Annotated in this window: 55 protein-coding genes and 1 other RNA gene (2 of these 56 cut by a window edge); 28 read left to right on the top strand and 28 right to left on the bottom strand. The window is 39.3% G+C overall.

Annotated features, from left to right (window positions below):
• Both PL9214_RS10830 and PL9214_RS10835 read right to left on the bottom strand, forming a co-directional pair.
• A protein-coding gene (locus tag PL9214_RS10830) for a methyltransferase family protein (RefSeq protein ID WP_072718834.1) crosses the window boundary here: on the bottom strand, positions 1–6 show its start. Its footprint begins 696 nt before the window's first position; only the first 6 of its 702 coding nucleotides appear in the window; it begins with the start codon at positions 4–6; its stop codon lies off the left edge, out of view.
• A gap of 26 nt (positions 7–32) precedes the next feature.
• Complete coding sequence (locus tag PL9214_RS10835; protein ID WP_245824231.1) at positions 33–494, bottom strand: MAPEG family protein; 462 nt, start codon at positions 492–494, stop codon at positions 33–35.
• Positions 495–677: 183 nt separating this feature from the next.
• On the opposite strand from PL9214_RS10835, the gene PL9214_RS10840 reads away from it, so the two are divergent.
• The 4 genes from PL9214_RS10840 (at position 678) to PL9214_RS10855 (ending at position 4,666) form a co-directional block, all read left to right on the top strand.
• Positions 678–917 (top strand): WD40 repeat domain-containing protein, encoded by a 240-nt coding sequence (locus PL9214_RS10840; protein ID WP_072718835.1) that lies wholly within the window; start codon positions 678–680, stop codon positions 915–917.
• 186 nt (positions 918–1,103) lie between these two features.
• Entirely contained in the window at positions 1,104–1,355 is a 252-nt protein-coding gene (locus tag PL9214_RS10845) for a hypothetical protein (protein ID WP_072718836.1), read from the top strand.
• Positions 1,355–1,690, top strand: coding sequence for a type II toxin-antitoxin system RelE/ParE family toxin (locus tag PL9214_RS10850; protein WP_072718837.1), 336 nt, complete (start codon positions 1,355–1,357; stop codon positions 1,688–1,690). Before PL9214_RS10845 ends, PL9214_RS10850 begins: the two co-directional genes overlap by 1 nt.
• Before the next feature lie 282 nt (positions 1,691–1,972).
• A complete protein-coding gene (locus PL9214_RS10855; protein ID WP_072718838.1) occupies positions 1,973–4,666 on the top strand; it encodes a chloride channel protein in 2,694 nt (897 codons plus the stop codon).
• A gap of 13 nt (positions 4,667–4,679) precedes the next feature.
• On the opposite strand, the gene PL9214_RS10860 is transcribed toward PL9214_RS10855, so the two are convergent.
• The 3 genes from PL9214_RS10860 to tnpA all read right to left on the bottom strand — a co-directional run bounded on the left by PL9214_RS10860 (position 4,680) and on the right by tnpA (position 8,163).
• A complete protein-coding gene (locus PL9214_RS10860; protein WP_306341361.1) occupies positions 4,680–4,940 on the bottom strand; it encodes a Mo-dependent nitrogenase C-terminal domain-containing protein in 261 nt (86 codons plus the stop codon).
• 214 nt (positions 4,941–5,154) lie between these two features.
• Positions 5,155–7,479 carry a penicillin-binding protein 1C gene (gene pbpC / locus PL9214_RS10865; RefSeq protein WP_072718840.1) on the bottom strand — a complete coding sequence of 775 codons (2,325 nt, stop codon included), beginning with the start codon at positions 7,477–7,479 and terminating at the stop codon, positions 5,155–5,157.
• A gap of 285 nt (positions 7,480–7,764) precedes the next feature.
• The gene (gene tnpA / locus PL9214_RS10870) at positions 7,765–8,163 is read right to left on the bottom strand and encodes an IS200/IS605 family transposase (protein WP_072717176.1); all 399 of its coding nucleotides are present in this window, start codon (positions 8,161–8,163) and stop codon (positions 7,765–7,767) included.
• Positions 8,164–8,198: 35 nt separating this feature from the next.
• Here tnpA and PL9214_RS10875 point away from each other — a divergent pair, with 35 nt between their 5' ends.
• Both PL9214_RS10875 and PL9214_RS10880 read left to right on the top strand, forming a co-directional pair.
• The gene (locus PL9214_RS10875; RefSeq protein ID WP_222425192.1) at positions 8,199–9,425 is read left to right on the top strand and encodes an RNA-guided endonuclease InsQ/TnpB family protein; all 1,227 of its coding nucleotides are present in this window, start codon (positions 8,199–8,201) and stop codon (positions 9,423–9,425) included.
• A 70-nt stretch (positions 9,426–9,495) separates the two neighbouring features.
• Positions 9,496–10,146, top strand: a complete 651-nt coding sequence (locus tag PL9214_RS10880) for a TapB family protein (RefSeq protein WP_072718841.1) — start codon at positions 9,496–9,498, stop codon at positions 10,144–10,146.
• 41 nt (positions 10,147–10,187) lie between these two features.
• Here the strand turns inward: PL9214_RS10880 and PL9214_RS10885 are convergent, their stop codons facing one another.
• Positions 10,188–12,089: a serine/threonine protein kinase gene (locus PL9214_RS10885; protein ID WP_083579973.1), complete on the bottom strand. Its 1,902-nt coding sequence runs from the start codon at positions 12,087–12,089 to the stop codon at positions 10,188–10,190.
• Between the two features lie 231 nt (positions 12,090–12,320).
• Between PL9214_RS10885 and PL9214_RS10890 the strand changes: the two genes are divergently transcribed.
• Positions 12,321–13,412 (top strand): hybrid sensor histidine kinase/response regulator, encoded by a 1,092-nt coding sequence (locus PL9214_RS10890; protein WP_072718843.1) that lies wholly within the window; start codon positions 12,321–12,323, stop codon positions 13,410–13,412.
• Positions 13,413–13,434: 22 nt separating this feature from the next.
• Here the strand turns inward: PL9214_RS10890 and PL9214_RS10895 are convergent, their stop codons facing one another.
• The 4 genes from PL9214_RS10895 to PL9214_RS10910 form a co-directional block, all read right to left on the bottom strand.
• Complete coding sequence (locus tag PL9214_RS10895) at positions 13,435–14,358, bottom strand: RluA family pseudouridine synthase (protein WP_245824240.1); 924 nt, start codon at positions 14,356–14,358, stop codon at positions 13,435–13,437.
• Positions 14,359–14,398: 40 nt separating this feature from the next.
• Positions 14,399–16,357, bottom strand: a complete 1,959-nt coding sequence (locus PL9214_RS10900) for a TolC family protein (protein WP_072718845.1) — start codon at positions 16,355–16,357, stop codon at positions 14,399–14,401.
• Between the two features lie 45 nt (positions 16,358–16,402).
• Positions 16,403–17,587: an ABC transporter permease gene (locus tag PL9214_RS10905; RefSeq protein WP_072718846.1), complete on the bottom strand. Its 1,185-nt coding sequence runs from the start codon at positions 17,585–17,587 to the stop codon at positions 16,403–16,405.
• An 88-nt stretch (positions 17,588–17,675) separates the two neighbouring features.
• Positions 17,676–18,383 (bottom strand): uracil-DNA glycosylase, encoded by a 708-nt coding sequence (locus PL9214_RS10910; RefSeq protein ID WP_072718847.1) that lies wholly within the window; start codon positions 18,381–18,383, stop codon positions 17,676–17,678.
• Positions 18,384–18,530: 147 nt separating this feature from the next.
• Here PL9214_RS10910 and PL9214_RS10915 point away from each other — a divergent pair, with 147 nt between their 5' ends.
• Both PL9214_RS10915 and PL9214_RS10920 read left to right on the top strand, forming a co-directional pair.
• On the top strand, positions 18,531–19,193 hold the full coding sequence (locus tag PL9214_RS10915) for a phosphoribosyltransferase (protein WP_072719117.1): 663 nt from the start codon (positions 18,531–18,533) through the stop codon (positions 19,191–19,193).
• 30 nt (positions 19,194–19,223) lie between these two features.
• Positions 19,224–19,514 (top strand): hypothetical protein, encoded by a 291-nt coding sequence (locus tag PL9214_RS10920; RefSeq protein ID WP_072718848.1) that lies wholly within the window; start codon positions 19,224–19,226, stop codon positions 19,512–19,514.
• Here PL9214_RS10920 and PL9214_RS10925 read toward each other — a convergent pair.
• Positions 19,503–19,892: a VOC family protein gene (locus tag PL9214_RS10925; RefSeq protein WP_072719118.1), complete on the bottom strand. Its 390-nt coding sequence runs from the start codon at positions 19,890–19,892 to the stop codon at positions 19,503–19,505. The genes PL9214_RS10920 and PL9214_RS10925 overlap by 12 nt on opposite strands.
• 67 nt (positions 19,893–19,959) lie before the next feature.
• On the opposite strand from PL9214_RS10925, the gene tftA reads away from it, so the two are divergent.
• Positions 19,960–21,324, top strand: a complete 1,365-nt coding sequence (gene tftA / locus PL9214_RS10930) for a hormogonium tapered terminus morphoprotein TftA (RefSeq protein WP_072718849.1) — start codon at positions 19,960–19,962, stop codon at positions 21,322–21,324.
• Positions 21,325–21,427: 103 nt separating this feature from the next.
• Here tftA and PL9214_RS10935 read toward each other — a convergent pair whose 3' ends face one another.
• From PL9214_RS10935 to PL9214_RS10945, 3 genes are all read right to left on the bottom strand, one after another.
• Positions 21,428–21,805 carry a type II toxin-antitoxin system VapC family toxin gene (locus PL9214_RS10935; protein WP_072718850.1) on the bottom strand — a complete coding sequence of 126 codons (378 nt, stop codon included), beginning with the start codon at positions 21,803–21,805 and terminating at the stop codon, positions 21,428–21,430.
• Entirely contained in the window at positions 21,792–22,028 is a 237-nt protein-coding gene (locus tag PL9214_RS10940; RefSeq protein ID WP_072718851.1) for a type II toxin-antitoxin system Phd/YefM family antitoxin, read from the bottom strand. Before PL9214_RS10940 ends, PL9214_RS10935 begins: the two co-directional genes overlap by 14 nt.
• Before the next feature lie 136 nt (positions 22,029–22,164).
• Positions 22,165–22,941 carry a hypothetical protein gene (locus PL9214_RS10945; protein ID WP_072718852.1) on the bottom strand — a complete coding sequence of 259 codons (777 nt, stop codon included), beginning with the start codon at positions 22,939–22,941 and terminating at the stop codon, positions 22,165–22,167.
• Between the two features lie 242 nt (positions 22,942–23,183).
• On the opposite strand from PL9214_RS10945, the gene cobA reads away from it, so the two are divergent.
• Together cobA and PL9214_RS10955 are read left to right on the top strand one after the other, a co-directional pair.
• The gene (gene cobA / locus PL9214_RS10950; protein WP_072718853.1) at positions 23,184–24,794 is read left to right on the top strand and encodes a uroporphyrinogen-III C-methyltransferase; all 1,611 of its coding nucleotides are present in this window, start codon (positions 23,184–23,186) and stop codon (positions 24,792–24,794) included.
• Between the two features lie 228 nt (positions 24,795–25,022).
• Positions 25,023–26,210 carry a tetratricopeptide repeat-containing S1 family peptidase gene (locus PL9214_RS10955; protein ID WP_072718854.1) on the top strand — a complete coding sequence of 396 codons (1,188 nt, stop codon included), beginning with the start codon at positions 25,023–25,025 and terminating at the stop codon, positions 26,208–26,210.
• 35 nt (positions 26,211–26,245) lie between these two features.
• On the opposite strand, the gene PL9214_RS10960 is transcribed toward PL9214_RS10955, so the two are convergent.
• Both PL9214_RS10960 and PL9214_RS10965 read right to left on the bottom strand, forming a co-directional pair.
• On the bottom strand, positions 26,246–27,331 hold the full coding sequence (locus PL9214_RS10960; protein ID WP_072718855.1) for a saccharopine dehydrogenase family protein: 1,086 nt from the start codon (positions 27,329–27,331) through the stop codon (positions 26,246–26,248).
• A gap of 15 nt (positions 27,332–27,346) precedes the next feature.
• Positions 27,347–28,135 (bottom strand): cyclic nucleotide-binding domain-containing protein, encoded by a 789-nt coding sequence (locus PL9214_RS10965; RefSeq protein WP_072718856.1) that lies wholly within the window; start codon positions 28,133–28,135, stop codon positions 27,347–27,349.
• Positions 28,136–28,309: 174 nt separating this feature from the next.
• Between PL9214_RS10965 and cobJ the strand changes: the two genes are divergently transcribed.
• A complete protein-coding gene (cobJ, locus tag PL9214_RS10970; protein WP_072718857.1) occupies positions 28,310–30,160 on the top strand; it encodes a precorrin-3B C(17)-methyltransferase in 1,851 nt (616 codons plus the stop codon).
• Between the two features lie 83 nt (positions 30,161–30,243).
• Here the strand turns inward: cobJ and PL9214_RS10975 are convergent, their stop codons facing one another.
• From PL9214_RS10975 to mnmA, 3 genes are all read right to left on the bottom strand, one after another.
• A complete protein-coding gene (locus tag PL9214_RS10975; protein WP_072718858.1) occupies positions 30,244–30,909 on the bottom strand; it encodes a peptidoglycan-binding domain-containing protein in 666 nt (221 codons plus the stop codon).
• 84 nt (positions 30,910–30,993) lie between these two features.
• On the bottom strand, positions 30,994–32,274 hold the full coding sequence (locus PL9214_RS10980; RefSeq protein ID WP_072718859.1) for a M16 family metallopeptidase: 1,281 nt from the start codon (positions 32,272–32,274) through the stop codon (positions 30,994–30,996).
• 280 nt (positions 32,275–32,554) lie between these two features.
• Entirely contained in the window at positions 32,555–33,643 is a 1,089-nt protein-coding gene (gene mnmA / locus PL9214_RS10985; protein ID WP_072718860.1) for a tRNA 2-thiouridine(34) synthase MnmA, read from the bottom strand.
• Between the two features lie 142 nt (positions 33,644–33,785).
• On the opposite strand from mnmA, the gene PL9214_RS10990 reads away from it, so the two are divergent.
• The 3 genes from PL9214_RS10990 (at position 33,786) to PL9214_RS11000 (ending at position 37,131) form a co-directional block, all read left to right on the top strand.
• On the top strand, positions 33,786–34,754 hold the full coding sequence (locus tag PL9214_RS10990) for an SPOR domain-containing protein (RefSeq protein ID WP_072718861.1): 969 nt from the start codon (positions 33,786–33,788) through the stop codon (positions 34,752–34,754).
• A 69-nt stretch (positions 34,755–34,823) separates the two neighbouring features.
• Complete coding sequence (locus PL9214_RS10995) at positions 34,824–36,395, top strand: bifunctional ADP-dependent NAD(P)H-hydrate dehydratase/NAD(P)H-hydrate epimerase (RefSeq protein WP_072718862.1); 1,572 nt, start codon at positions 34,824–34,826, stop codon at positions 36,393–36,395.
• Positions 36,396–36,408: 13 nt separating this feature from the next.
• Positions 36,409–37,131 (top strand): M23 family metallopeptidase, encoded by a 723-nt coding sequence (locus PL9214_RS11000; protein WP_072718863.1) that lies wholly within the window; start codon positions 36,409–36,411, stop codon positions 37,129–37,131.
• Here the strand turns inward: PL9214_RS11000 and PL9214_RS11005 are convergent.
• Entirely contained in the window at positions 37,128–37,550 is a 423-nt protein-coding gene (locus PL9214_RS11005) for an NUDIX hydrolase (RefSeq protein WP_072718864.1), read from the bottom strand. The two genes, PL9214_RS11000 and PL9214_RS11005, sit on opposite strands and share 4 nt — an antisense overlap.
• 44 nt (positions 37,551–37,594) lie before the next feature.
• Positions 37,595–37,993, bottom strand: coding sequence for a hypothetical protein (locus PL9214_RS11010; protein ID WP_072718865.1), 399 nt, complete (start codon positions 37,991–37,993; stop codon positions 37,595–37,597).
• A 151-nt stretch (positions 37,994–38,144) separates the two neighbouring features.
• Here PL9214_RS11010 and folD point away from each other — a divergent pair, with 151 nt between their 5' ends.
• Positions 38,145–39,011: a bifunctional methylenetetrahydrofolate dehydrogenase/methenyltetrahydrofolate cyclohydrolase FolD gene (folD, locus tag PL9214_RS11015; RefSeq protein ID WP_072718866.1), complete on the top strand. Its 867-nt coding sequence runs from the start codon at positions 38,145–38,147 to the stop codon at positions 39,009–39,011.
• 71 nt (positions 39,012–39,082) lie between these two features.
• On the opposite strand, the gene PL9214_RS11020 is transcribed toward folD, so the two are convergent.
• The gene (locus PL9214_RS11020; RefSeq protein WP_245824232.1) at positions 39,083–40,240 is read right to left on the bottom strand and encodes a phenylacetate--CoA ligase family protein; all 1,158 of its coding nucleotides are present in this window, start codon (positions 40,238–40,240) and stop codon (positions 39,083–39,085) included.
• Between the two features lie 21 nt (positions 40,241–40,261).
• Entirely contained in the window at positions 40,262–40,615 is a 354-nt protein-coding gene (locus tag PL9214_RS32270; RefSeq protein ID WP_245824233.1) for a hypothetical protein, read from the bottom strand.
• Between the two features lie 79 nt (positions 40,616–40,694).
• On the opposite strand from PL9214_RS32270, the gene PL9214_RS11025 reads away from it, so the two are divergent.
• Together PL9214_RS11025 and PL9214_RS11030 are read left to right on the top strand one after the other, a co-directional pair.
• Positions 40,695–42,554, top strand: a complete 1,860-nt coding sequence (locus tag PL9214_RS11025) for a serine/threonine-protein kinase (protein ID WP_072718867.1) — start codon at positions 40,695–40,697, stop codon at positions 42,552–42,554.
• 141 nt (positions 42,555–42,695) lie between these two features.
• Positions 42,696–44,525, top strand: coding sequence for a transporter substrate-binding protein (locus tag PL9214_RS11030; RefSeq protein WP_072718868.1), 1,830 nt, complete (start codon positions 42,696–42,698; stop codon positions 44,523–44,525).
• A gap of 63 nt (positions 44,526–44,588) precedes the next feature.
• Here the strand turns inward: PL9214_RS11030 and PL9214_RS11035 are convergent, their stop codons facing one another.
• Positions 44,589–45,320, bottom strand: coding sequence for a glutamine amidotransferase-related protein (locus PL9214_RS11035; RefSeq protein WP_072718869.1), 732 nt, complete (start codon positions 45,318–45,320; stop codon positions 44,589–44,591).
• A gap of 455 nt (positions 45,321–45,775) precedes the next feature.
• Between PL9214_RS11035 and PL9214_RS11040 the strand changes: the two genes are divergently transcribed.
• From PL9214_RS11040 to ureC, 8 genes are all read left to right on the top strand, one after another.
• Entirely contained in the window at positions 45,776–46,003 is a 228-nt protein-coding gene (locus PL9214_RS11040; RefSeq protein ID WP_072718870.1) for a hypothetical protein, read from the top strand.
• 241 nt (positions 46,004–46,244) lie between these two features.
• Positions 46,245–46,595 (top strand): YtxH domain-containing protein, encoded by a 351-nt coding sequence (locus PL9214_RS11045; RefSeq protein WP_072718871.1) that lies wholly within the window; start codon positions 46,245–46,247, stop codon positions 46,593–46,595.
• A gap of 75 nt (positions 46,596–46,670) precedes the next feature.
• Positions 46,671–47,213 (top strand): hypothetical protein, encoded by a 543-nt coding sequence (locus PL9214_RS11050; RefSeq protein WP_072719119.1) that lies wholly within the window; start codon positions 46,671–46,673, stop codon positions 47,211–47,213.
• 46 nt (positions 47,214–47,259) lie between these two features.
• Positions 47,260–48,087: an ion transporter gene (locus tag PL9214_RS11055; RefSeq protein WP_072718872.1), complete on the top strand. Its 828-nt coding sequence runs from the start codon at positions 47,260–47,262 to the stop codon at positions 48,085–48,087.
• Between the two features lie 180 nt (positions 48,088–48,267).
• On the top strand, positions 48,268–48,651 hold the full coding sequence (locus PL9214_RS11060) for an urease subunit beta (RefSeq protein ID WP_072718873.1): 384 nt from the start codon (positions 48,268–48,270) through the stop codon (positions 48,649–48,651).
• 46 nt (positions 48,652–48,697) lie between these two features.
• A complete protein-coding gene (locus PL9214_RS11065) occupies positions 48,698–49,879 on the top strand; it encodes an AAA family ATPase (RefSeq protein WP_072718874.1) in 1,182 nt (393 codons plus the stop codon).
• The gene (locus tag PL9214_RS11070; RefSeq protein ID WP_072718875.1) at positions 49,876–50,562 is read left to right on the top strand and encodes a DUF4276 family protein; all 687 of its coding nucleotides are present in this window, start codon (positions 49,876–49,878) and stop codon (positions 50,560–50,562) included. The genes PL9214_RS11065 and PL9214_RS11070 overlap by 4 nt, the downstream gene beginning before the upstream one ends.
• Positions 50,559–52,277 (top strand): urease subunit alpha, encoded by a 1,719-nt coding sequence (gene ureC / locus PL9214_RS11075; protein WP_072718876.1) that lies wholly within the window; start codon positions 50,559–50,561, stop codon positions 52,275–52,277. Before PL9214_RS11070 ends, ureC begins: the two co-directional genes overlap by 4 nt.
• A 65-nt stretch (positions 52,278–52,342) precedes the next feature.
• On the opposite strand, the gene ssrS is transcribed toward ureC, so the two are convergent.
• A non-coding RNA gene (gene ssrS, locus PL9214_RS11080) (6S RNA) lies at positions 52,343–52,529 on the bottom strand.
• Positions 52,530–52,867: 338 nt separating this feature from the next.
• On the opposite strand from ssrS, the gene PL9214_RS11085 reads away from it, so the two are divergent.
• Entirely contained in the window at positions 52,868–54,061 is a 1,194-nt protein-coding gene (locus tag PL9214_RS11085) for an Arm DNA-binding domain-containing protein (RefSeq protein ID WP_072718877.1), read from the top strand.
• Here PL9214_RS11085 and PL9214_RS31205 read toward each other — a convergent pair.
• The 3 genes from PL9214_RS31205 to PL9214_RS11095 form a co-directional block, all read right to left on the bottom strand.
• Positions 54,025–54,189 (bottom strand): hypothetical protein, encoded by a 165-nt coding sequence (locus PL9214_RS31205; protein WP_186440339.1) that lies wholly within the window; start codon positions 54,187–54,189, stop codon positions 54,025–54,027. The genes PL9214_RS11085 and PL9214_RS31205 overlap by 37 nt on opposite strands.
• A complete protein-coding gene (locus tag PL9214_RS11090) occupies positions 54,186–56,855 on the bottom strand; it encodes a VapE domain-containing protein (protein WP_072718878.1) in 2,670 nt (889 codons plus the stop codon). Before PL9214_RS11090 ends, PL9214_RS31205 begins: the two co-directional genes overlap by 4 nt.
• 79 nt (positions 56,856–56,934) lie before the next feature.
• Positions 56,935–57,671, bottom strand: partial view of a hypothetical protein gene (locus tag PL9214_RS11095; RefSeq protein WP_072718879.1) — the 3' portion only. Its footprint extends 442 nt past the window's final position; 737 of the gene's 1,179 nt are visible here — the last part of the coding sequence; the start codon falls outside the window, past its right edge — the gene reads right to left on this strand; the stop codon is at positions 56,935–56,937.

The raw sequence follows: 57,671 nt of genomic DNA on the forward strand, positions 1-57,671 counted from the left end.
TGTCATAATTAAACCTCCTTGAAATTCCTCAACTACAATAATGCCAAGACAGTTAAAGCAACTAAACAACTGAACTGAATGACTAAACTGAACAGCCGAAACTTAGGATTTAAGCCTGCAATATGAATCAGTGAATGTAGGAGACGAAATCCGATATACACAACAATTAGCACATCTATCGTTGTTCCAGAAATACCCCGAACAGTTAGCAGGAAAACCACCCCCAGATACAAAGGTAGGTTCTCAATTAAGTTTGCGTGAACCCGAAACAGTCGCCAAAGCAAACTTTCATCATTCGGTGTGCCAAAATCTTTCACAGAGCCACCCGCCGCCAGATGGCGAATTCTGACAGCGAGTAACAGTAGAACAATAAAAATTGTCCACAGAATGAAAATAGCTAAACCCCACAGAGGAACAGTCATATCACTTAATAATAAAGTGGGTACTTTTCCGTTCAATGTGGAACTCATCCCGACTATGTGTTCAATAGGCACGTTATTGCTCCTGTTTGTTGGGTTAATGACGGCGGAGATTAGTCTGTTTAATCCTCGCTTGATTTTAGTTTGCGCGATCGCTCTACAGATTCACTCACCCAAAAGATAGTATTTAAAGTTAGGGTTTGACTGGGGTAAAAACCTCTTGGGTTATCTTATAATCGAATCCCTCGATCAAATAGTTTGGAAGTCAATAGCTCAGTCACCGATGTGAGTTGGAGTCCCAACGACCAAACCCTAGCTTCCAGCAGTTGGGACAACACAATCAAGCTGTGGACGATTAGTTTGGATTTAGATCAATTAATGGTTTGGGGTTGTGAATGGATGAAGGATTATCTGGAGAATAGTTCAAGTGTGAGTGAGGAGGATAGACATTTGTGTGAGGGGGTGACGGGGGCTCCGCACTCAACTTCAAACCCTTAAAAATTAGCTATCCTGAAATTGATTCCAGGGCTTAAATGTTTTAAGCTGTGGCATTGAGATTTAGATGAATTAATCATAATTAGGTTAGAGTTCCTTAATTAATCGTTCTTCGGTTGTTAAATCATACAATCACCTGAATTTCTTGTTATAATAACCTCCAAAGGTTAACAATATCAAAAAACATCTATGTCAATTGTTGTGACACTGACTCCCGAACTGGAAGCAAAACTCCGAGAAAAAGCAGCTAAACAAGGTCAAAATATTGATTTTGTGGTGACAGAACTACTCAATCAAATTTTATTATGGGAAACCCATGATACAGAAGAAGCCATTCAGGGAATTCAACGAGGATTAGAGGATTTTGAACAGGGGCGGTTTAGAGATTTTGATCAATTTGCTGAAGCACAACGTCGTAAATATAATCTATCTATTGATTGATGAAATATCGCATTGAAATTTCTAGTACCGCAGAAGCAGAAGCTGATCAAACGTTCCTCTGGATGTCTCAAGTTACATCTCCAGAAAAGGCAAAACAATGGTATCAAGGGCTATTAAAATCGATTACATCTCTTTTACAAATGCCAAAGCGTTGCCCTTTGGCTAGAGAAAATGAATATTTTAGTCAAGAAATCCGTCAACTTCTTTATGGTCATGGACGAAATTCTTATCGTATCCTATTTACAATCCTTGAAAATCCAGAAAGTTCAATCATTCGTATTCTTCATATCCGACACGCTGCACAAGAAACACTCGGTAAAAATTCTGAGGAATAATTTGCTTTTTTCCTAGTTTCCCTGGTAGAACCAGGGAACGTCTGCTAGAGGCTCCGCCTCTTAGAAATGAGGTGGCAGAGCCACCTTATAGGATTTCTAGGTAGAACCTAGAAACGAGAGAAATCGTTGTTGAGCTTTAGCTTCAAGTAGGCTGAAGCCTAACAACAAAATTCTTGAAGTTATATTAGTAAGTTTTGTTAGTTTAACGACAAATTTTAATTGATCGAAATACGGGTGTTTTCACTGCTATTCTAAACAATAGCCAAAAATTCTATTGTCTTTATGCGGCGCATCTCTATCCCCAGAGAAATTTCAGTTCTGAACTCTAAAATTTTATCACCCACCACCCCTAAACGTTATGCCATTATTGAAGCTTGCTTAATAGGCTTAGTGTCTGGTTTAGCTGCATTCTTATTAAAACAAGGGGCTGGATGGTTAGGGTCTTGGCGAATTTCAGAATCCTTAAATGCTGGGGTTCCCGCTTGGATTTTTCTTCCGGGTGTGGGATTAATCGGGGGTTTATTAACCGGTTTTTTGGTGGAAAGATTAGCGCCAGAAACGGCCGGAAGTGGAATTCCCCAAGTCAAAGCCTCCTTAGCAGGAGAACCCATTTCTCTTGATTTTCGAGTGGCATTTTCTAAACTCATCGGGACGATGTTTACGATGGGCTGCGGTTTAACGTTAGGACGTCAGGGGCCAACGGTGCAAATCGGTGCCGCTTTAGCCGCTTGGATTAGTCGCTGGGTTCCCACTTCTCCCAATTATCGCCGACAATTAATTGCTTGTGGAGCCGCTGCGGGGTTAGCTGCTGGATTTAATGCGCCTATTGCGGGGGTGTTATTTGTAGTTGAAGAACTCCTACATGATGTGTCAGGAATTACCCTTGGCCCTGCGATTATTGCCTCTTTTCTTGGGGCGGTGGTTTCCCGTTTATTAGGAGGTCAAGAACTCAGTGTTTATGTCACAAGAACAATTATATTAGAAACGGTACAGGATCGATTACTATATGCTAGAGAAATCCCTTTATTTATTATCTTAGGAATTCTAGCCGGAGTTTTAGGAACAATTTTTAGTCGCAGTATTATTGCGGGTTCAAAATTTAATCGTCGGGTGTTAAAGTGGGGATTGCCACAACGCATGGCGGTTGCTGGTTTATTATCCGGTTTAGTCGTATCTTTCTTGCCTCTTTCCTTTAGAAATAATACCGGAATTCGAGAATTAATTTTAAGTGGGGAATTGCCCTGGCAAACCAGTGCTTTAGCATTTACAGCCCATTTTATTCTAACCGCAATTGCAGCCAGTTCCGGCGCACCTGGAGGATTATTTGCCCCTTCTTTAGTCTTGGGTTCGGCGTTAGGGCATTTAGTGGGAAGTTGGGAATCTGAATTCATGTTAGGAATTGACCAACCCACGATTTTTGCTTTTGCAGGAATGGGGGCTTTTTTCTGTGCTGTGGCGCGAACACCGATTACGGCCGTTGTCATTGTATTTGAAATTACAACGGATTTCGGATTAGTTTTACCCCTCATGATTTCTTCTATTGTAGCCTATTTAATTTCTGAAAAAATTGATTCTGAATCACTGTATGATCAGTTATTAAAATTAAGTGGAATTGAACTCAAACCTAATCAACCCATTGATGGGACTTTAGAGAAACTAAAGGCTGCGGATGTGATGCAACGAAATGTTGAAACCTTACCCGATAATTTCACTTTAGAACAAGTGATTGAAGCTTTTGCAAAATCTCACCATCGCGGATTTCCTGTCGTAGAAAAGGGTAAGTTAGTGGGAATTATTACCCAAACAGATTTAACTCAAATTAGTAGTCGCCAATTCCCTGATCATACCCCCATTGATCAGTTAATGACAACCCAACCCATTACCGTTGGCCCTGATGATAATTTAACTCATGTTTTATATTTATTGGGTCATTATAAACTCAGTCGTTTACCCGTTGTAGAACATCATCATTTAGTGGGAATTATTACTCGGAGTGATATTATTCGTGCCGAATTAGGTCAAATTAGCGGGGAAGCAACCCAAGTGGGGCGACATCATGAAGCGTCTTATATTGCCTATCAAACCAGGGGGCCAAAAACCGGAAATGGTCGTTTATTAGTCTCATTATATAACCCTCAAACTGCCCCAACTTTATTAAAAGTTGCGATCGCGATCGCTCAAGAACGTAATTATGAATTAGAATGTTTAACGGTGATTACAATTCCCTACAGTCAATCTCCTTCAGAAACTTCAGTTCGGTTAACTAAAAGCCGGCGTTTATTACAACAAGCTGAACGTTTAGGACAAAATTTACAGATTTCTGTTCATACTCAAATTCGAGTTGCCCATGATGTCGCCCAAGCAATTTTAGAAACCACTCAAAATGAACATATAGATTTATTATTAATGGGTTGGCATGGGGATAAATCAGCCCCAGATCGGATTTTTAGTAATGTGATGGATGCGGTTATTCGTCAAGTTCCCTGTCAAGTTATGTTAGTTAAATGGGCGAAACATCAAATTTCAGATGATCCTCAAATTGATGGGAATTTAGATATTGCGGCTTGTCCGGTTTTGGGTTGGCAGCGTTGGTTAGTTCCCGTGAGAGATACCTTAGAACATTCCGTTTCTGTCCCTCTTTTACCTGCATTAACTAAGTTAAGTTTATCTCCTCAAATTCGTCTTTGTCGGGTCGTTAAAACAGTTCTTTCTAAACAGGAAATTAGAGAATTTCAGCAAGCTTCAGAAGATTTAAGTCATCGCTTAAATACGGATGTCATTTTTACCACTGTTTGTTCTAATTCCGTATCAGAAGCGGTCATTGATTTAGCAGATAAAGATCAGTGTGATGTGATTGTATTAGGCGCAAGTCGAGAAGGAATGTTAAGACAAGTGATTCAGGGAAATATTCCAGAAGCGATCGCTAAAAATTGTCACTGTACCGTCATTTTAGTGCGACCTGCAATTAAAAAATAATCGATTTCAACGGTTAAATAGTCATGCCACATTCATCAACTAAATAACACATTGCCCGAAACCGTAAACCCATTAATTGTTCATAAAAAGGGTTGAGTTTGCACAAGGGAGGAATATGCAAAACGGTATATCCAAAAAGTTTAATATCCCGTGCAAAGGGACATTGTGCTGGAATTACCCGATATAAAAATAGTGCTACATCAGGGTTATGAATTTCCAGATTATCTAACCATTGACGCAGAGGGTTCAGCAGATCACAGATCAAGTTACGCATAAGCATCTCCACTTGTTAGGGGACAATTTTGCCGTGTTGTTTTCGGTTTCCTAGTTTCTACTTTACAAATCTCAATCAATAATTAGGTAAAGGATTTGAAAAGAGTTGCTCGAAAATTATAAAAACTTTGTAAAGCTTGAAAATTTGTATTCTCAACTACAATTTAATGATCTGAGAAACCGGGTTTCAGGTTAGAGTTATTAATTATCTAAGCCTATTTATTAGTATTAACCACTGAAAAACCTCGACGATAGGGTTTTTTATCCGCTATTTGCACTTGAAATTGAACAGTATTCTGTTGAGTTCCCTGTTTAACGGTTAACGTCCATTGTCCCGGTTGCAATTGCCAAAATAAAGAGTTAGCAGACTGAACCTTTAATTTGTTACCATTTAACCACCATTCCACAGACTCTTGAGAAGGGTTAATAATTTTAAATTCTAATTGAGAAGCATCTCCCGAATTCATCACAAAATAATCATCCGGTTGAGGCGAAATAATTTTTAATTGATGTTGGGTTAATTGAGGATGAGGTTGTCGAGATAACCATTCATTATATTCAGAATTTAACGCAAATTGAGGAGAATTTTTATAATATTCAGGAATTGCTTTAGGATTAAAATATTCTAATACAGTTCCTCCTGAACAATCTTCTGTCGGACGTAACCCAGTTGTTGCACAAATCGGTAATTCAACTAACCCTTCAGGTTTGGGAAAATTACCCGGTTCTTTTGTTTCATGTAAATGCAATAAAATTCGATTCCATAAGGGTGCTGCACCCGTTACCCCAGAGACATTTTGCATCCCTTCACCGTCAAAATTTCCCACCCAGGTTGCAACGGTATAATCTGTTGTGAACCCGACCGTCCAAGTATCTCGATAATTAGAAGATGTTCCTGTTTTCACCGCAACTGGAAAGGGTAAATTTAACACAGAATCAATCCCAAAAGAATGAGATCTTGCATGAGCATCACTTAATATATTCGTGATTAATTGCCAAGTGACAACAGTATCAATAGACTGTGAATTATTATTTTGAGGTTTTATTCTACTCAGCATCACATTAGGTTTAATAATTTTACCCTGATTTGCCATAATTAAATAAGCTTGGGCTAACTCCCATAAACTAACTTCCCCACTTCCTAACGTTAATCCTAAACCATAATAATTATGAGAATGAGTTAAATGTTGAAAACCTAACTGTTTTAATCGTTCTAAAAATACAGGAACGGTTACTTTTTCTAATACTTTTACCGCCGGAACATTTAACGAATTTGCTAACGCGACTCGCACCCGTACTGGGCCTAAAAAAGTTTCACTATAATCCGTTGGACTGTAAAGCTTTGCCCCCGGAATTGCATAATAAGTCGGAACATCTGCTAAAATTGTATAGGGTTGAATTATCCCTTCTGCTAACGCTAATTCATATAAAAAAGGTTTCAACGTTGAGCCGGGTTGTCGCAACGCTTGAACGCCATCATTTCGCCCTAATTGATCGCTATTAAAATAATCGGGAGAACCGACATAAGCTAAGACTTCTCCGGTATTATTATCAAGGACAATAGCAGCAGCATGATGAACGTTATGGTCTTTTAAACTACTCAAAATTTGCTGAATTTGGGCTTCAATAAATTGTTGTAACGGACGATCTATTGTGGTTTTGATATTATGGATTGACTTTTCTACCTTGTGAGTCATAACCTCGGAATTTGTTAATTGTTCCGTTAGCCAAAATAGAAAATGAGGTGCGGCGATAATTCCTTGTTGTTGGGGTTGAAAGGCTAATTTTTCTTGATAGGCGCGTTCCGCTTGAATAGAAGTAATATATCCATCTTCAACCATACGCTTTAATACATAATTTTGACGTTTTTTTAACGCAGATAAATTATGGTATGGATTTAGATCTGTGGGGTCATTTGGAAGGGCTGCTAATAAACTAGCTTGGGCTAAATTTAACTCCGATGCTGAGGTATTAAAATAGATTTTTGCAGCCGCTTCAACACCATACAAATTCCCCCCCATCGGTAAACGATTAATATAAGCTTCTAATATTTCCTGTTGATTCATTCCGGCGGTCAGTCGCCAAGATAACCAAATTTCACTAAACTTATTCGGTAATGTGCGGGGTGCAGGTTCTAATAACCTGGCTAATTGCATCGTAATGGTAGACGCACCGCTAACAATTTGTTTGGCTTGAAATGCTTCTAAAATAGAGCGAATCAGAGCAATAGAATCAACCGCCCCATGTTGATAATAGCGTTTATCTTCGGCGGCAATAATCCCGTTAATAAAATCCGGTGAAACTTGACTTAAACGAACAATTGCGGTATGATTTTGATTAGAACTCAGAACAGTTCCTAAAGGTAAATTATTGCGATCGCTAAATTCAAAAGCCACATCTTTTTGTTGAATATCTTCTGCATGAATCGGCGCAAGATAAGGAAGCGATCGCACCATTCCCCCGAAACACAATATTAATAGACTTGTTCGGATCGCTGGATGTCGAAAACAATACAAAATTTGGGGTGGAATTCTGTTCATCTTTCAGCCTCATCATGGATGATTATGATTAATATTGGCAGTGCAATTGTTTGATAATCTGGAAATTAATCAAAGTCTTAACAACTGACTGAATTGTTCTACACTTGAATATTGTTTATTTACGGATTAAAATCTATCCTAGAGTAGCGACTTAGCTTGATCATTCGCTGAGAGATGCAACCTGAGCCTGAAACGGTTCCCAATTATGTTTTACAATAACCGTATTCAAAGCCCACGTCTTTCAAGCGTGGGATGTAGAATACCCGCCTTTAGGCGGAGTGAAGGCTAGTGAGAGTTTTGGTTAGCAATATACTTTTTGATAGTTTCACTAGAAACAGAACCAGCCGTCCCACAATAATAGCTTCGACTCCACAAAGAAGGTAGTTTAAGTAAATGAGGAAATTCTTTTCTTAATATTCTTGATGATGCCCCTTTGATTCTGAACATAATTTGATGTGGAGCAATCAAAGGGTGACAACTAATAAATAAATGCACATGATCAGGCATTATCTCCAGAGCTAGGACATCACATTCTAGCTCTTTTGCTTTTTGGTAGATAATTTCCTCTAATCTTCTGCTCACTCCGTTAACCAACACCCTTTTCCTCCTTTTTGGGCAAAAGACAAAATGATAGTTGATCAGACTAACTGATGTGTTTTTTCTTCTATATTGATTTTCTGTCATTGTCGATACACACGATTCATCAACCTTATGTTATCATGGATGACATGACAAAAATAACTCGGACGATTAAATTGAAATTCGTGGATCTCAACCGTTGTAAAGCTCAGGTGTTTGAGCAAATGACGGCAGAAAACACACGGGTTGCCAACAAGCTGTTGTCATTGCCGATTAAAGAACGGCGTAAAATGACAACAGCTAAAATTATGTCCGAGTTAAAATCTGCCCTTGTTAACCAAGTAATCCGACATACCACATCACCCACAGGTCGTAAAACCAAACAATATAAAGTTCTTCCTGTGGAAGTTAACAACCAAAACTGGAAGTTAACCCTAAAAGGGAATACTTATTCAATTAGTTTTCCAACCCTTAAAGGTGAAAAAAGAATTCCCATTGAAGTTGCATCTCCCCATTGGCAACCTGTTTTAGACGGATTGTTAGAGGGAACAATTCAAGGGGGTTCTTTTAAATTAATTAAACATCGAAATAAGTGGTATGCCTATCTGTCAATTACTGAGGATGTTCCAGAAGTTAAGACGGAGAAAAGATTAGGATGTGACCGAGGACAGAATAATTTAGCGGTAGTTGCACCTAAACAGGGTTTTGGTAAGTTCTTTAATGGTCAAAGCGTTAAGCATCGGAGACGTTATTTTCAACAACGAAGAAAACAACTTCAAGAAGCTAAAAAGTTTCGAGCATTAAAGAAATGGGACAAAAAAGAACGACGATGGATGGATGCAATCAATCATACAATCAGCCGTCGAATTGTTCGTTTTGCCGAATACCATAATGCTGATGTTGTTATTGAGGATTTAGAAGGATGTCGAAGCACAATGAAACAGAGCCAAAAATCTCGTTCTGATTCCGGTGAATCTCGACATAATTGGTCTTATTATTCTTTGGAACAGAAACTTAATTATAAGTTGGCTCTTAAAGGATTGAAATTAATTAAAAGACCTGCGCCATACACTTCCAAATCCTGTTCAACCTGTGGTTTTATTGGTAAAAGAAATCGACATGATTTCAATTGCCCTAATGGTCACTACCATAACTCTGATTTGAATGCTGCGAAAAACCTAGCTCAATGGGACGGTTTTTCTTGTCAGTTAGACCTACAGAGAGATGCTTCTGTAATGGATTCATCCGGTTTAACTGATGGGGTGCTTGGCACACCCCTGAACTCGGTGAATACAGTCAAACAAGAGTATATTCAACTGTCTCTGCTTGACTGGACTAGATACGAGAATCCCACCCCTTTAGCGTAGCGCAGGGGTGGGAGTGTCAAAATTTGAGTATTAGGGTTTAATAAAGTAACAGAGTGTTGAGAGAAAAATAATGTTCAACCGGAAACGCTTTTTGGGATTATTTCTAACGATTGTTTTGGTGATGATAGGGTTCAAAACCTTTGCGGAAACACCACCCCACGATTATTTTCCTTTACCTGTGGGGGGAATCTGGGAATACCAAGCAAAAACGGCTGATGGGAAGCAATCTAAACTAACTGTTAAAGTTGAAGGTTTAGAAACTCAAACCGATGGAACAACGCTTTATAAAACCGAAAATAATTTAGGGTTTGCACCGTTTTATATTTGGTATGCTAAACCCAGTGGACTCGTAAAAGAATATCGACAACTGTATACCTTTGGGGGAAATAACACAGAATATCGCTTAGAACCGCCAAAAACGATTCTCAAAAATCCTCCTTCTCCTGGGGAGACTTGGACTTGGGAAGGTCAAGAAATTGCGGTGATGACCACAGAAGTAAAAGAAAATTATGAAGTTGTTGGAACGGAGGATATTGAAGTTCCCGCCGGAAAATTTTCAACGTTTAAACTCGAAATTAATGGAACAAAAGCCGGAACACCCTTTAAAAAAGTGGTGTGGTATGGAAATTTGATTGGGCCAATTAAATGGCAAATTTTTGATGATAAAGGAGCCTTAAAAACAACAACAGAACTTGAAAAATACACCTTTCCTCCTAATTAAATTAAGAGAAAACTGATTTTTCAAAACTTATTTAAAATTAGCTAGTTGCTGATGGGAGAAGTTAAAGGGGATGTAGGAATATTAGATTCTGTTCCATAGTTAGGCGTTGAAGTCATCGGGGTTGTTTCTTCAGAAGAAACGGGATATTGGGGTTCTACAGGAACCGTGGGTTCAGAATAAGAATTAGGAACAGGTTCTTCTGGTAATAAACCTCCCCCGCCCCCCGGTGTCGTCTCCGTTGGTAACGTCCCATTCCCATCTTGAGAATAATTGGATTCTGGCTCTGTAGAAGGTGAAATTGTTGAATCATTATCACCGGAATAGTTTGTTACAGGAGCCGAAGCCGAGGAGTCGGTAACATTCGGTTCTAATCCTACTTCAGGAGAACTGCTTTGTTCTGGCGGAGAAAGTAAATATTCTTCTAATTGAGATTCTGAGGTTGATGAGCTTTTCCCTTCTATTTCAGTAGCAATGCTAGTATCACTAGATTGCTCAACGGGTGAAGTTTCTTCGGTTTTTGCTTCTGCATCGGAAGGTTCTACTGTTGAGTCATATCCCTCTTCTAAAGGTTGTTCTGTGGAACGTTCCGCCGCGACTTCCTTGGGATTTTGAGTTTCAACAGAAGGATTTTCAAACATCGGTTCTGTGGAATCTAAATTATTAAAGGGATGATTCAATTGAATATTGGTTTTCTGACTAATAATGTAGCCATAACGACGGGTAAGATCAAATCCAACCCAACCAAAAAATAAGGATGTAATTAAGAATAAAATCGGCAGTAAAAAACCCAGGGAAGGTATCGTTTCTTCCGGTTCCCAAGTCGGAATCGCAACAGGAACAGGTTGAATTTGTGGGGGTGGGGAATTGAGGGGAAAACTGGGTAATGTCGCAACGGAAGTTAAAGGTTTTTCCTGAACAGAAACGGGGGTTTCAACAACTGCTTTTACCGCTACAGATTTGGGGGGAACAAGTTCAACAACACTAGAATTTTGAGGTTGAATCACAGTATTAGGAGATTGAATCGTTGTCGCAATGTCTTCAATGGGTAAAAAAGCAATCCATTGGTCAACACTTTGAGGACGTCGGGAGGGTTCAATTTCTAATCCCCAGTAAATTAATCGTTCTACAACGGGACTCAAGGTAGGTTGAATTTGTCTTAAAGTCGGTTTAGACGCGCTGAGTAACTGTTGTGTGGCTTCATTCACTCGCAATGGAGCTTCTAAGGGAGGTTCACCCGTTAACAAACAATAGAACGTCGCTGCCAAACTATAGATATCCGTGGCGGGAGTTAGGTGTTGATGGGGGAGATAATGTTCTAGGGACGCATAACCGACGGATAAAACCCGGTTACGGATGGGAAACTTGACACTCGGTTCAATAAAGCCACTGGTTAAGCCAAAATCAACTAACGTGAGGATGTCTGTCCCTTGATGGCGCAGGATATTCCTCGGTTGCAGGTTACAGTGAAGTAAACCGTGTTGATGTAGGGTTCTCATGGCCGAAGAAATCTGGCGGATATATTGCAGCGCCTGATGAACCGATAACGGAGAATGCGCGCGTAAGGTTTCTTCTAGGGTTTGACCCGCAATATAATTCATCACCAAATACGGTAAACCCTTTTCTTCAAAGATGTCCAGCACACGGGCAATATTAGGATGCTGACACTGGCTTAAACGCTTGGCAACTGTTGCAAATTGCTGTTTGATTTGGGGAAAATCAACGGAGGTGATGAATTTAGGATGCAGCGTTTTAATCACAACCGTTTGATGAGTGAGAGGGTGCATGGCTTGGTAGGTCACACCAAACTCCCCTTGACCCAGAACAGCATCAATCCGATATTTGCCGTTCTGGAGAACGATTTCCTGCGTTAGATTCATTGTGTGATTGCTAACTCCCCACCATATACTATCGCCCATACTATAACGATCAAATCGTTTTAGCATAGTCTACCTTTGGTTCTGGGATTGTAGCGCATCTGTGGAAATTAGCCAACTATATAGGGAAGAGGGAACGGGGAAGGGGAGATGGGGAGAGGGGGAGATGGGGAGATGGGGAGATGGGGAGATGGGGAGGTACTGGAAGAAGATGTTAATATGGTTATTAAAAGTAATAAGCATATAAAATTCAGAAAATCAAATCAATTGCCAACATTCCTGTTATAAACTGGGGGAAAAATGGGAGACATCAGAATTTTGATCGTGGAAGATGAGTTGCTAATTGCCAAGGGATTAGCAAAAAAATTAGAAAAATTAGAATATGTTGTCGTTGGAATTGCGTCTTCGAGTGAATCAGCATTACAAAAAGTGGAAGAAACTCAACCAGATATAATTTTAATGGATATTGTCATCAAGGGAGATTTAGATGGAATTGAAACGGCAAAACTCATTCAGGAAAAATTTAATATTCCCGTTATTTATGTAACCGCTTATGCCGATGATGAAACCTTAGAACGAGCCGAAGAAACAGAATCCTATGGATATATTCTAAAACCGTTTAAAGAGCGAGAAGTTCATGCCGCTATTAAAATTGCATTAAAAAAACATCAATCTACATTAAAAATGCAGGAATCTTTAAAAGAGGCGCAAGCTGTTACCGATGAAAAATCTCGGTTTTTATCCATTGCTTCCCATGATTTAAAAACTCCTTTAACCGCCATTCAAATGTCTGCCGGAATGTTAAAAGATTATAGTGATAAATGGACGGAAGATAAAAAACAAAAACATTTAGATCGGATTCAAACGTCGGTCAGCAATATGAACAATCTTTTAGAAGAGTTGTTAATTTTAAGTCGGGCTGAATCTGGAAAACTAATCTTTAACCCAGAACCGACTCAAGTTGTGACATTTTGTCAATCTATTATCGAAGAAATAAAACCGCTTTCTCAGGCTGAACATCGAGTTTTATTCATGAGTTCTCAAGAAGTCATACACGGAAATTTAGATAAACCTTTACTGCGCCATATTTTGATGAATTTGTTATCGAATGCGATTAAATATTCCCCTAATGGGGGTACAGTCAGCTTAAAAATTCATCAAGATGGTCAATTTATCTGGTTTGAAGTCGCAGATGAAGGCATTGGTTTACCGATGGATTATCAAGCTAAACTCTTTCAACAATTTGAACGGGCTTCTAACGTGGGTAATATTAAGGGGACGGGGTTAGGATTATCCATTGTGAAACAAGCTGTTGATTTACACCAAGGTCAAATTAAAGTTGAAAGTGAAGTCGGAAAAGGAACAATATTTACCGTCACACTACCGTTATAAATTATCATGATCTTTTCGGATTCTAACGACGGCGTAAGACCTCTAAAAGTGTAGTTAACGGATGAGGGATAGGGGCGATCGCTTCAATTTTTTCTCCCGAAATCGGATGATTTAACGTTAATTTCCAAGCATGAAGAGCTTGTCCAGGTAAATTCACCTTGATTGCTTTTCCTCGACTATATTCAGGATCACCGACAATGGGATTTCCCATAAACGCACTATGCACCCGAATTTGATGGGTACGTCCCGTTTCTAAGGTAAATAACATTAACGTATAGTTCCCGATGCGCTCTTGAATTTGCCAATGGGTAATGGCTTCTCGCCCTCCTTTTTCGAGGGGAACAATTGCCATTTTTTTGCGATCAATCGGATGACGACCAATGGGTTGATTAATGGTTCCTGATTCGGTTTTTGGAACGCCATAAACCACCCCTAAATATTGACGACGGGCAGTTTTTTCTTTAATTTGAGCTTGTAAACTTTGCAAAGCAAAATCCGTTTTGGCCACCACCATCGCCCCGGTGGTATCCTTATCTAAACGATGTACAATTCCAGGACGTTGTACCCCGCCAATTCCTGCTAATTGATCACAATGAGCTAATAACGCATTAACTAAAGTATCATTCTGATGTCCCGGTGCGGGATGAACCACTAACCCCGCAGGTTTATTCAAGATTAATAGACAATCATCTTCATATAAAATATCCAAGGGAATATCTACAGCTTCCAGTTCTAAAGGTTGGGGTGGGGGAAGAATAATTTCTAAGCGATCGCCCGTTTGCACAGACAGTTTTTTAGTGGTACAAACTTGTTCATTAACTTTCACCCATCCCTGACTAATTAAGGTTTGAATCCGAGAACGAGACAGATCAGAAATTTGTTGAGATAACCACAAATCTAACCGTCGATTTTGTTGATCGGGAGGTAAATTTTCCGCATCTACCATTAACTGAATTAAAGTGGAATCATTCATTATTTTGCAAAGGTTATTTTTCCAGAGTAATCTCTAATTTATCTAAGGTTATACCCAAACTTTGGTATAAATTGGTTAAGGCGTTTAGATAGTCTATTTTAGCATTTAATTCATCATTTTGAGCTTGGGTTAAATCCGATTGAAATCGAACTAAATCGACAAGGGAAGATCCAGGTACGCCTAACTCAACTTTATCTTTCTCGTTGCGAAGTTGTTCTTCAGCTAACTGGGTTGCACGTTTAGATAACTCAACTTTTTTCCAAGTAGCTTCAATATCTTGTAACCTCTGACTCACATCAATCTCAATTTTTTGAGTCGCTTCTGTTAAGTTATTTTGGGCTTGTAAAACATCGATACGACTGCGTTGAAAATCACGTTCTAAGGTTTGATCACCCAAGGTTTTACTAAAAACTAATCCGGCTCTTAAATCCGTTTGATTGTCAATAATATCCGGTGCTGGTTCATGTCTTACCTCCGTTCTAAAATCGATATTCCATCGACGGTTATTTTCAGCAACAACTAATTGGGTTTTAAATTTTTCTAAATCTAATCTGGCTTGTAAATAATTGGGCTGGTTCTCAAAGCCTAACTGTTTAACTTCACTAGGCTCCAAGGTTTGGGGTTGAATTTCTAAATTTTCAGACGCTATAATATTAACATTCTCATCAATATCTAATAATTCCAATAAATTCAGTCGTTGCTGGTTTAAATTATTTTGGGCATTTAACAAAGAAATTTCTTGATTAGCAACGCGAGTTTGTACAGTAATTAAGTCGGCTCTCGGTCTGCGTCCAGCCTCAATAAAAACTTGGGTATTTTCGACTTGCTGTTGTGCAATAATTAAAGATTGTTGCTCAATTTTAAGTTGTTCTTGCGCTTGTAGTAAATTGCGATAAGCTAAAATTGTTTCGGTAATTTTATCAATTAAAATTGATTTTAATTTAAGTAAATTAATTGTTTCTTGAATTCGAGCAATTTCAACGGAAGCTCGATTAACTTTTTCACCTGCACCTCTTAATAAAGGTTGATTAAAAACGACTGCTAAATTTTGTCTTAAAACATCTTGATCAGAAAACCCTGAACCTTGATAATTTCTCTGTTGTCTTTGTCCAGTCCACTCCAAATTAAGTGCTCCTCCGGTGGGAATTCTAACAAAGACTTTCGCTGATAATATTAAACCACGAGTCATTGTTGTTAGATTTCCCTGAGTAATATTATCCCATCCAATCGCTAAACTGGGTGTAAAATCAGGATTAAATTTATCTTCAGCAACGGCTAAATCTTGACGTTCTACCACTCGTTCTAAATATTGATTTTTAATCGTGCGGTTATTTTCTAACGCTAAAATAATCACATCCTGCAATGTTAATTCAACTCCATCTTGTTCAGAAACAACCGGAACCGGGGAAGCAGGTTGAAGATTAGACGGCTGTTGGGTCAACATTTGGTATTGAGGACGACTAGCCGTTAAATTTAAAGGGGTCATACTATTCTCAATACTTTCAATAGTCGTCTCAACTTCAGAAACATTATTGTTGCTAGTTAAAGCTTGAGGACTCGGATTTAAAATATTAATATTCTCATCTAATAAATTAGGAGGTATGGAGGAATATTGATTAAGGCTAAGTTCTTCTAATAATGGAAGAGAAGGGTTAGATTGAACGTTAGGTGCAGGGATTAAATTTCCCCTAAAATAGGGTAGAAGATCCCCCGAAATCGGTTTAGAAATTGGATTAAGAGTGGGTAGAGATTGGGAAGTGGAAATTGGGGGAGAAAACCATTCTAGCTTTGAGGAAAGACCAGAAGATTCAGGATTTTCAGGTTTAGAAGGAAGTGCCATTACTACAATTCCCCCTAAACCTGATATTAAAGTTAGAATAATCCCCAAAGGTAACAAATTTAAGAGTTCAGATTCTTCCCCAGGTTCAGGGTTAGGTGATGATTCTAACTCTAAATTTTCCGGTTCCTTCATAACCCTCAAACCCTCGTTTTGTTAAGAATTTATATTCTTTCTGCCCTATTCTCCTCTTAAAGCCTTTACTGGGTCAAGTTGACTGGCGCGTAAAGCGGGGAAAAATCCGGCTCCCACTCCCACTAATATAGCTGAACTTAGGGAAAATATAGCGGTTTGGCGTTCAAATTTATAGGGTAACTTAAATTGTTCTGCGATAACAACCGTCGCCCCATGAACCGTGACAATGGCAGTTGTTCCTCCGATTAAACTTAAAATAGCGGCTTCTAAAATAAATTGCAACATAATATCTAATTGGGTTGCTCCTATCGCACGTCGTAGTCCGATTTCTGGAGTCCGTTCTATGACTGAAGCAATGGTAATATTAGCAATACCAACCCCTCCGACAATTAACGCGATCACACCGACAACTAATAACGCTTTAGAAACAGAATCTAAGGTTTTTTGCTGTTCTAAAATATCCTCAATTGTATTCCACGTTCTAAACTTATACCCAATAAACCGTTGTTCTAATATTTTTTTAGCTTGTTCCTCTAAAGTTTCTAAATCTTCAATTTCATAGGGACGTAACCACATCATTCTAATATTTTTTCTGCCTGTAATTGCACTATAAATTGCCATCGGAACATACAGAGAACCCGTTGGTTCTTCCTCCTGGCTTTGTTGAGTAGCAACAATCCCAATCACAGTATAAGGTCTAAAATTAAGATAAATACTTTTTCCTAAAGGATTTATTTTTTCAAAGAGTTTATCAGCCAAAAATTGATCAATAATTAGCACTGGTTGATAGGTTTCAAAATCATTAGACGTAAAATCACGTCCAGCCACTAACTTACGTCCTGATGTGTTTAAAAAATCGATTGTTGTAGCTATAGCAGAAGGATTAGCTTGCTGATTTTGAAAAACAACCTGTTGATCTCTCATCCAATTTATGCCACTAATAGAGCGTAAAGATTTCAACTGTTGTTTTAATATTTTTAGATCTTCTAAAGTCAGTTGTGCAGACTCTTTTGTAAGAGGATTCCAATCTGGAAATATACGAATTTGTGGTGCATCTCGTTCAGCTAATTGTTGCTCAATGACCCCACGGCTAATATTACCGACTTGCAAAGTTGCATTCACCGCAGCGACTCCCATAAATACCCCGATTCCTGATAAGAAAGAACGGACGGGATTGCCTAATAAAGAACGACAACTTAATTGAACTAAACTCAGAATAGAAAGACCCATAATCCTGTTGACTCAATCTGACATCTAGCAATCTACGCCGAGGTTGTAATATTTTATCGTAGGGGTTGGGCCTGCCAACCCTCTAATTTTAAAGAGAGATTAATTCATTTAATTTATCACGAACTGCTTGAATATCTTGCCACATTAACCATTTCGGTGATCCGGTTTCACGGGAAGGATTTCTTAATAAATAAGCAGGGTGAAAAATCGGCATACATAATCGCCCTTCCCATTCCATCCATTGCCCCCTAATTTTAGTAATTCCCCGTTTATCGCCTAAAATAGATTTTACCGCCGTTGCTCCCGTTAATAAAATAATTTTGGGATTCACTAAACGAATTTGTTCTAATAAATAAGGTTTACAAGCTTCCATTTCTTGAGGCGTTGGGGTGCGATTATTGGGAGGACGACAGCGAATTGCATTAGAAATATAAACCTCTTGATCGGTACTTAAACCAACGGATTCTAAAATTTTTTCTAACAGTTGTCCTGAACGTCCGACAAAGGGTAAACCCTGTTCATCTTCATTTTGACCGGGTGCTTCCCCCACAATCATAATCGGTGCTTGCAGATGACCTCGACCGATGACCGCATGGGTGCGATTTTGTCCTAATTCACACCGATAACAATGATTACAATGGTTAGAAATTTCTTCTAAAGTTTGATAAGTTCCTACAGGAATTTCAATTTTAGCATCAGTCGGAATTAAATCTCGATTAAAATTCGATGACACAGACGGAGGGGAAGGTTCAGAATTGTTGAAATCGAATAAACTCAATTGTTCGTGATTAGACATAGTAGGGGTGTTGACGGTTGACTGTTGACGGTTGGTTTTTCACCGACAACCAACACTATTTTAATGGCAGGCGGAATTTCTGATGTTGCAACTCTTGACTGTAACCGTCATTATAGAGGTGATGCGATTGCCGAGGGCAAGCAGATGATGTTATCCACACCCCTATTTCGAGATCGAACTCATGCTGGTGAGGAACTCGCAAAAGAGATTGTGTTACAGATGAGTTTTGATAGCCCCCAGGAGGAGCAGAAAATTGTTGTTTATGCCTTACCTCGTGGGGGTGTACCCGTTGCGGTTCCCATTGCTCAACGTTTACAATGTCCGTTGAGTGTGATTGTTGCTAAAAAAATTACCCTCCCCGATAACCCAGAATTGGCTTTGGGTGCAGTTACATCCGATGGTCAGGTTCTGTGGTCAAAACGAAAACCCCTGAATTTGAGTTTGCAACAGAGGATGTTACAGGAGGCTCAAACAAAAGCGCAGCAAGCCTGGGAACAGTTATCTCCCAGTTGTCCCCCGGTGACACCTCACGGAGCTTTGGCGCTGGTGGTCGATGATGGTATTGCCACTGGAATGACAATGGCCGTCACGGTGAAAGCCTTAAAAGCTCATCAACCCCTGGCAATTTGGATTTGTGTTCCCGTCGCGCCCTTGGAATTAATGCCTTATATGCAGGAATGGTGCGATCGCGTGATTGTGTTAGAAACTCCCCATCCGTTTTTTAATGTCAGTCGGTTTTATGAAGAGTTTGAGCAAGTCGAAACCCAAACCGCCTTATCGCAACTGCAACACCAAATCTGGCTACAATGAATAACAATTTATAGTTCTCGATTAACCATCATGAGAAGTTGGCGTTTTTGGTGGCAAACTTTTGTCTTTTCAACCCAATATAATCCCCCTCAGTTTGTAGAGCTCTTGATGTTACTCTTAGGAATTCTTTTACTGTTCCTTTGGAGTTTAACCGCACAGTGGCCTTATTTGGTTTTGTCTCTGAGTTATGTTGCGGGATCATCCACATCAATGTTAATTCGAGAAGCTCTGACTCCTTCCCCTCATCTGCAACTGACCCAAGGTTTAGCTATCGTATTATTAATTCTGAGTGCTTACACCTTAATTGATTTAGTCGGATGAAAAATTGTCGGGAATTTCATATAAAATTAAACGATTTCCCATCGGATCATAAGCATAAATTTCCCGACCATGAGAAGCGGTTATAATGTCTCCAGGTGGTGGATATCCAAGACGTTTTAAATGGGCGATCGCAGCTTCTAAATCCTGCACTTCCAAACACAAACTCATTCCGGTTTTCCCCCCCGAAGAAAATTCAGAAATATGGGTCGGTTTAGGTTGAAAAATTCCCAATCTTAAACTCGGTAACTGAAATTCTGCATAACGATGGGGAATATGCGAAACGGGTTCTATTCCCAACAAGTGGGTATAAAAGTTGACCAGAATTTCGATTTTAGGGTCAGCAAGGGTGACAAAAGCCTCTTGGCAGTGTAAAACCATAAAGGGAAGTAAAAATTTAATCACGCAATTGCCCTCAATATTAAACTTAAAGTCGAGAGCTTAAACAATGGGACGAATTTTTTTATCCGCAGGTCATGGAGGATTTGAAAATGGTGTAAGAGATCCGGGTACCGTTGCAGGCGGGACAACGGAAGCCCAAGAAATGATTCGCATTCGGGATTTAGTCGTTAGCGAATTGCGATCAAGGGGGTTTCAAGTGATTGTGGTTCCTGATGATCTCAGCCAAACTCAAACGATTGATTGGATTAATGCTCATTCTCAATTTGGAGATGTAGCTTTAGAACTGCAAATGGGTGGATCATCTAACCCTTCAATTCGGGGAGTAACCGCTTTTTATATTGCGGGAAATTCCCAACGAAAAAAACAAGCGGAATCCATTTTATTATCCCTTTTGCAACAAGTTCCTCAACTTCCCAATCGAGGCGCAAAACCCGACACTGAAACGGGATTAGGAAGCTTAATTTTTATTCGTTGGATTGCGATTCCTTCCCTCTACTTAGAATTAGGATTTCTAACCAATCCCACTGATCGGGCTTTAATTCAAACCCGACGACGAGATATTGCCATTGGAATTACCAATGGATTAATCAGTTGGTTAAATCAGGACTCTACAAATCCGATTCCAACCGTTCCTCCCGGTACACCAGTTTATGGTTCTATTGGGATTAATATTAATGGTCGTCGCTATGGAGAAAATGGAATTTTAGTAAATGGAAATGCCTTTATTCCCATTGATTTAGTCGATAAATTAGGATTAAATTTATCTCAAATTTCTAATAGAGTCAGAAGAATTCGATACAATAATATTGTTTATATTCGTGCGATAGATTTAAGAAATTGTGGTATTTCCGTGAGTTGGGATAATCCCAATCGTAGTGTTGTGTTGCGTTCTAATATTCGTCCCTATAATAGTCAAATGGATCAAATTATGGGTAATGGGTTAACTACAGAAGTTCAACTCATTATGTTTATTAAAACCCATGATTCTAATCTAATCAATAGCGTTCCTCAAATTGCCAAAATCTATCGAGAAGAAGCCAGTATTGAAGGAGTTAATCATGATATTGCCTTTTGTCAAATGTGTTTAGAAACCAACTTTTTACAATTTGGGGGAATTCTCAAACCTGAACAACATAATTTCGGCGGTTTAGGAAGTTTAGGAGGCGCTTCGGAAAGTGCGTCTTTCCCCACAGCAGAAATTGGAATCAGAGCCCATATTCAACATTTAAAAGCCTACGCCAGTCATGAACCTTTAGTTCAAGATATTGTCGATCCTCGGTTTGAATTTGTCACCAGAGGAATCGCCCCCTATCTACAACAATTAAGCGGTCGCTGGTCAGACGATCCCACCTACGGTGAGCAAATTTTAGCGTTAGTTAGAAGACTCTATGAACTATCAGGATTATTATAATGGGATGGGAAATATAGCGATGTGCGATTATTAGCCTAAAGTTTAAATACATATTTATATTCCATCCTTCAATATCTGGGATATAATCTCTATTGATTATCAATCATTCCCATTTCGCTTGAACATAATTCGCTAAAATTATGTTGTCTTTTGTCAGTAAAATATTTCCATTTACCCCTGCATGAGCAACAATAAGGCGATCAAAGGGGTCACGAGTCCAATCTAATCCCAGACTATAACCAATCACTTTATTAAAATCTTGCTCACAAATTCTCAAACCGATAAGATTGCCCAAATCAGCAATAATGGGATCTGGCTGTTCTGAAATTCGTCCAATTTCGTAGAGATATTTCAACTCCAAACGTACCATCGGTGAAATGTAGAGATCATGAGTATTCATCAAAGACCTCGCTAAATCACTCAATTTGTCCGTTAATCCTGCATACAGCCAAACTACAATATGAGTATCAAGGTAGATCAAGATTGACCTCCTGCTCCCAATTAAGATCAATCAAATCGTCCGGTTCTCCTAAAATAACATGAGGACGATATACCAAGTTCTGTAACTTCTCTAACTTTTCTACGGGGACAATGCGAAGACGTTTCCCCCCCCGATCAATTTCCAAAGGTATCCCTGTTCTTAAAATCTCGTCGAGCAAATTGTCAAGATTACCTTGTAATTCCTTTGGTGTAACACTTTTCATTTTTTTCTCCTTGTATAGATTATATTATATGAAATCTAATTATAAATGCTATAGATGATTCCCCCTAACCCCTTTAACAAAAGGAGTTTTTGGGGGATCATGAAGGGATGGAATATTACTATCAACAACCAACCCATTACGCCTCTTTGACAAATCGAATAATTTCTCGAACATGATTAAGAAATTGCCCATCAGCACTTAATTGAGCGATCGCATTTTCTGCCTCTTTTTGTAAGCGATGATGTTCCGATTGATTCGTCGCTTTCAAGGTTTCTAAATTAGCCGTTAAATGAGTTAACTCTTCACGAATAGCTTGCCATTTTTGTTCTTGTTGAGTTGCCCAAGAATCAGGATATTTTAGGTTCAATTTTCGCTCTAACTCTTTTAAGGTTGTTTCCAAAATTTCAAAGCGATTTCGCAATTCTACAACATCCTCACGGGGATAGGAAAATTGACGACGAACCATTGCTAATCGAGTGGCTAAATATTGATAAGCACGCACCGAAGGCCGTAAAATCGTTAACAGTAAAGCCGCACCTGCACCCCAATAACCCACCACACTAATTCCTAACCAAGCTAACCCATAAAGTCCGATAGTGGATAACAAATGTAAACCCAAAGCAACCCAAAGAGAACGTTGAGCTAACTGAGTGACATATTGCACTTGTTGTTCTTCAACAAAAATCCCCTTTTTTCTCGATTCTTCGGCTTCGGCTAAAACTTCTTTCGCCTCAAAATGAATATTCCAAGGAACCGTTACAATTAACAATAACCACCAAAAAACGGCACAACCAATGACCCAATCTAAAAAGCTTCCCGCCGGAATATGTAACCAGTGCAAAACACTAAAGGTGAGTAAGAGAACTACGGTTAATCCTAAACCGAAATCACCATAATTAAACTGTATTTTCATAAAGATTCAACTCTCCTCAATAATTAGTAGGGTGCGTAAGCTCCGCGCACACACCACAAACCCTAAATGTTTTAAAGGTCATGACCATTGACCATCACAAAGTCAATCCACCCCACTTCTGTTCCCCGATTATGAAGAAAAATAATAATATTTTGATATCCACTGTGACACTTCTTAAAGCTTCATACCCTTGAGTTAGGATAAAATTAAATTCAAACCTTCACTTCTCTAAAATTCTACCAATGATTGGGCAAAAAGGAAAAGTTTATTTAATGGGAGCAGGGTTAGGAGAAATTGCTTATCTAACCTTACAAGCTCAAGCATTACTCTCCCAAGCAGAAGTCATAATTTATGATGCTTTAGTTGATGACTCTATTTTAACATTAATTCCAGCAAATTGTTTAAAAATTAATGTCGGAAAACGAGGCGGACAGCCTAGCACTCCCCAAGCAGAAATTAATCAATTATTAGTCGAATATTGCCTGAGAGGAAAACAAGTCATTCGTTTAAAAGGAGGTGACCCGTTTATTTTTGGACGTACCACTTCCGAAATTCAAGCCTTAATTGAATCTCAATGTAACTTTGAAGTCATCCCCGGACTTTCATCCGCTTTAGCTGCACCAACTCTCGCTTCTATTCCCCTAACAGACCCGGTGATGAGTCGTTGCTTTGCAGTCATGACCGCCCATGATTTAGAAGCCTTAGATTGGCAAATTGTTTCGCAAATTGAAACCTTAGTCATTTTAATGGGAGGACGAAATTTAGCTGAAATTGTCCATCAACTGCTACGCCATGAACGACTACCCCAAACCCCCATTGCTATTATTAAATCTGGGGGTTGTCCTCAACAAAAAGTCTGGATCGGTACATTAAATGATATTGTAGAAATAACAGCCCATGAATCTTTATCTCCCTGTGTAATTGTAGTAGGTGAAGTCGTGCGCTTGCGAGATTTCCTTAACCCTACCCAACACTCTTGGCAACCAAATCAACCCCTAGAAAATTCTATTTTAAATCTGGATACTATGAATCTACTTTTATTCGGAAAAACCATATTAATCACTCGTTCTGCTGAACAATCCAGTCAATTTAGCGACTTATTAAAAGCACAGGGCGCAACGGTGATAGAAATGCCTGCTTTAGTGATTACTCCTCCCTCCAGTTGGGATAGTTTAGATCAAGCCATTGAACAGTTAGAAAAAGGTTCTGAAAATCATTTTGATTGGTTAATTTTCACCTCTTCTAATGGCGTTGAATACTTTTTTAATCGCTTAATAAACCTGGGAAAAGATATTCGCAGTTTAGGTCAAACTAAAATAGCCGTTGTCGGGAAAAAAACCGCAGCCAGTTTGCAAGAACGTTGTTTAAAACCAGATTTTATTCCCCCAGATTTTGTGGCAGATTCCCTCGTTGAACATTTCCCCGAATCTTTAGAAGGTAAACGAATTTTATTCCCCAGAGTAGAAACGGGAGGACGAGAGGTTTTAGTTCAGGAATTAACCACAAAAGGAGCAACGGTTGTGGAAGTAGCAGCTTATGAATCTGGCTGTCCTGAGAGTATTTCTCCTGACGTTTTAGAGGCGTTACAAAGTCAAAAAATTGATGTGATTACCTTTGCGAGTTCTAAAACCGTTAAAAATTATTACCAGTTAATTCAATCCCTCCCTGAACACACTTTACCCCCCAATTATTTAGACTCGATTTGTATTGCTTCCATTGGCCCCCAAACCTCTAAAAGTTGTATCAATTTATTAGGACGGGTAGATGTTGAACCTCAAGAATATACCTTAGAAGGATTAACGCAAGCCATTATTAATTATTTGATTTGTGCAGCAGATGTTTCTGCCTGCTAATTGTTTGTTAAATAACTTTAAAATTGATGGTTTGCTAATATTAGAGTACAACATCACCCCCTCATTGATATTAGCTTAAAATAGAAGTTACAAAAAGGATGAACAAAATCTCGTGAAATTACGTCTATTGATCAAATTGTCGTTTTATGAATTTCAGCCGAGTTTTTAATGGGTAGTAGGTAACGGATGATGGCAAATCAAGTGGCTTTATTATCGAGGATTTGAATTATGGGTTTAGGGTGGTTTGCGTCGGACTCTTTTCTTTATCTCGTAACCGGAACAGCAACGGTGGCGGCTATCGTTGTCAGTCAATCAACAATTGTGATGGCAAAAACAGCGCAACAGGTAGCAGAAATTGCCGAACCGATTACCGTACAAATTAATAGTCAATTAGGAGATGGTTCTGGGGTGATTATTGCTAAAAATGGTAATATTTACACGGTGTTGACTGTTAATCATGTTGTCGAAGATCCAACTGTGGAATATAGTGTGCGAACTTCTGATGGAAAAAATCATCCGAGTCAGAAGATTATTCGTTTACAAAATGATGATCAAGAACCGGATTTAGCGATTATTAAATTTGAGAGTTCTCAACAGTATCCGGTGGCAACATTAGGTAATTCTGAACAAGCCGTAATTGGTGCTCAAATTTATGTTTATGGATACCCAGCAACGGGGGGATTAACAGGTGTTGAACGGGAACCGGAATTATCCCCTGGATTAGTCACCAGTCGCCCGAAAAATCGTCCAGAAGGCTATAATTTACGCTATCAAGCGGTGACTTGGAGTGGGATGAGTGGGGGGCCGGTTTTTGATTCGGAAGCCCGTGTTGTTGGCTTACATGGACAGGGAGAATTTGGCTTTGCTCAAACCAGTTCCGGTGATGTGGCTCCGATTAAAACAGGATTTAATGCGGCAATTCCGATTAATTTATTTATGGCAAAATTATTAGAAACGGGTTTAAAATCATCGGATTTAGTCATTGATGAAAAACCGCCAGAAGTTAATCCGCTTTCCTGGGATCATCCCCAAAGTTATCAAGCGTTTTATTTTCAAGGATTAACCTTATTAGATCAGGGAGAAACTTGGGATGCGATTGGTGCGTTTAATCAAGCGATTGAATTAAACCCGAATACTCCAGAAGCTTATTTTAATCGAGGCATTGCCCGCACTCTTTTAGCTACTCGAATTATTGAACCGACTCGCGCTCCTAATCCGATAGAAGATTACACCGAAGCGATTCGTTTAAATCCGGGTTTTGCTGATGCTTATTATAATCGAGCTTTAGCTTATTTGCAATTAAATAATAAAGAAAAAGCGATCGCTGATTTCCAAAAAGCTGCTGAACTTTATGATAAATTAGGTCGAAAAGCTTCTTATGAAGATGCGTTAGAGCGTCTTAAAGAGTTACGATAAATTTAAGGGTGGTGCGTGCGCTTTGCTTACGCACCCTACGAGGTTTGAATGTTAATGCCTCGGTTGTTCATGGCGGCTTCAAATAAGGGAGTTGATAATACTTGTTCAACGGGCCAAACACCGGGTTTTTGCAGTTCTCCGTTTAAGCATAATTCTGCAATTGTTCCGGTTCCTATTCCCGCAATGGTAGCGGTATTTTCATGAACAATTGTTGAACAATAATCAACGGTTTTTCCTTGTTTAATTCCGGTGACACAAGACCGAACTGCTACTCCAATTCCACTCCAAATATCCGTAACATTGGTCATGCGATAACTGACTTGGGATAGAAACTCAATTACGGCTGGATTTTGTAACCAACTCGCCGGCCACCAATGGGCAACACTCCAGGTTAAATAATTATAAAAATCGGGAACTGTACCGAATTTTGTGATAACTGTTTTAGCTGGAAAAGAGTCTACTAAAGTGAAACATTCCGGCATATCAAACCAATAAACTCCTGTTTTTCCGTAGGGGGGAGGAAATTCAATGGTTTCTCGTTCACTATAGGGTTTAATGGTTTTCCATTCTCCATTTATCCACACTTCAAACGGACGTTGTAACCCGATAAATGTGGTTCGCATCACCGTCATTCCTGCACCGCCAGACCCCCCAACAACATAACTCAAATGGATTTTTTCAACTTGATCAAATTGTTCAACGCCTTGACGAACCATGCTATTAGAAATACCAGGGAAAATACCGGTATTAATAATAGCAGTAACTCCAGCTTTTTTAGCAGCTTCCGAATGCTCTAAAATCCGACTTGTAAAGCCACGATTATCGCTCACATCAATATAATTAACATTCTGTTGGATACAAGCTTGCAACACCCCAGTATCTCGATAATGAAATGGCCCTGCACAGTGGATGACTAAATCGGAATTTGCGATCGCAGTTTCTAATTTTTGTTGATCTTCTAAATCCAATTCTAAAACCTTAAACCGAGGATTAATCGCTCTATTTCCCGTCAGTTTCCGTCCAGTAATGGTAATTTCAGCAGAAGTATGTTGAGCTAAATCCTCAGCAACACTGTTGCCAATCCGTCCTCGACCTCCTAGAATTAAAACTCGCTTGTTCATAAGGGTTAATGTCCTTTATTCTAAATATTGAAAAACTGCATTAGCCGTTAATAAATTGGTAGCAAACAAAACTTGCTGCAAGTCACATAACCTCGATAAAGCTTCAATAGCTGGGGGATTAGATTCGCTTGTTGTCGGATCGCGTAGATACACAATCGCTTTAACCTGATCTAATAAAATTCGGGAACCAATGGCTGTTTCTCCTAAAATTAAATAATGAGATTCAATGACTTCGCTAACGGTTAAATTTGTTGTATCCTCTAAAAAAATCTTGAATTTATCAGAGGTAATAATCGAAAATTTTTCAATAATATGAAGATGATCCTTGACTAAATTAATCAAATCGGAAAATAAATTATTATCCGCTAATAATAGTATGATTTCTGTTGTATTTTCGGGGGGATTTTTGCGTAATTTATTCACCAGATTCCGAGTTGCCAAACTGATTAATTTAACGGCGACATAGGGTTGTTTTAATTTTAACTTTTCAATATCATCAAAAGTCATAATCGCGATCGCTCCATCACTGGCCGCAATAAAATCTGAGCGACGACCTTGGATAAATGCCATTTCCCCTAAAATATCTCCTGGGGTGCGACTGGTATTTTCCATCTGATCTCCCATAACGCTGACTTCCCCAGAGAGAATAATCCCAAAGGAGGAATCCTGACCTGTTTGGGGCAGAATCACTTGTAAATCAAAGAACTTGTGAATCGAAAAATACTCACTAATCAGTTCGACTTCTTCTGTATAAAATTCTCTAAAAATATCTAACTTTAATAATAATTCCGTTTTCTGATCCATTACAGATGCTCCGCCTTTTTACCTAAAATAAAATATTGATAACTTGATCCTAGGCTTTGTCCCGTTCAACACTTGATCAAGACTTAACTTTTTGTGAATCAATCAGAGTCTTCCCAATTTACAATCAAAAAGAAACAAGTTCTTTATTCTAATCTATAGTTGTCACCCCAACCGATGAGTTTTTCCCAATTTCAATCGTTTCAACCCATTGCTGCTATTGCCACCACCCCCCAGGCTGTACAACAACTTCAACCCCTTTGTCAAGGTTTAAATGCCATTTTGTGGATACCCAACACACTCCACCCCTTACCTGGAACACAAGTCTATTCCGGCTCTCTATCGGAACACCTAGCAACGCTTTGGTCAAGTCACCGAGGGTTTATTTTTGGTTTAGCCGCTGGTGCTGTGGTGCGATTAATCGCTCCTTTATTACAGCATAAATCCAGTGATCCTGCGGTTGTAGTGCTGGATCAAACCGGAAAATTTGTCATCAGTCTCTGTAGTGGACATCAAGGCGGCGCTGATCAACTAACTCGTTTAGTTGCCCGACAATTGAACGCCACACCTATTATTACAGGGGCAACTAACGCTTTAGGATTACCAGCGCTAGATTTATTAGGGCTTCCCTTTGGTTGGCGACAGGGGCCAGGAGATTGGACAGCCGTAAGTGGGGCGATCGCCAGGGGAGAACAAGTTAACGTGTTTCAGGAGGTGGGTTCAACGTTATGGCAAACAACTTTACCCCCCGCTCATCCTTTTGATTTTACCCCGAATTCAGAGGCGAAATTTCACATCTGTATTAGTTCTCAACGTCGAGTATCAGATACAATTCAAGTTCAGTGGTTTCCCAGGGTGTTATGGGTGGGAATAGGCTGTGAACGCAACACCCCTAGAGCATTGATTGAGAAGGCTATTGAGCAAACTTTACAACAGTATAATTTAGCGGAAGAAGCGATCGCAGGAATCGCCACTCTGGATATTAAAGGAGATGAACCGGGGTTAGTGGAGTTGTGTCAAGCCAAGCATTGGCCGTTACGCACCTTTCCCTCGGAAGTTCTGCGGGAGATAAAAGTGCCTAACCCGTCTAAGGTTGTTGAAGCCGAAGTGGGAACCCCTAGCGTCGCTGAAGCCTCCGCATTACAAGCCGCAGGAGTAAAAACGTTATTCGTTTCTAAGCAAATTTACCGAGATCAGTTACCAAGTGCTTCAACTTCCAACCGCATCGGACAGGCGGTAACGGTGGCTATTGCCCAAGCTGAACAGGAATATACTGGACGCACGGGACAGTTATTATTAGTTGGAATTGGCCCTGGTGAATTGGATCAAATCACTCCTGCGGCTCAAACAGCCATTGTCCAAGCGGATGTGGTCATTGGATATTCCTTGTATTTAGACTTAATTCGGCCTTTATTTCGTCCCGGTCAGATTGTTGAATCCTATCCCATTACCCAAGAACGTCAACGGGGAGAACGGGCGATTGATTTGGCTCAATGGGGGTTAACGGTGGCGGTGGTATCATCGGGGGACTGTGGCATTTATGGTATGGCGGGGTTAGTGTTTGAACAGTTACGCGCTAGGAGTTGGGATGGCAAAACTCCGATGGTGCAAGTGTTTCCGGGGATTAGTGCGTTACAGGCGGCAGCAAGTCGGGTGGGAGCTCCCTTAATGCACGATTTCTGTGCGATTAGTTTGAGTGATTTATTAACCCCTTGGGAGGTCATTCAAAACCGATTAAAAGCGGCAGCCCAAGCAGATTTTGTGTGTATTTTATATAATCCGAGATCGCGCACCCGCACAGAGCAATTACACACTGCTAAACGCATTTTTTTAGAAGCTCGTTCTGGCAATACTCCTGTCGCAATGGTTCGTTCTGCCTATCGTTGTGATGAGGAAATTACTATAACTACTTTAGAACAGTTTAATCCTGATGCGGTGGATATGTTAACAACAGTATTAATCGGAAATCAAAGCACGGGTATTTATGAAAATTGGATGATTACACCGAGGGGATATTTGGGGAAATAGAATAGAAATTGGGTTTGTGAATTCCTATTTTTTGAGGGTTTATAATTCTAGGGTTCGTAATGGAGCGCCCTACAATTATCCTATCAACGTAACAGAACCATCCAAGTTTCCGACCCAACAACGCCATCGGATTTGAGTTTAAATTCCGTTTGGGCGGCTTTAACCGCTAATTGGGTTTCCGGGCCAAATACCCCATCAACGTCACCTTTGAGAAATCCCTTCGCTTTCAAACGTTCTTGTAACCCTGTGACTGCTATTCCTTGCATTCCCAGACGCAATATCGGAAAACTAGGGTTATCGGGTGTAGTCGCTGCTGTTGCTGTATCCGTAGAATTACTGACAACAGGTTGCTGACAAACGGTATTATTTGTAACTGATGTAGCGGTGGAAGTTACAGGGGGAAATAAACGGTTCCAGGTTGTACTATCCGTAATGCCATCTGCGGTTAACCCGGCGAAGGTTTGAAACTCAGAAACGGCTTTTGCTGTTGCTTCCGAATAAATGCCATCAACAGCCCCCTGATAATATCCCAATAATTTTAGGGTCGCTTGCAGTTCAGAAACGTCCTTTCCCCGACTCCCCATTTGCAATACCGGGCGACTGACTTCTACGGCAATTTTTACCGGAGATAGATTCGGGGTTTGGGCAATTGCTGACGGTATCAAATTTAACCCGATAACAAATACGGAGGCTATGGGTAAATAACGGTGAATCTTGAACTTAAACCCTTGATGATTCTGTTGCTGCATAACAATCCTCCTCCCACCTTAACTTTAAGATTTCTGCCTGGTTATTGTACCAGCCAGAGGAAGGAGTTGAAAGCCGGAAAAAGCCTAGGACTGGGAACTTACAAAGGCTTCGGGGCCAACGACGGAAAGATAAGGTTCAATGAAATAGTGGTTAGCGACTCGTAAAGCTTCTGCTGAAGTCACCCCCGCAATATTAGTCTGAAATTCCGTATCAAATTCTATCCCTAACCCTAAACATTCGTACCAGCCATAGATTTGCGCCAGTTGGGAGTTGGTTTGTTTTCCTAAAGCATATTGACCCAAGAGTTTATTTTTAGCCACTTGCAAATCATCTGGCGTTAAGGGAATATTGACGAGACGTTCAACTTCTGTGCGTAACCCCTCAATGGCAATATCGGTATTTTCGGGTGCGGTTCCCATGTACACGACAAATTGAGACTGGTCGAGGCGAGTGGGAAAAAAGGCAGATACATCGTAAGCTAATCCTCGTTTTTCCCGCAATTCCACAAATAACCGACTCGATAAGCCATTTCCCAGATAGGTATTTAAGACTTTTAAGGCTGAATAGTCTTCATGGTTGACAGAACTGGTTAAATAGCCCAACATGACAACGGACTGTTGGGTTTCTTGAGGGGTAATGGCGCTTTGAGGATGGGGGGTTAAGGTGGGTAAGGATAATGTCGGTAAAGAAGTTTGAGGCGCTATCCAGTCGCCAAATACCCGTTCAATTTGTTCCATCGCGGCTTCTGGGGTAATGCGTCCGGCGATGGAAATAATTAAATTATCAGGACGAAAATAGGTTTGATGGAATTCTTGCAGGTCGGCGCGGCTGAGTTGGGAAACGCTGGCTTCGGTTCCCAGGGTCGATAAAGCGTAGGGGTGATGTTGGTACATCTGGTGTCGCAGTTGTTCAAAAGCGACAGAAAAGGGTTGTTCCCGTTGTGAGCGAATTCCCTGAATGGTGATGCGGCGTTCGAGTTCGATTTCGTCTTCGGGAAAAGAGGGAAACCGTAATAATTGCGCGGTTAAATTTAAAATATTTTCAAAATCGGAAGCAACAGTTTTTAGACTGATTAAAAAATAATCCGTTGACGTGTCTGCATTCAATTTAGCTCCAACGGATTCAATTTGTTCGGCAATTTCCAAGGAGGAAAGTTGGTTGGTTCCTTTGGTTAATACAGTGGCTAATAGATGGGAAAGTCCTGATTTTTCCTGGGGTTCCCAGCGGCTTCCCGTTCGCAAAAATAAACGAGTTGCAATAATATCAGCCGCCGGATTTTCGGTGACAAGCAGCACAATTCCGTTATCGAGAACGGTGCGATGGACATTACGAATGGTGGTGGATGGAATTAAAGTTTGGGTCACAGTTCCTCTGTTTTCCTTTGTGGTTGGGGATTAAGATCGGCGTTACTGCACTTTTTAGCACAAATAGACCCCTATTTGTAATCCGTGATTTTTTGGAATTATGTTTTGATGTTGAGCATCGGTATCAGTGAACCCAGTAAAATCCTATGTAATCTTACAGTTGTTTAGGATACAATTTTTTAAATTGCTCCGTACTCTTACGCAAGGAATCAGTTTTGCTGTTATTTCTCAACATCTTAAAAGGGTTAAATTGAATTCAATTTAACCCTCTAGGTAAAACTTATTTTTGCTGTTCAATAATTCCCCCTCCTAAGACTAAATCTCCGTCATACCAAACGGCGGCTTGACCCGGAGTAATCCCAAAGATAGGTTCATCAAAAATGAGTTTAACGCAAGACCCAATATTGGGATCAAGTTCTTCTGCTTCTGGGGAATTAAGGGGAACAACGGTAACGGGTTGAGGTTGTGACCGATAACGAATTTGCACTTCGGCGCGAATGGGGGTATCGGGTGGTGAAATCGACACCCAATTGACTCGTTTAATCAGACATTCTGTTTGAACAGCACTATCTCTATCCCCAACAATGACTTGATTTCGACCTGCATCAATTCCCACAACATATAACGGATTGGGGGCAGAAATTCCTAATCCTTTTCGTTGTCCAATGGTATAATGATGAATGCCTTCATGGTGTCCTAAAACTTTCCCCGTTGTATCAACAATATCGCCTTTTTTCCCGGTAATATATTTATCCAAGAACGCTTGCATGGAACCATTGGCTTCCACTAAACATAAATCTTGGCTTTCGGGTTTATCGGCGGTTTTTAAGTTATATTGACTGGCAATTTTACGGGTTTCAGTTTTGAGGACTTCTCCCAAGGGAAATAGCGTTCCAGCGAGTAAATCTTGGGTGAGGTCGTATAAAAAATAAGATTGATCTTTATTGCGGTCTACGGCTCGTTTTAATTGATAGCGATCGCGAGTTTCATCATAGTTAATTCTAGCATAATGACCCGTTGCAATCCGATCAATTCCTAACTGTTCACGGGCATAATTTAACATCGGCCCAAACTTCACCGCGCGGTTACATTGAGAACAAGGTAAGGGTGTAATTCCGTCTCGATATCCATCCACCAGATAGTCTACAATATAGGTTTGAAATAACTCTCGACTATCAACAATATGATGGGGAATTCCTAATTGTTCACAAATAGACGCTGCATCCACCATTCCTTCAGAACAGCATTGTCCTTTTCCCTTCATTAGCCACAGGGTTAACCCCACCACCTCATAGCCTTGGTTGTGTAACAAGGCGGCGGCGGCGGAACTATCGACTCCACCGGAAAGACCAACAACAACTTTGCTCATGATCCCATCAGAATAACTTGCCAATTTCAAGAAACTCACTTAACTTTAATTTTAATGTTGACTGATCTGTCAGTTCTGATTACTCTGGATTCACTAACTTGCCAACATCAATCGAACTCACTCAAACCGGGAGGACGTTAAAATGTCAGTCTATTCTATTGTAATACAGAAAAAAACAAATGGGTTGATCAATTTTTTATTGAAAATTCCCCTATTTTCTACCCTAATGCTATTGGGGGGATATGGATGGATAGCCAACCCCGTTTTAGCCGAACAACGCTATGGGGTTTATGTCAATGGGGAGAGTCCTTTATTATTAGAAGTGGTGCAACAAGTTCAACCCGGAGCGATGATGCAACGCTATAATAATCGTAGCATTATTGATCTAGGAATTTATTTTAATCAAAGTGAAGCTCAACAACTGATTGAAACCTTAAAACAACAAGGCGTTCAAGGAAATATTATTAACTTTAAAACCGGAGAAGATTTTAATAATCCGGTAACGGTAAATCCGATGATTATTCCCCTAGACCAAACAGATGTAAAAGTGATTACCACTTCTATTCCTCCCGGTCAAGTTCCCGTGACAACAGACTTGGGATTATATCAAGTTTTTGTGAGTCCAACAACTACTTCTTTAAGTGCTGTGCGCCGACTTTCTCCGAATGCCAGAACTTTAACTTATCAAGGGCAATCTGTGATTCAAGCGGGAAGTTTTGTTAATTTGTCGAATGCCAATCAACTCCAACAAAATTTGGCTTTAGCTGGAATTTCTTCGACTATTATTAATAGTACAGCGCAATTACAAGCGTTTTTAGCGAGTATTCCGACTGTTCCCAATGTTGTACCAACTCAGCCTAATTTTAATTTGGGTTTAGGCAATACCAACGGTTATTTTATTTTAATTCCTAGTCAACGGAATCAACTGGTTGCTATGGCTCAAAATATTGTGGCGTTGGGAGTTCCTTCTCAAAGTGTTCAGATGCAACAAGCCGCTTCTAATCCTTTCGTTGCTGTTGGCCCCTTTGCTAATCAACAGTTAGCACAACAATGGGAAAATTACCTCAAAAGTTCAGGATTACCTCGTGCTACGATTTATTTTGGGAGATAATTTTGGGCGGGAAGGGGCACAAGCCCCTACGATATTATAATAGGGTGATATTACATAGTTTATGATTTTATGAATTCTGAAATAAGATCCGAAAAAATTCAACAAATTGTTGTTACCGCAGAACAAATGCGAACTATTGAAAATCGGATTTTTTCTGCGGGAATGCCTGTGGCTGCGTTAATGGAAAAAGTGGCTCTTAAAATTACCCAACGCTTACAGAAGTTTTTATCGGAAAACTCAATAACCTCCTCAAATAAAATCGGGATATTAGTAGGGCCAGGACATAACGGTGGTGATGGGTTAGTTGTCGCTAGAGAATTATATTTTCTAGGGTATCCTATTATTATTTATAGCCCTTTTTCTAAACGAAAAGAATTAACCGAGGCTCATGCTAACTATGCCGTTAGTTTAGGAATTCCAGTTTCTTCTAATATTGAAGAATTACAAACCTGTGATGTTTTAATCGATGGCTTATTTGGATTTGGTTTAGAACGACCTATCGCTGGAGAACTTGCTAACGCTATTGATACCATTAACACTGGGAATAAATGGGTTATTAGTATTGATTTACCATCGGGAATTCATACCGATACGGGAGAAATATTAGGAACCGCAATTCGCGCTGATTTAACTCTCTGTTTGGGTTTATGGAAACAAGCCTTTTTACAAGAGGTCGGATTAGATTATATTGGAATAGCAGAACTGATTGATTTTGATATTCCCTTAACAGATATTCAAGAAATTTTAGGGAAATCTCCCTTTTTAAATCGTATCACTTCCTCAACAGCAATTCAGACTTTACCCCTCCCCCGTTCTGCCAATTCCCATAAATATAAAAATGGTCATTTATTAATCATAGCAGGTTCAAAACAATATACCGGAGCCGCTATTTTAGCCGGACTGGGAGCCAGAGCAAGCGGGATTGGAATGTTATCCATTGCTGTTCCGAATTCGATTAAATCCTTACTCAGTTCGACATTACCCGAAGCCTTAATTATCGGTTGTCCTGAAACGGAAAATGGAGCCATTCTCAAACTTCCAGAAGATATCGATTTAAGGCGGTATCAAACTATTGCCTGTGGCCCTGGATTAACCCCAGAAGCTCACCTTATTGTTGAAACGATTTTAACAGCAAATTGTCCGATTATTTTAGATGCAGATGCTCTTAATATTTTATCTAAACTCAATCCCTTTTTTACCCTATCTTCTCGTCAATCTACCACGATTATAACCCCCCATTTAGGAGAATTTAAACGTTTGTTCCCTGAATTAATAGAATTAGAAAAAAATAAAATTAATTTAGCGAAACAAGCTGCTGAATTAACCCAAACCATTATTGTCTTAAAAGGGGCAAGAACCTGTATTGCTACCCCAAATCAAGTTTGGATTAATCCTGATAGTACCCCGGCTTTAGGTCGAGGGGGAAGCGGTGACGTTTTAACGGGATTATTAGGAGGGCTGTTACCCCCTATTATTTTAGCGGAAAAACCTGTAGAATCAATTGTTAATAGTGCAGTTTGGTGGCATTCTCAAGCTGGAATTTTAGCAGCAAAAGAACGCACGGAATTAGGGGTTGATGCCTATACCTTAACGCAATATTTAATTCCCGCTTTAAGGCAATTTATAAAAACAAACTCATAGGGAATAATTTACCATGAAATTACAAATTATAGAACATACGGTTTTTAAACTTCATCCCGTTACTGCTGAAGCTATCTCTTATAACGAAAAAATAGGGGTTCATTGTGATACAATCTTTGAAATCGAAAGTTATTCTGAAGCAGAAGAAAACCATTTAAAGGTTAATTTCTTATCTCCAAAACCCAAAAATATGACCACTTGGTTTGTTCTTTCTCATCAAGTTAAACTTTTAGAAAATGATGAAGAATTAACCACCTCTCGTTCAGTTTCTTCGGCTTCCTTTGCTGCTTCTAATTCCGAGTGGATATGGCCGATGACAGGAACCAGTATGGGGTCAAGGGCAGAATTTGGTTATGCGAGAGGCAGACTTCATGCAGGAGTTGATATTGGCGGATATACACCCGATGAATGTTATGCTGCCAGTGATGGTGTTGTGGATTATATTAAAAATGATTGCAGTGGTGCAGAAGGTCGGGCAATTTATATTAAACGTTCCGATGGTTGGGAACACGTTTATTTTCATTTACAATCGATTCGGGTTAAAGTGGGTCAAAATATTACCAAAGGTCAATGGATAGGGGTGCGAGGAGGTTCAGGGTTTGGTTATGAAGGATTAGAAATTGATGGCGGAGGCTATTCCATTCATCTGCATTTTGAAGTCCGTCAACCTAATGGCGAATCTATTAATCCTCGTTCTATTTTACCCAATGATGGCAGTGTTCCGATTGTAGGTTAAATTAACTTCTGAGTGATAAAATCTAACAAAATCCTTTGATGAGGAGTTCCAATTAACCTCACCATTCCTGCTTTGTGAGAATAACATTCTCCAGCTTTAATATTCTCGGTGGTTAACAAACCCATATCCCATCCTTCATTTAAGACTAATTGGCTTAAATCAACCGTTAAAGGAGCATAAAAAACAAAACGATTAACCAGAGAATCACCATACTCTTTAAACAGAACTAAATCAGAAACTTGATAACCAATTTCTTCAATTAATTCTCGTTTCAAGCACAATTCTGGCGTTTCTTCCCCTTCCAAATGTCCGCCAAATAATCCCCAAACCCCCGGATGAATAATTCCAGGAATATTATCTCGCAATTGAAATAAAAACTTTCCTTCTCGATAAAGAATTGCCAAAGAAACTTGAATCATAATTATCAGTTATCAGTTATCAGTTATCAGTTATCAGTTATCAGTTATTCTCGTTTAATTTCTTTAAGATAAACTTCTCCAATATCTTTGCCTTTCATATCTTTAAGTAAAATACTTTTATATTCGACTTTACCCTGAATTAATAAGTCTTGGTTAAGGGGGGGTAAGGGTTGAGTTGTGAATACCCAAATAGAACCTGTATTATCTTGGAGTTGATAAGCACCTGCACCTAAAAATGGTGCATGGCTTTCCACTTTACCTCGTAGATAAACTTTAGCACCGATTTTCTGCCTTTGTTGAAGTTGATCAATTTTAGCAGTGTTCAAATTAATCCAAGTTTCCGAAGGAGTAATACTCCCACAACCGACTAATCCGGTCACAAATAGTAATACAATACTCAGGGGCAACCTTGGGGTGAACTTCACTGGAAATGCAAGGGTCATAGAGTCTGGAATCTCAAATAAAATTCTTTTCTCAAGCCTATAACCTTTCGTGAGAAAAAGATTAAATTTATAGGTAAAATTATCTCCAATCCTAGCTTAACTGCTAAAAATAGAGACGATTGCAATAGAGTGAACGACGAGACAACGAATTATGGATAATCTATTAGACGGTAAATCTACAGCGAAAAAAATCCAAGCTGAACTTCAAGAACAAGTCCAAACGTGGGAAGCGAAAGTAGGGCGTCCTCCCGGTTTGGCGGTAATTATGGTGGGAGATAACCCAGCCAGTGCGGTGTATGTTCGCAATAAAGAACAAGCTTGTGCTAAGGTCGGTATTGCTTCCTTTGGTCAACATTTTCCCGCAGAAACTACTCAAGAAGAACTTACCCAAACGATTCATACCTTGAATCAAAATCAACAGGTCGATGGAATTTTAGTGCAGTTACCTTTACCTCCCCATTTAGATGCTGTTGGGTTATTGTATGAAATTGATCCCCAAAAAGATGCTGATGGTTTACACCCAGAAAATTTAGGACGGTTAGCTAGGGGGGAAAAGGGGTTAAGAAGTTGTACTCCCGCCGGAGTTATGCGACTATTTGAAGAGTATAATATTGAGTTAAAAGGCAAACACGCCGTTGTTTTGGGTCGTAGTATTTTAGTGGGAAAACCGATGGCGTTGATGCTCTTAGAAGCAGATTGTACCGTAACAATTGCCCATTCAAAAACGAAAGATTTAGCAAAAGTTACCCGTGATGCTGATATTGTAGTGGGAGCCGTTGGACGTCCGCAAATGATCACGGCGGATTTTGTGAAACCGGGTGCTATTGTTATCGATGTTGGGATTAATAAAATAACCGATGCTAACGGTAAATCTCGCCTGGTCGGGGATGTGGATTTTAATAGTGTTCAACCCATCGCCCAATATATTACCCCAGTTCCCGGCGGTATTGGCCCCATGACCGTTGCGATGTTATTACAAAATACCTTCTGGAGTTATTTGGAAACAGTCAGGGGTTGACCTTGATGGTTAACGGGTAGGGGGCGGGATATGGGTCTAAAAGTAGGCTCTCAAACCCCTATTCCCCTGTCCTACTGTTTCCGGGTGTAACGATGTTTTACTCCTAGGGGAAAATATTCAGGATCTCCGGTTAATTTGAGGGTAATTTGAGGGGTTTGATATTCAGGGGGTACATAATTAGCAAATTCGCTATTGAGGCGCTTTAATTGAGTTAAAATAGAAGTGGCGATCGCTTCTTTTTTATCCTCTGTTTCTTCAACACCGGGAGCTAATTCTACCACCACTGATAGAAATCGATTTTGATCAGAATCTTCTATCACAGACATGACAAATTTACCCGTTACCCACTCTTTTATTAAAGGTTGTTCTAACCCTACAGTAACATTTTCAGGATAAATATTTGCACCAAAATAGGATATTACAAATTGCGATCGCCCAAACACAAATACAAACGGTAATTGATGAATACCTCGATTTCCTAATTTCTGTAATTCTGAAATAGGGTCAAAATTATATTGTTTTAAAAAGTCTAACATCTCCTGAAATTGAATAATTCCACCTTGATCCGCAATATGATAACGGATTAAAGGAATGCCATTATCTCCTGAAAATAATAAGGTTCCCGTTGTCGAATCTTCCTGCTTTTGGACTTCAAAAAATCGACTTTTGGGGTCATATTGCACTAAAGTCGGTAATCGAGATTCTCCAAATAATTGTTTAGCAATGTCTGGATGTTCTGCTAAAAACCGACGAATACAAATACTTAACGGGGTTTCATTTCCTAAAACGCCTGCATCTGCTGTTCCATATAAGCTTGCTGAATCATAATAGGGTTGTGTTGAGCCAACTCGTTCCCCCAATAAACTGCGCCATTCTTCACTAAAAACCTCTCCTGCAAAAACCAATTTAACGTGATACTTTTGCCATTCTATGCCTTCAGCAATTCCCGTATCAATAACATCTTTAATAAACGGAGGATAGCCTAATAAAACCACCTGCTCAAACTGTTCCCCTAATTCTCGAATCACTCGAAAAATTTCGGTTTTTTGGTTTCCAGGGGTAATAACCGTAATGGGATAGCCTTTTGTGGCTAAATGACGACAACAAGCCGTTGTATACAGTCCGCCAACCCAGGTTCCCAAGGTAAAACAAATAACTGCTAAAGTCCGACATTGATCCCCTTGAAAACTATCATAAAAAATCTGTTCAAACCGAGTGGCAATTTGCAATTCATCACTAATAAACCGGGGCTAAAATGTCGGGTTTCCAGTGGAACCAGAAGAAACAGCAATTAAATCACAGGTTTCTAATTGTCCGTTACGGCACAATTGGGATAATGAATATTGGCGTAAATAATTTTCTTTAGTAATTAAAGGAAGAGTTTGGAAATCTTCAAGGGTTTTAATGTTAGGAATAGACTGATAATATTCTGCTAAAAATCGTTGATAGGCGGGAACAGTTGTGACAACCTGTTGAAATAATTGTAAAACAGAAGTAACCCCTCTATCTGGCGAGGGTTGAATTAAATCAGATAAGGGTGTAGATAAAAAGCCGTTTAACGCTGAAATTGCCCGTTGGCGTTGTTCGTCTCTGAGTTGACCCATGTTACAGTCCTAATAAATTGCTACTCTCAATTTAGACAGATTTGAACCGTTCAGCATTCCTTTTTTACCCTAACACCGAATGAGTCAATTAATTTACCCCGGTATTGTTCTGAGAAACCATTACACCATTGTCCGTGAGTTAGGACATGGAGGTTTTGGACGCACCTATTTAGCACAAGACCAACATCGGTTTGATGAACTTTGCGTTTTAAAAGAATTTGCCCCCCAGGTACAAGGAAGTTTTGCCTTAAAAAAATCTCAGGAATTATTTGAACGGGAAGCAGAAATTCTTTATAAATTAAAACATCCTCAAATTCCTCAGTTTCGAGAGTTATTTCGAGAAACCATTGATAATAAAGGCTATTTATTTTTAGTCCAAGATTATGTGGAAGGATTGAATTATCGGAGTTTATTGAATCAACGCTTACGCCAATGCTTGCCCTTTACTGAAGCAGAAATGATTCAATTTTTACTCCAACTGTTACCCGTTTTAGATTATATTCACAGCTATGGTGTGATTCATCGAGATATTTCCCCCGACAATATTATTCAACGTCAATTAGACGGTTTACCCATATTAATTGATTTCGGGGGTGTTAAATTAATTCAAGCTAAAGTTGAATCAGAATTAGCTGCACAACAAGGTCAAAATCCGACCCCCACTCGCTTAGGAAAAGTTGGGTATGCTCCCGATGAACAAATGCGTTTAGGAAAAGTTTATCCCCACAGTGATTTATATGGGTTAGCCGCTACAATATTGGTGTTATTAACGGGAAAAGAACCTCAACAATTAATTGATCCCCAAACGTTAATTTGGAATTGGAAAAAATACACAAATTTAAGTCCAGAATTTGGGGCTATTTTAGAGAAAATGTTAGCTTATCATCAAAGCGATCGCTTTCCATCGGCTCAGGATGTTCTAACAGCACTTTCAACCCTAAATTCTCCCCTAACTCAGTCTTTTCCAAAACCCTCGACTCCCCTGACTCAGGGAACAGTTTCCTTAACCCAAAACCAAAGTTTATCTTCCCCAGTTTCTCCAACTCCAGGAAGAATATCTGCGAGTCTTAAAATGCCTTTATTAATGTTTATTTCAATTTTAATCCTGGGAGGGTTCGGGTGGTTAGGAGGACGCTATTGGTTAAACCATTATGCAGATTTACATCAAATTCCGGGGACAGAACAAGAACGACAAGAAGCCTTAAGGGATGAAAGACGTTTATTAGGGATTAATTTTAACTTTTTTGTTGATTTAGTAAATGAAGAATTTTATACTCGCTATCCTGAACAACAAGGAAGAACCTTGACAGATAGTTCCTCCGATGCCATTTGGCGACAACGATGGCATCAAATTGCCGATGAATTCTTGCAACGTCTCGGACAATTAAGTGAGGAATCTCGGCTGAAATTAGGAACCTATAGCTTGGATGATCTTGATCACTGGAAAGCAACGGTTAATCAATTACAGTTAAGTCATCAATCCTTGTATGATTTAGCAGATGCCAAATTTTTCTATTTATTTCCTGAACAATCAAGAACAGCAAATTTATTAGGGTTGCCCATAGGACAAGTTTGGCAAGCTTTTACCGATGATGTTGTTCATCAATTACAAGCGGGATTAAATTGGGAACGAGTGGAATTTGCCTCGCAAAAAACTCGAAAAAAGTTAAAAGAAACCCTAAAACCCGGAGAAGGAAAAGCCTATATTGCTCGCTTTAATAAAAATCAAGTTTTGCAAGTCCATCTCAAGTCTCCAAAACCCTCAACGTTACTTTCAATTTATACCCCTGGTATAACACAACAATCCCAATCTTTATTAGAAGATTCTCCTAGGACTCGTTGGTCAGGTCGCTTACAAGATTCGGGTGATTATGAATTTGTAGTTGTGTCTAACTCTTCTCAACCTTTTGAGTATGAGTTAACCCTAGAAACTCGTTAACACCTTTTCCCTCCTGAGTAAGGGTATTCAAACGAACTAAAAATTGATCCGCTTTCTGTCAAAATTAAACCGATGTAATGATTGATGTTCAGATTCTCAGTAACACCAGACTCTATGAGATTCTAAAGGATATTAAAACCTATGAAAAAAATAAAAGTTGGTATTTTATATTCCTTAAGCGGAACAATGGCAATGAGTGCAACACCATTGTTAGAATCAACCTTAATGGCAATTACAGAAATTAATGCCCAAGGAGGAATTTTAGGACATGAAATTGAACCCGTAATTGAAGATGGTGCGTCTGATATTTTAGTGTTTGAAAAGAAAGCCAAAAAATTACTAGAAATCGATCAAGTCAGCACAATATTTGGCTGTTGGACATCGGCTTCTCGAAAAGCAGTGAAACCTTTAATGGAAGAATATAATGTTTTACTTTGGTATCCCATTCAATATGAAGGGTTAGAATCTTCTCCTAATATTTTTTATACCGGTTCCTGTTTAAATCAACAAATTCAACCTGCGGTGAGTTGGGTACTCCAAAACCTAGGAAAACGATTTTATTTATTAGGTGCAGATTATGTATTTCCTCGGACAGCCCATAAATTAATTAAGTCCCTCCTGAAACAAGAAGGCGGAACTGTTGTTGGAGAACACTATTTTCCTTTGGGAGATAAAAGATTTTTCGATATTATTGATGAAATCAAAAATTTAAAACCCGATGTCATTTTTAATACTTTAAATGGGGATAGTAATTTTTATTTTTATCAAGCTTATTATGAAGCTGGAATTTCACCCTCAGAGATGCCAATTGTAGCAGTGAGTGTTTCAGAATCAGAGGTTCAGACTATGGGTAAAGCGAGTGTGGGTCATTATGCTTGTTGGAGTTATTTTCAAAGCTTAAATAGTCCCCACAATCAAGAATTTGTGAATAATTTTAAAGCTTTATATGGAACCGAGAGAGTTACTTCTGACCCCATTGAAGCTGCTTATTTTCAAGTTTATCTTTGGAAAAATGCTGTAGAAAAAGCCAATAGTTTTGAAACAAATTTCGTTAAAAAAGCCGCTTATGATCAAACCTTTGAAGCACCGGGAGGACTGGTTAAAATTGAATCTAATCATCATTTATGGAAACATTGTTATATAGGTCGAGTAACCGAATCTAAACAGTTTGAAATTATTTGGAAAAGTCCCGATTTAATTAAACCTTTACCTTGGTTAGGAGTGGAGGAGTTAAAAAATTTTCCGCAAGCGGATTTAGTGATTGATATGTTAGCAGAAGTTTCTCAAGGGATTCAATATAGTTGTTTATTAGAAGCCAATAGCCGACGCTTAGAATTGACTATGCAACAATTAAAAACCGAAATTGAAGAACGTCAACGGATTGAAATTACGTTACAAGAGGTCAATAAAGAATTAAAACACATGGCAATTACAGATAGTTTAACTAAATTAGCAAATCGATATTGGTTTAATGAATGTCTGAAATCTGTATGGAATCAACATTTAATAACTGAAACCACTTTAGCATTAATTTTATGCGATATTGATTACTTTAAAAACTATAACGACACCTACGGCCATCAAAAAGGAGATGACTGTTTACAACAAGTAGCTCAAGCGATTAAAACAGCCGTCAGAAATGGGTTTGACGTGGTGGCGCGTTATGGTGGAGAAGAATTTGCGGTTATTTTACCCCACACCGCCTTATTTGATGCCTCACAAGTAGCAACTCGAATTAATATGGAAGTGCAACAACTTCAGATCCCTCATAAGACTTCTTTAGTCGAGAAATATGTTACAGTGAGTTTAGGCGTTGCTAGTCAAATTCCTGAGTTACACTCTTCTCCTGAAGTGTTAATTTATGAAGCGGATAAAGCCCTTTATAAAGCTAAAAATAATGGCAAAAACCAATGGTGTTTACATTATATTAGTGAACAGGGAACAGGAGGGAAAAGAGGAACACAAGTCTAGGTTTGCTGTATTAGTTTTTGCCACCACTGCTATAACTAATAACTGATCTAATTTTATTTTAAATTAAGCCGAGCGTCGTTCTAACAGCAAGTTTTGTTCTGGGTGAATCGAATTTATCCAACTCGGAAGAAAGGTTTTTAACCATTTTTCCCCCTGAGTTCCATACAAATGATGTTTATGAAGTTGTTCCGTTAGAGATTGACTTCCGGGTAAGGTTAATTGTTCCCTTCCTCGCTCTATCCACCGTTTCATTAATTCTTCAGTCATTTCCGGGTGAAATTGCAGACCATAAGCCGTTTTTTCATAACGAAATGCTTGGTTAGGAAAATAGTTTCCTGTTGCTAATAAGACTGCGCCAGACGGTAATTCAAACCCTTCTTGATGCCATTGATAAACGTATTGTAGAGCGTTAAAAGAACCTTGTCCTTCGACGGTTGGGGTAATGGGAAAATAGCCAATTTCTCGAATTTCTTCAGGATGAAACGAGACTTTTGCCCCTAACACTTTGGCTAATAGTTGAGCCCCTAAACAAATGCCTAAATAGGGTTTTTGGGACTCTAAAACCAGGGAAATCCAGTTCAGTTCAGTCCGAATATAAGGTAACGTATTTTCATCATTGGCACTCATTGGCCCCCCAAAAACAATCACAGCTTCATGTTTTTCTAAATGATGGGGTAAAGCATCCCCCTGACTGGGAAGGCGAATATCCAATTTATAACCATAGGATGTTAGAATTTGTCCCACCCGCCCTGTTTCGGTGGTAGGTTGATGAATAATAACCAGAATATTTTTCATAGACCTTGTAAGCGCAATACACCATTCCAACTAACGACAAGTTGAGTCTGTTATTAAACCATAAAACGGAAAGAACCCTTAGTATAGAGGGCTACTAACTAGATGGATTGATCATTCATTACTGTTGCCAGTATAGCTGTCTTCAGACCATAAGCCAATAGGTTTTTCCAAATCCTGTTGTATTTTTTAATACAATTTCTTAGAAATACATTTTTATTCACAAACATAATTTAACAACGTTGAGATTGTATTGTCTGAGAGTTTTTAAGATTCTAATCAGGAAGTGAAGGAAAATCTTTCCTAAGTTAGATGTGTATATCTGTGACAATTAGGAAGAATAGGAAAGCAAGATAAGAATTGTTTAGAAGTCTTTCTATTAGGAGAGAATGCTAACAGATTCATAGCCTAATTTTTATAGGAATCTGCCCTATAACTTTATAAATAGGAGATTAACTATGTCACGTTTTATTCAAGTTAAAAATTTTGGATTTAGCCTTGATGCAGTGATTTGTTGGCAACGTTTAACTCATGAAATGGGCAGTCCGTTAGTTGTCAATTTTTTGGGTGATCAAACTCTAAAATTTACCGATGAAGAAGCTGAACAACTCCATCAAATTTTAAATAATCATTCCATGACTTTAACAACCCGAACTTTAACACCCCATCGTCTGGAAGTTGCTTAATGATAGCAACTGTTATGGTGATAAGCTGTCCCAATTGCCAACACCTAAATCCAAGTTATAAGTGTTATGGTGGTGGTTTTTAAGGGGAGTTGGGGGTTTAAAATCTCCCTTCCCCCTAATCGGTAATCTTGTCTGTTGATTTTGATGAATTTCAATCCCTTTCAGGGATTAGTGGTTATTATAACCATTTTCTTAATAGAATAAATAGAGTACGGGGATAGAATTTGTACTGCGGTTCAATATGTCAAATCAACGGTTAGGACAATTTTTAGGTGGTTTTGTCTTAGGTTCTGTCGTGGGTACGGTGGCTGGTTTGTTGGTAGCCCCTCGTTCTGGGAAAGAAACGAGAAAGTTACTCAAAAAATCAGCCGATGCCTTACCCGAACTTGCAGAAGATCTATCCACTAACGTTCAGTTACAGGCCAATCGACTGTCTGAGTCTGCATTACGCAATTGGGATGAAACCTTAATTCGGCTTAAAGAATCCATTGCAGCCGGGTTAGAAGCCAGCCAACAACAGCGACAAACCCAACAGAACTTAGAAGTTGAAAACCATCTACCAGAGTCTCAAAAAATCATACGGGAACGTTAACAATGGGGGATTGCGCCTAAAAATCGCTATACTTTGAAGGCGAATAAACCCCAAACTGTTATTGATGGAAATCAAGTGACTGAACCTTTGTTTTGGCTTGCACTGTCACTATTTTTTGTGGCAGTCAGCCTTACTGCTGTTGTTGTTGTTGCCTTACCTGCCGTGCAAGCTATTGCACGGGCAGCCAGAAGTGTGGAAAAATTAGCCGATACCCTCTCGCGTGAATTTCCACCGACTTTGGAATCGATTCGTTTAACTGGATTAGAAATTACCGAACTGACGGAGGATGTTAGCGAAGGGGTACAAAGTGCCAGCCAAGTTGTTAAACAAGTGGATTTAGGCTTAGATAGTGCTAAACAACAAGCCAGAAAATTGCAATCTACCACAGGAAGTATTTTCACCGGAATCCGCGTGGCGTGGAAAACCTTTACCCGCAAAACGTCTCCCCCTGAGTCCCAACGCCGAGCAGGAAATCGTTTGTCAGGGAGTAGTAGAAATTCTCATCAGTTCAGAGAGCGAAATATTCAACGCTTGGAACTTTATTCTGAGACAAATTTTGAGCTAGAAGATGAAGATCCTGAAGGAAATCATCATGCTTTTAAGAAAAAAGATTATTAACAAAGATCAAAAGCGGTTTGTATAGGCGATCGCATCCTTTAAATTTATGGAAAATCAACAATTATCCCCATCTAACTTAGACTTTTGGGAAGAAAAACGCAAGAAAGTAGCTTTTTATTTAGAAGATATTGAAACGCCCCTGGGGAAAACTATAAATTTAACCTTAACGGGAATTATATTAATCTCCTTAGCCAGTTTCATTGCTCAAACCTATCCCCTTTCTCCCAATGTTCGTTCTCGTTTAGAATTATTAGATTTTATTATTTTAATTTTATTTACTATTGAGTATTTTATTCGATTTTGGGCGGCTGAAAATAAAAAAAAATTTGTATTAGATCCTTTATCATTAATTGATTTATTGATTATAATACAAGGATCTTTAAGGTTTTTAAATATTAGTTATTTAAGAATTTTTCGTTGGTTTAGAGTTCTCCGATTAATCCGATTTATTGATGTAAAAATATCTGTTTTCAGAATTCAAACTGAAGATGGGATTATTTTTGCTCGGATTATTTTTACGCTATTAACGATTATTTTTATATTTTCTGGCTTGATTTATCAAGTTGAACATCCTGTTAATCCTGAAATCTTTAAAACTTTCTTAGATGCGGTGTATTTTTCCGTTGTCACCATGACAACTGTAGGTTTTGGAGATGTTACCCCCCTATCAGAAATGGGGCGATTTTTAACCATATTAATGATATTAACCGGAATTGCTTTAATTCCTTGGCAATTAGGAGATTTAATTAAACAATTAGTTAAAGCATCCAATCATATTGATACGATTTGTGTCGGTTGTGGGTGGTCAGTTCATGATCAAGATGCCCGTTTTTGTAAACGATGTGGAACTCCCTTAAATCCCTCCAACTCGTAGGGTGCGTAAGGCGAAGCCACACGCACCGATTTTTTATTAATTAATAACATTTTGGTGCGTGCGCTCCGCTTACGCACCCTACAGAAACTATTATCGATAATACTATCCAGTAATACAACATAATTCTGCAAACATGGTATTCTGATTGAGAATCCTAATCATCTTAAGAGGAAATAAGCAATGATTCCAGGGGAACTGATTGTTAAACCAGGTGAAATAGAATTGAATGCGGGTCGTCCCACCTTAAAGGTTAAAGTAGCGAATACCGGCGATCGCCCGATTCAAATTGGATCACATTATCATTTTTATGAAGTTAATGAAGCCTTACAATTTAAACGGGAACAAACCAAAGGAATGCGGTTAAATATTCCAGCAGGAACTGCGGTTAGATTTGAACCCGGAGATGAACGGGAAATCGAGTTAGTAACAATAGCCGGAAGTCGAGAAATTTATGGGTTTAATAAGTTAGTGGAAGGTCAACTCGAAAACATCCCATCAGAACCATCCGATAAAAAATCTAAGAAAGAGAAAGATAAAACCAAAAAAGGTAAAAAAAAGAAGTAGAATAGATGAGTTAAACTTTAATAATTGATTGTCTCTGGAAATTTTGATGATGAGATTATTATCGATTGATATTAAAGGGTATCGTCCTTTTAAAGACTTTAAAGCTGACTTTAAATCTTTAGAAGTGATTGTAGGTGCTAATGGGGCTGGAAAATCCAGTTTGTTTGAATTTTTGAAATTTCTCCGAGATGGTATGTATCGAGAGATCCCCACTGAAATTATAGAGGGATCAATCGGTCAACAAATTTTTCATCTGACCGGGCCAGAAAAGTTTACATGGAATTTAGAAATTGATACCAATAGACCTGTTTCTATGCTCTATCAAGGTGAACTGGTCGGCCCTGTGGGGAAAACACAAATTACCCATGAAACAGTTGTTTCCTCTAAACCCTTTGACGATCAATATAAAAACCCTTATATTTTCATGGATATTCGAGGAAATCAAGGGCGAGTTCAAAATCCAGATACGGGGAGGTTTGACACTACAGAAATTGGGCAAGATATTCAATCTAAACGCAATCAATTAGCTTTAAGTACCATCACTAATCCACGTTTAGAATTATTATTTGAATTAAGAGAATATATTCAGAATTGGAGATTTTATAGCTCTTTTAATATTGCTAATCAAAAAATCCGTAAATCAGTGTTAATTGAGCAGGAACCGATTCTTCATGAAGATGCAGGAAATTTGAGTTCTGTTTTATTTTACTTACAAATGGAACATCAAGAAATTTTTAATGAATTGCAGTTGTTTTTAGGATTAATGATTCCAGGGTTTAAAAATTTAATGGTAAAAGCGCGAGGTGGCCCTGGCGAGGTCATTGCATTTTGGCAAGAAAAGGGAGTTGATGAAACTATTAGTTTAGCGGATTTATCCGATGGAATTTTACGTTTGATTTGTTGGGTTTGCCTTTGTTTACATCCTAAACCGCCCAGTTTAATCTGTATTGATGAACCGGATCAAGGGATACATCCTCGGACATTATCGATTTTAGCAGGACTATTTGAGAAAGCATCAGAACGGACTCAAATTTTGTTAGCAACCCATTCTTCCTATTTCCTAAGTCAGTTTGATTTATCTAAAATTGCCGTGATTCGTAAAGAACAGGGAGAAGCCAAATTTTTTAAACCCTGCGAATTTCCCGTATTAATTGATATGTTAGAAGATTTTGGAGCAGATGAAATTGAAAAATTGCATCGTTCTGATGAATTGGAGCAATTGATATGAAGGTAATAGTTTATGTAGAAGGAAAATCAGATAAGTTAGCAATGGAATCCCTGTTAAAAGATTTAATTGAAAATCAGCAATTTCAAGGAATTACAATTCAATTCTTTGCAGCCAAAGGAAGCGATAATCAAAGAGGCGGAGATGCTAAAAAAGAATTATTAGAAGTAATTCCTAAAAAAGCAATTAATGTTTTAAAAAATAATCCTGATTCAATTGTTGCCGTTATTCCTGACTTATACCCTCCCAATAAAGGGTTTCCTCATAAAACTTATCAAGAATTAAAAGCAGGGATAATAGCTAAGTTTAATCAAGAACTAACTCAAAAAGGACTTAATGATCAGCGATTAATAGAACGATTTAAGGTTTTTTGCTTTAAATATGACTTAGAGACCTTAGTTTTAGCCTCGGAGACTCAACTTAAAACTCGTCTAGGCTTAAGAAAAGATCAGAACTTCCCTATTTCTTGGACAATTCCTGTAGAAGATCAAAATCATGATCAGCCACCGAGTAGAATTGTAGAAAGATTATTTAAAGAGTATAATAAAACTTATCAAAAAACAGTAGATTCAACGTTGATTTTAGGGAAAGCTAATTATCAGGATCTTGCTGAAAGATGTCCTCAATGCTTTAAACCCTTCGTTGAATTCTTAGAAAACTTATCATTACCCCAGGAAGATTTATGAGTTATAAAATGGATCGGCAGGCTTATGCAGAAACCTTTGGGCCTACGGTGGGCGATCGCATTCGATTAGCGGATACAGAATTAATCATTGAAGTAGAAAGAGACTATACAACCTATGGAGATGAGGTAAAATTTGGGGGCGGAAAAGTGATTCGAGATGGCATGGGACAGTCACCCATTACCCGTGAAAATGGTGCAGTTGATTTAGTAATTACTAATGCTTTAATCGTTGATTGGTGGGGCATTGTTAAAGCGGATGTAGGGATAAAAGATGGGAAAATTTATAAAATTGGTAAAGCTGGAAATCCCTATATTCAAGATCATATTGATATTATTATCGGCCCTGCAACGGAAGCGATCGCAGGAGAAGGAATGATCCTCACGGCTGGAGGAATTGATAGCCATATTCACTTTATTTGTCCTCAACAAATCGAGACCGCCATTGCATCAGGAATTACCACGATGATCGGCGGTGGAACTGGCCCCGCAACGGGAACAAATGCCACCACTTGCACTCCGGGTGCGTGGAATATTTATCGAATGTTAGAAGCGGCGGAAGCCTTTCCCATGAATTTAGGATTTTTAGGGAAAGGAAATAGTAGTCAACCCCAAGGTTTAGTTGAACAAATTGTTGCGGGGGCGATGGGTTTAAAACTCCATGAAGATTGGGGAACTACACCTGCTGCAATTGATACTTGTTTAAATATTGCGGATGAATATGATGTTCAAGTTGCCATTCATACGGATACATTAAACGAAGCAGGATTCGTAGAAACCACCATTGAAGCGTTTAAAAATCGGGTGATTCATACCTATCATACGGAAGGGGCAGGAGGCGGTCATGCGCCAGATATTATTAAAGTTTGTGGTCTTGAAAATGTCTTACCTTCTTCTACGAATCCCACTCGTCCCTATACGATGAATACTTTAGAAGAGCATCTGGATATGTTAATGGTTTGCCACCATTTAGATCGAAATATTCCAGAGGATGTCGCGTTTGCAGAATCTCGAATCCGTCGAGAAACCATTGCGGCTGAAGATATTTTGCATGATTTAGGGGCATTTAGTATGATTTCTTCTGATTCCCAAGCCATGGGACGGGTGGGAGAAAGTATTATTAGAACGTGGCAAACCGCCCATAAAATGAAAGTGCAACGGGGGCTTTTACCTGAATCTAAAAACTCTCAAGAAACCCATGATAATTTTCGCGTAAAACGCTATATTGCTAAATATACAATTAATCCAGCAATTACTCATGGAATTTCTGATTATGTCGGATCAATTGCGGAAGGAAAATTAGCCGATTTATGTTTATGGAAACCCGCTTTTTTTGGGGTTAAACCGGAATTAGTGATTAAAGGGGGGTTAATTGCTTGGGCGCAAATGGGAGATGCGAATGCAAGTATTCCTACACCCCAACCTGTCCATAGTCGCCCCATGTTTGGAAGTTTTGGAAAAGCGATCGCCTCGACATCTTTAACCTTTGTTTCTCAAGCCGCTTTAGACGCTAAAATTCCTGAACAATTGGGGTTACAAAAACAATGCGTAGCGGTTTCAGGAACTCGAAATATTAGTAAAGCGGATCTGAAATTAAATAATGCCTTACCGAAAATTGACGTAGATCCTGAAACCTATCAAGTCAAAGCAGACGGGCAATTATTAACCTGTGAACCTGCAACTATATTACCGATGGCACAGCGTTATTTCTTATTTTAATACAGTCTAGGGTTGGGTATTCTTGCTAAACCCAACCCTCTGATCAAGGCTATAAAATTCTGATAAGGTTAACCGCAACGCCGTGTCGCCTCAGCTTTTGACCTGGTTAAAACCAGGTGGGCACCTCGACCAGACTTAAAGTTTCCGAGTACAAGCTCGGTTTACTGCCGTCTGTAACTTTCTTAGTTCCCGTATTCTTAAAGCTATAGATCAAAAAAACATATCGGCAAGCCACCAACGTCGCAGCACAACCTTACAAGTTATTATAACGGATTTTTTCAGGATGGGAAGGGGGATCCCAAAGCAGAAGAGAAAGGGTTATACATAATAGACATCAAATTAAGACATCAATCTATCCCTACAGCAAAGGATTCTCCATCAACTGAAAACCCCTGCACTGTATATAGCGTAGGGGTTAGAGGGAATGAATAGATATAGTGTTTGGGAAAGCGGGTGGCGGGAATCGAACCCGCATTAATAGCTTGGAAGGCTGACGTTGTAAATCGGGAGAAACCCTTAAAAATAGTCGTTTGAGTTTAAATAGTTTGTTAGAGTGTTTGCCATTACGAGTCAAATACGAGTCAAATGCCATGTATAACAACTCTCAACGACGCAAGGGTCAAGTCGGAATTACAAGTGATCGGGGACGGTTAAAGTTATCTCTCCCTAGAGTTCTGTTTGACGGACAGCAAAAATACATTCATCTGCGATGTCCTGACACCCCAGAATATCGGGGTAAAGCTGAAAACGTAGTCAAACAAATTGAGATAGATGTTGCAAATGGAAGTTTTGATTTTACTTTTAAGAAATATCTGACAATGGTTAATGTTCAACAACCCCAATTAACCGTTATTCAATCCATTCAGCCTAAACCTGAGTTGTCGCTACAGCAGTGCTGGGACTTATATTTTGACTATAAAAAAACGAGTTGGAAGAAGGGAGAGGACGGGACTAAATCAACGATGGATTATATGAAAACGTTGGAAAAATATATTCATAAATGTGGTGTTACTGATTTTGATGCTTTAGCTGTTCGGAAATGGTTTTTAGACAACACCACAGAGTCTATGACTAAGCGGTGTTTAACTCACCTTAACGCTGCGGTGAGGTTTGCAATTAAACATAGAAAGATTAGTTTAGTTAGTAGTCCCTTTGAGGGAATGCCTCAAGAATTTACCCATCGTTACGAGATTGAATCAGAACCGATGGCGTTATCTTTAGAGGAAAAACAGAAAATATTTGAAGCGTTCCAAAACCAAAGAGGCAACTGGAATGGGCGGGGTTATACGGGTTATTCCTATAGTTTTTATTACCCGTTTGTTAAAGGGTTATTCCTCATCGGGAGACGACCGGAAGAAATTTGTCAGTACCGATGGGGTATGGTGAAATCTGGTCTTTTACACATCCCTGGACGGATTACAAAAACAAGTCGTGATGGCAAGTTCCCACTGTACCCTGAATTAGAGGAATTATTAAACAGTATTAAACCGGAAAACCCAGACCCTAACGCTTGGCTGTTTCCTAGTCCAAAAGGGTTAAAAATTAGCTATGGAAACTTTAGCAATAAAGCCTGGAATAAGGTTGTTGATCCTTTATTCCCAGACCGCAACTTAACGCCCCGGTGTGGACGGGATACCTTTATCACTGAACAGATTATTCTACATAATCGCTCTGAGAGTGTTGTTGCTAAATGGTGTGATACATCCCCTGATGAAATCCGAAGACGTTATCTAGGGGATGCTGCAATTTACGAGTTACGACCTGGATCTTCAGATTCCCATTGACGCGCAAGTTCAATCAAGCGATCAGCATATTTTTCAGGAACCCTTATTGCTTTTGTTGGACTTCCCCATTTACTTTTTCGACCTTGATGTTTGGAGATCGCTTTATGATTTTGTACAGAATCGTTCACGGCTGTACCCCCCAAGAATCGTATTCACAGATTTTTTCAAGGGATGGATTTTTCTCAAGAGCATCAATGATCAGTTGCGTGAAACTCCCGCCGCCAAAATTCTCGGATTCCATAAGCCAGATGGCTTTTTCTTTATTTCGTTCTGCAATGGTTTCTTTGATTAAGCGAGTTACGTCTTTAATAGTCGGTAAATGATACTGACCCTCACGAATGTCGTTGAGGGAAACTAAACACCCTCTGTGTGTTTCCCACATTCCCCTTACTGCTTTTGTTAACTGCTGCGGTTTACCATCAACACCAAAGAGGATGTCGCCAGTTTTAAGCGTATGGAAATCAATAGGCTGCTGTGAGACTTCTGAGGAAGGAACGCGAACCACATCTACAGGAACGGGCTGTACGGGTTGAGTTTCTACACATTCCGAATTATTCGGAATCGCATTTTTTGTCGGTTCAAGTTCGGGGGCGACAACGGCGGGAGAACGATACCCCCTTGGTCTACCCTCGGTACTTAAACGGCATCGCTCCCATTTTAATTTTGTCATCGCCGCTTTAATCTGGGTTTCAACAATTTTGAGGGTTTGGGGATTGTCAACAGCAAACCCCAACTTTTCAACCGCCGCGAGTAATTCCTTGGTAGAAACTTGGGTTTTATCAACCAAGTAGTCTTCAATCTCTTCCTGTAAGAAGTTACCCGCTTGGAAATTCTCGTTAGCTGTATCGGATTGTTGTTGCTCATCAGAATTCAGCCACCAGTTTTCCCCAGCTTTGTAGAGTGCAACGGCGGCACCCCAAATGGCATCTCTTTCTTCTCTGAGGAGATTTAGAGGGATGCTTTGAGACACCGGAATAACCCAGTAACGGCGGCTACCTGTGTTGTCGTAGAGTAATTCTTTGGGGTTTGCCGTGCCAACGATGACGGATTGGCGCTTCATCTTCAAGTTTTTACGGGCATAGGGGGGACGGATTTGATCTTCACGGGTTGAGAGGAAATTTTTGATGGTTCCCGCCCCTTTCTTAGTCGTAATCCGTTCTAATTCTCCCCATTCAATGATCCAGTTTTGGTGAAGTTTTAGCCGTTCATCTTTTTCTTTGAAGTCCCCCATATCGTCACAAAAATAGGTTTCACCGGATAACACTTTAAAAAAGCTACTCTTAAAAAGTCCCTGGTGATTAGATTGAAGAATTAAGGTGTTTTCCTGTTGACAACCTGGGTCATAGATTCGGGCGACGGCAGCTATAAGAAATTTCTTGAAATAAGTTTGATAAATTTCATCAGATACACCGAAGTATCGCTGTGCAATACCGTCCAGAATTTTTGTATCGGAGTGTTTTTGATAGCACGTTTCTAAATAATCATGAATGGGGTTGTAAGCATTGTCTTTGGCAATTTTAAATATAATCGCCTCAAGTTGGCTACTTCCTATTCTCCTACCCCCAACTTTTAGCTCTAAACCAAGTTCTAGGGCTAGTTCTAATTCAAGGCATTCCAAGTCTAACTCGTTACCATCAAGCTCAATATTATTGTTCATCAAGTTAAGTCTAATTCTATCGCCTATAATGTCTTGTGCCTTCTCAAATGCCTTGATTAAAGCAGGTTTCTTAAGATATTGCGGTTCTGTTCCGTTGTCATTACTGCCATTACTGCCATTACTGTTGTTATTAACTATGTGGGGATAGAATTTAGTGCCGTTATCGTTGCCGTTACTGTTACGTTTCCAGGCTTTGATACAGTTTTTTATGGCATCAGAAGGTAAAGAAGCTGTAGGGCTATCTGCCTTTTCTCCAAATTTCCAAAGGTTTTCTCTCTCTTTACCAGAAAGGGGAGGATTGCAGCGATCGCAAAAATCATCATACAGTTGTCGTGCCGTTCCACTAAACCGAATATCTGAATTTCTTAGATAGGTTTCACACCCAATTAATCCTAAAACTAATTTCTTAGCGGTTTCGTTTCGGGTTCCTTGATTCGCTCCGTGATCAATCAAATCTCGCTCGTTTAAACTGAGGCATTGATAAAGGGGGATTTCATCATAAAATTCAGTCGTAAAACTGGGGGATACTGGTTCCTCTAAAGTTTTTTCAATGGGGCTCGGTTTCGTTTTCTCTACGACTAACATTTGCTCAATCACCCAATTTGGTGCTTGAGCAATGGCTGTATTTTCTATTGAGTTAATCCATTTGTAAATTTTAGTTTCTGGGTGAACACTGGGAGGTAAAACCGACTGACAACCATTCCAACGTAGTTCTAATAAAACCTCTTTACCGTTACCCCCAATTTCTCCGGTATTCAGTTTTTTAGTAGTGATTGCATCCCAGTATTCTGAGGGGATTTGATAAAGGTATTGAGCGCGACCTTCAAGCCCACTGGAGAAACTGACGGTGTGGGGTAAACCGCCTAAATTTTTAGCAAAATCGTGGGCTGCTTTTCCATCACAATCTACGGCTACAATTCCTCCGTTAATTTTCCCAGTTAGTAGCCCATATCCTTTTGCTTTTCCTGATTTAATCTCTTTGACTAAAAGGGGACTATCTGGAAAAAAACCGCTTTTAGTCCAATCTTTTTGATATGGCTGTTTATTGCCATTAACGGGGCATAAACAAAAATTGTGGGGTAATATTGTTAGCCCATCAATTAATAAGTCAATTAAGCTTGTTTTTGTAGAGGTCATAATGTTAGAATGAGTGAAATGAACGGATTATGAAATAGCACCCTGGTTAACTCCCCCTCTTTTGAGGGGGATTCTTTTTTTAGCTGAAACATTTGTTAACTAAAGCAAGCGAAAACTGGGCGCGTTGATTTTGTGAGCCGCCTGTAATTTCATCGAGTTCAGTTAAGGTTTTTTCAACTAGATTGTCTAGTTGAACGTCAACATCATCATCAGGTGATGAACCTCCCCACATTTCATTCAACAATTCTTTTAGTAGTTGGCGTTTCTCACACCAACTTAAATTTTTGACATCAAAAATGGGTTGAGCTTCTGGTAATGAAAGAGGTGAAGCATCCTTAACTTCTTGTGCCTCAACGTCAATAAAGTTTTTAGAATCCTTATTGTCATCAACATCAGTTGACTCTTCTTCCTCTGTAGGAAGGGGGGTTGGTTCTTCTTTTAAGAGTTTTAATTCTTCCCAGAAAAACTCTCGTACTTTGTCCCCCATGTCAATAGTAAAAGTGCGGCGTTGCGGGTAGCGTACCATCACAGTTCCTATTCGTCCTGCAAAACTTTGGGTATCCGATGAGTAAGGGGAAACAATAACTTTTTGACCCAAATTTAACACTAAAGCTTGTGTGTCGGAGATACCTTCGTGTTGCTTCTGGACAGGGCAAAGGGTTAATTGTTTAGTGGCTTTTTCCCCTAAGTTTTTGCCGTCTAGGGATTCGATTCTACAAACGATTCCATCTGTAGACTTGCTGCGTACCCGCCCAAAGGTGTACCCCTTTACACTCAATTGCCATTCGACAATATCACCCTTTTTGATGGTGATAA

Source organism: Planktothrix tepida PCC 9214, from assembly GCF_900009145.1.
Taxonomy (GTDB): Bacteria; Cyanobacteriota; Cyanobacteriia; order Cyanobacteriales; family Microcoleaceae; genus Planktothrix; species Planktothrix tepida.

Excerpts from the sequence above, each read along its gene's own strand:
- PL9214_RS10845 (WP_072718836.1), top strand. The coding sequence starts at position 1,104 with ATGTCAATTGTTGTGACACTGACTCCCGAACTGGAAGCAAAACTCCGA.
- PL9214_RS10850 (WP_072718837.1), top strand. The coding sequence starts at position 1,355 with ATGAAATATCGCATTGAAATTTCTAGTACCGCAGAAGCAGAAGCTGAT.
- PL9214_RS10855 (WP_072718838.1), top strand. The coding sequence starts at position 1,973 with ATGCGGCGCATCTCTATCCCCAGAGAAATTTCAGTTCTGAACTCTAAA.
- PL9214_RS10860 (WP_306341361.1), bottom strand. The coding sequence starts at position 4,940 with ATGCGTAACTTGATCTGTGATCTGCTGAACCCTCTGCGTCAATGGTTA.
- pbpC (WP_072718840.1), bottom strand. The coding sequence starts at position 7,479 with ATGAACAGAATTCCACCCCAAATTTTGTATTGTTTTCGACATCCAGCG.
- tnpA (WP_072717176.1), bottom strand. The coding sequence starts at position 8,163 with ATGACAGAAAATCAATATAGAAGAAAAAACACATCAGTTAGTCTGATC.
- PL9214_RS10875 (WP_222425192.1), top strand. The coding sequence starts at position 8,199 with ATGGATGACATGACAAAAATAACTCGGACGATTAAATTGAAATTCGTG.
- PL9214_RS10880 (WP_072718841.1), top strand. The coding sequence starts at position 9,496 with ATGTTCAACCGGAAACGCTTTTTGGGATTATTTCTAACGATTGTTTTG.
- PL9214_RS10885 (WP_083579973.1), bottom strand. The coding sequence starts at position 12,089 with ATGCTAAAACGATTTGATCGTTATAGTATGGGCGATAGTATATGGTGG.
- PL9214_RS10890 (WP_072718843.1), top strand. The coding sequence starts at position 12,321 with ATGGGAGACATCAGAATTTTGATCGTGGAAGATGAGTTGCTAATTGCC.
- PL9214_RS10895 (WP_245824240.1), bottom strand. The coding sequence starts at position 14,358 with ATGGTAGATGCGGAAAATTTACCTCCCGATCAACAAAATCGACGGTTA.
- PL9214_RS10900 (WP_072718845.1), bottom strand. The coding sequence starts at position 16,357 with ATGAAGGAACCGGAAAATTTAGAGTTAGAATCATCACCTAACCCTGAA.
- PL9214_RS10905 (WP_072718846.1), bottom strand. The coding sequence starts at position 17,587 with ATGGGTCTTTCTATTCTGAGTTTAGTTCAATTAAGTTGTCGTTCTTTA.
- PL9214_RS10910 (WP_072718847.1), bottom strand. The coding sequence starts at position 18,383 with ATGTCTAATCACGAACAATTGAGTTTATTCGATTTCAACAATTCTGAA.
- PL9214_RS10915 (WP_072719117.1), top strand. The coding sequence starts at position 18,531 with ATGTTATCCACACCCCTATTTCGAGATCGAACTCATGCTGGTGAGGAA.
- PL9214_RS10920 (WP_072718848.1), top strand. The coding sequence starts at position 19,224 with ATGAGAAGTTGGCGTTTTTGGTGGCAAACTTTTGTCTTTTCAACCCAA.
- PL9214_RS10925 (WP_072719118.1), bottom strand. The coding sequence starts at position 19,892 with ATGGTTTTACACTGCCAAGAGGCTTTTGTCACCCTTGCTGACCCTAAA.
- tftA (WP_072718849.1), top strand. The coding sequence starts at position 19,960 with ATGGGACGAATTTTTTTATCCGCAGGTCATGGAGGATTTGAAAATGGT.
- PL9214_RS10940 (WP_072718851.1), bottom strand. The coding sequence starts at position 22,028 with ATGAAAAGTGTTACACCAAAGGAATTACAAGGTAATCTTGACAATTTG.
- PL9214_RS10945 (WP_072718852.1), bottom strand. The coding sequence starts at position 22,941 with ATGAAAATACAGTTTAATTATGGTGATTTCGGTTTAGGATTAACCGTA.
- cobA (WP_072718853.1), top strand. The coding sequence starts at position 23,184 with ATGATTGGGCAAAAAGGAAAAGTTTATTTAATGGGAGCAGGGTTAGGA.
- PL9214_RS10955 (WP_072718854.1), top strand. The coding sequence starts at position 25,023 with ATGGGTTTAGGGTGGTTTGCGTCGGACTCTTTTCTTTATCTCGTAACC.
- PL9214_RS10960 (WP_072718855.1), bottom strand. The coding sequence starts at position 27,331 with ATGAACAAGCGAGTTTTAATTCTAGGAGGTCGAGGACGGATTGGCAAC.
- PL9214_RS10965 (WP_072718856.1), bottom strand. The coding sequence starts at position 28,135 with ATGGATCAGAAAACGGAATTATTATTAAAGTTAGATATTTTTAGAGAA.
- cobJ (WP_072718857.1), top strand. The coding sequence starts at position 28,310 with ATGAGTTTTTCCCAATTTCAATCGTTTCAACCCATTGCTGCTATTGCC.
- PL9214_RS10975 (WP_072718858.1), bottom strand. The coding sequence starts at position 30,909 with ATGCAGCAACAGAATCATCAAGGGTTTAAGTTCAAGATTCACCGTTAT.
- mnmA (WP_072718860.1), bottom strand. The coding sequence starts at position 33,643 with ATGAGCAAAGTTGTTGTTGGTCTTTCCGGTGGAGTCGATAGTTCCGCC.
- PL9214_RS10990 (WP_072718861.1), top strand. The coding sequence starts at position 33,786 with ATGTCAGTCTATTCTATTGTAATACAGAAAAAAACAAATGGGTTGATC.
- PL9214_RS10995 (WP_072718862.1), top strand. The coding sequence starts at position 34,824 with ATGAATTCTGAAATAAGATCCGAAAAAATTCAACAAATTGTTGTTACC.
- PL9214_RS11000 (WP_072718863.1), top strand. The coding sequence starts at position 36,409 with ATGAAATTACAAATTATAGAACATACGGTTTTTAAACTTCATCCCGTT.
- PL9214_RS11005 (WP_072718864.1), bottom strand. The coding sequence starts at position 37,550 with ATGATTCAAGTTTCTTTGGCAATTCTTTATCGAGAAGGAAAGTTTTTA.
- PL9214_RS11010 (WP_072718865.1), bottom strand. The coding sequence starts at position 37,993 with ATGACCCTTGCATTTCCAGTGAAGTTCACCCCAAGGTTGCCCCTGAGT.
- folD (WP_072718866.1), top strand. The coding sequence starts at position 38,145 with ATGGATAATCTATTAGACGGTAAATCTACAGCGAAAAAAATCCAAGCT.
- PL9214_RS32270 (WP_245824233.1), bottom strand. The coding sequence starts at position 40,615 with ATGGGTCAACTCAGAGACGAACAACGCCAACGGGCAATTTCAGCGTTA.
- PL9214_RS11025 (WP_072718867.1), top strand. The coding sequence starts at position 40,695 with ATGAGTCAATTAATTTACCCCGGTATTGTTCTGAGAAACCATTACACC.
- PL9214_RS11030 (WP_072718868.1), top strand. The coding sequence starts at position 42,696 with ATGAAAAAAATAAAAGTTGGTATTTTATATTCCTTAAGCGGAACAATG.
- PL9214_RS11035 (WP_072718869.1), bottom strand. The coding sequence starts at position 45,320 with ATGAAAAATATTCTGGTTATTATTCATCAACCTACCACCGAAACAGGG.
- PL9214_RS11040 (WP_072718870.1), top strand. The coding sequence starts at position 45,776 with ATGTCACGTTTTATTCAAGTTAAAAATTTTGGATTTAGCCTTGATGCA.
- PL9214_RS11045 (WP_072718871.1), top strand. The coding sequence starts at position 46,245 with ATGTCAAATCAACGGTTAGGACAATTTTTAGGTGGTTTTGTCTTAGGT.
- PL9214_RS11055 (WP_072718872.1), top strand. The coding sequence starts at position 47,260 with ATGGAAAATCAACAATTATCCCCATCTAACTTAGACTTTTGGGAAGAA.
- PL9214_RS11060 (WP_072718873.1), top strand. The coding sequence starts at position 48,268 with ATGATTCCAGGGGAACTGATTGTTAAACCAGGTGAAATAGAATTGAAT.
- PL9214_RS11065 (WP_072718874.1), top strand. The coding sequence starts at position 48,698 with ATGATGAGATTATTATCGATTGATATTAAAGGGTATCGTCCTTTTAAA.
- PL9214_RS11070 (WP_072718875.1), top strand. The coding sequence starts at position 49,876 with ATGAAGGTAATAGTTTATGTAGAAGGAAAATCAGATAAGTTAGCAATG.
- ureC (WP_072718876.1), top strand. The coding sequence starts at position 50,559 with ATGAGTTATAAAATGGATCGGCAGGCTTATGCAGAAACCTTTGGGCCT.
- PL9214_RS11085 (WP_072718877.1), top strand. The coding sequence starts at position 52,868 with ATGTATAACAACTCTCAACGACGCAAGGGTCAAGTCGGAATTACAAGT.
- PL9214_RS11090 (WP_072718878.1), bottom strand. The coding sequence starts at position 56,855 with ATGACCTCTACAAAAACAAGCTTAATTGACTTATTAATTGATGGGCTA.